This window comes from Hymenobacter terrigena (assembly GCF_054776515.1).
In genome coordinates this window covers 1,318,439-1,373,280 of record NZ_BAAHBU010000002.1, presented here as the reverse complement: position 1 = coordinate 1,373,280, position 54,842 = coordinate 1,318,439, and the positions used below count along the sequence as shown (strand labels likewise).

Genomic DNA, 54,842 nt, shown 5'->3' with positions numbered 1-54,842 from the left:
TGGGCCCCTTTTTACCACACGCTGGGCGAGTTGCAGCGCTACAAGATTGACCAACCCGAGCCGGTGCACCTGGCCCCCACGCGCATCCCCGAGTTTCAGGCACTGAATACCGCCCTGGGCCGGCTCCTGAATCGCAACCAGCGAATCTACCGGCGGCAGCGGGAGTTCACCGAAAACGCGGCCCACGAGCTGCAAACGCCCCTGGCCATCCTCCGCACCAAGCTCGACATGCTGGTGCAGGCTCCCGGCCTGACCGAGGAGCAGGCCGGCCACATCGAGCCGCTGCTCGACGTGACGCAGCGCCTCACCCATCTCAGCCGCAGCCTGCTGCTGCTGGCGCACCTGGACCAGCAGCTGTTTTTCCCCACCGAAACCGTGGACCTGGCGGCCGTCATCCGCACGCAGCTGGGGCAGCTGCGCGAACAGCTGGCCGGGCCCGGCCTCACCCTCGCCACTGACTTGGTGGATAGCCTACCCGTGGCCGCCAACCGCTCGCTGCTGGATATCCTGATAAGCAACCTGCTCAGCAACGCCATCCGGCACAACGTGCCCGACGGGGAGGTGCGCGTGGCGCTCAGCCCGGAGCGGCTGACGGTGGAAAATACCGGCCGCCCCCGCGCCCTGCCCGCCGACCAGCTCTTCGTGCGCTTCCGCCCCGGCCCGGAGCGCGCGCCCGGCAGCGTGGGGCTGGGCCTAGCCATTGCCCGCCAGATTTGCGAAACCAGCGGGTTTCTATTGAGCTACCATTACGAAGAGCCCGGCCGGCACCAGATGCGGGTCAGGATGTAGCGCGGACCAGTGGTCCGCGTCCCCTCTGTCATCCTGAGCTTGCGAAGGACCTTATCACGTTTGCTATCGTTGGTTTTACTGCCAGCCGTTCAGCCGTGATAAGGTCCTTCGCAAGCTCAGGATGACAGACGGTGCGAATCCAGCAATCCCGCCATTTCTTCCAGAATAGCCGTCCAGTTCTCCAGATACAGCATGTGGCCCTGCCCCGGCAGCAGCTGCACGGGCGCGCCGTGCAGCCGCCCGGCCAGATAGGGGATGTTGCCGGGCGCCCACACACCGTCGGCCTGGCCGTGCCAGAGGCGCACGGGGCAGCGCACATCCTCGATGCGGAAGCCGGGCGGTCGGCACCAGGCCTGCGCGTCATCATACACGCCACGGCCGTGATTGGCGAAGCCCTGCACGGCGGCATCGCGCAACAGGGCGCGGTGGCGGGCGGTGGCGTGGGCCTCGGCGGGGCGCATGAGGCGGATAAACCAGTCGATGGTGCGGTCGGGGTGGCGCTGCCACTGCCGGTTAAGCCAGAGAAAGGTAGTGCGGTTCAGCCAGGGAAAGCCGATTTGGCCCCAGCGCAGGAATTTCCAAACCCAGGACAAGTGCCGGTACACGGCGCGCTCGCCCAGTGGCAGGCAGGTGCTGAGCAGCTGCCCGGCCGCCACCCGCGCCGGGTGCCGCGCCGCCAGCGCCAACGCGTGCACCCCGCCCACCGACCAGCCCATCACGCCTACCGGCCTGCGAATTTCCAGCGCATCGAGCATGGCCACCACGTCATCGGCAAACGACGGAAACGTAAGCGGCCGATACACGCTGGACTGGCCCACGCCGGGCCGGTCGGGCGCGAGAATCTGCAGTTGCAGGCGTGCCAGCAGGGCCGCGTCATCGGGCAGCTCCAGCCCCGAAGACCCGAAGCCGTGGTGAAACACCACCGCCCGGTGCTCGGGGCTGCCGTAGCGGGTGAGGCCCAGCGTGCGGCCGTCGGGTAAGCGAATGGTAAGCGGGGTGGGGCCTACGGCAAGGTCGGGCATGGCCGAAAGTACGGCCGGGGCGGCGGGCGGTTTTACTCCACCACCAGCCGGACGGTGGCCGCGCCGCAACACAGCCAAGGGGGCGCGGGATATTTTAGCGCACCAGCAGGAGGGGGCCGCGCTGTTGGCGCGTGGCCCCGTGGCAGTCGGGGTAGTCGAGCTGGTAGAGGTACTCGCCGGCCGCTGAGCCAGCCCCGTCCCAGCGTAGCGCCGCGGGCTCGGCGGAGCTGAACACGAGGGAGCCCCAGCGCGAGTACACCCGCAGCCGCCCGCCGGGCAGAGGTTGGCGCACGGGCCGGAACTCGTCGTTGAGCCCATCGGCGTTGGGCGTGAACACGTTTTGGTGGGTGAAGTCGGCCACGGCCCCGGCCACGGCCACGGCCTGGGTCAGCACCCGGCCGTCGGCTAGGGTGAGGCGCACGGCGTAGGTGCCGCCCTGCTGGTAGCGGTGGGCGGCCAGCCGGCCGGTGGCCTGGTTGGCCGCGCCGCTGGCGGGCTCGCCAAAGTCCCAGTGCAGGCCCGCTGGGTCGCCGGCGCTGCTGGCCCAGAACTGCACCGAGTCCTCCGGGCAGGCGGCCTCGTAGTTGAGGGCCGCCGGGGCATAGAGCATGTTGGTGATGACGTTGGGCAGGGCCACGCCGGGCACCTGGCCTGGTTGGTAGAAATAGCCTTCGGCCTCGAAACCGCAGCCGGCCCCGGCCACGTTGGGGTGCCGCACGATGGCGGCCGCCATCGTGGACCACTGCCCGGTGGCCGGATTTTGGATGTGGTAGCGCTGATAAAACTGCCCGGCCCAGAGGGTGCCGTCGGGGGCCAGCTGCAGGCCCCAGCAGTTCAGGGCATCCAGCGGGTGGTTGCTGGGCGTGGGCACGTTCGACACCCAGAAGCGGGAGGCGGCAATGGCGGCCGGGGTGGGCTGGCTCAGGTCGTACTGCCACAGTTCGTTGAAGCGTCGGAACGTGGCCGAGGCATTCGCATTGGGCTCCACGGCGTAGAGCAGCCGCGAATCGGGCGAGAACGAGCAAGTGCCCGCCAGGGAGTACCCGGTGGGCCGGCCGTCGGGGTAGGCCGTCAGCCCCGTCACGGGCAGCCGGCGCACCACCATTTCGTTGCGGACCTCGCCCGTGGCGTTGTCGAAATCGTAGGTGCAGAGCAGCGCCTCGCCGGTGTTGCCGGTGCGCCGCAAGGCCCCACAGGCCAGGCGGATGCCGCTGGGGGCCGCTTTTAGCTCCCCATCGGCGGGGTATTGTGCCTGCCCGGCCAGCGAGAGCACGGCCGCGGGGGCCACCCCGGCGGCCGAGAGCCGGAAGGCCTGAAAGCCCCGCGTGTCCAGGTCGCGGGTCAGCACCCAGAAGTCGCGGTTGTTGCGGTGCCGCACGATGGTCAGGCGCGGATTGCGCGTGAGCGTGGGCAGTTGGCCGCGCCCGGCCACGGCCCCGTGGCCGCCGTTCAGGCGCATGTCCACCCGTACCCAGCCCAGGGCAAAGGCCAGCCGGCCGTCGGCCTGGGCCTTCTCCCAAAAGAACACGTACTCGTCGTGGTCGTTGCCCGGGGCCGGGGCGATGACCACGGGCTGCAAGTCCGCATCAGACCACCAAAAGTCGTTATTCGTATTAATCGCCCCATTCAAACCAAAAGGCAATGGCAGCATGATGGTGGGCGTGTTATCCACCACGGTGAAGCCCGGGGAGGATAAGCGCAAATTTCCTTGTGCATCCGAAATCGTGGCGTTGCCTCCCTCAAAGGAAGGGGTCTGAATACCTCGCCAGGGAGTGGCCGGCAGCGGGCCAGTGGGACCGAATGCGATTTTTATGGCGGTATGGCCGATGGTCGGGGTCGTATTGAAGGACAAGTCATTGCCGAAGCACCAGGTCGTAAACTCGCCCTGCGCCCGGCCGGGCAACGGGGCAAACAGGCTGAGCAGGGCGCAAAACAGCAGGAACGATTTCATGACAGGTGTATACAAAGGTGCCCGGAGCCGGCCCATACCAGCCCCGGGCACGCAAAGCACGGCTAATTTTATTCTTTCACCAGGGGCTGGGTCGTCAGTTTCTTCCCATCAAACAGCTGCACCTGGTACAGGCCCGTCGGCAGCCCCTTCACGTCGAAACCCGTGATGCCGGTGGCCGCTTCGCTCTGGCGTTGCAGCACCACCCGGCCCTGGGCATCCATCACCTTCACCCACGGGTAGCGGGTATCCGGACGGAACTCAATCTTCACCTCGCCCGTGGCGGGGTTCGGGTACAAGGCCGCGGGGCTGGTGCCGCCCGCTTGCGTCTGGCGTTCGGTATTACAGCCCAAACAGCCTATCGCGCAGTTAACCATGTTCGTTACTTTCACCGGCAGCGCACACAACTGGCTACCGGAAGTGTTGCCGGGGCACTGGCTTACCACGCTCACGTACAGGTCGAAGCTGGTGGGGTAGCTACCCGCCGAGTTGGGGGCCATCGTAATCGTAAACTCGGAGCTGCCCACCATCGCGGCCGTCTGCGTTACGTTGGTTACCTGGGCCCCGGCCGGCTGGATATTTCCGGCATAAGCGCCAAATACGTTGATGGGGTAGTAGCTCAACCCCGGCTTCGTGTCGATATAAATGGTGTTGGGCGAGCCAATACACCAGCGGTCCGGGCCAGCATAGGTCGTAGGGCAGTCAGGCGAAATATTGCCAATCTGAAAGGACTTTGCGAGCGCGGGGCTGTACCCATCACAGTCAGTTGTTTTGGCTTCCACCATCACACTCACCGTACCAGCGGTGGGCGTACCAATTTCCAGTTTAAATCCGGTTGTTTGAACTGTTGTACCTGGAGTAGTAATCTGAGCTCCAAATCTGTCAACTAAATAGGTTCCCGCCGGATTATTCGAACCCACAAGTTGCCAGCGGTATTCACTGGCACCCGTCACTGGGGCCGCAGCCAAAAATTTTGTCGTAGCCGAGGGGCACACCCCGCCATCCAGCTGCAAGCTGGCGGAAGCGGCGGGGCTGGGATTTAGGTTCACCACCAAATTGCGGGCTTCACTGGTGATGCCGCCGCAATGGGCGTTGTCCTGCGCCGCCACACTCAAGGTAATGCTGTTGGTGCCGGCCGGCACGCCGCTCACGTCCAGCATGGCAGTGGTGCCGTTCACGGCCCCAATCGAGGCCCCGTTCAGGCCCGCCGTGTACCAGGCATAGTTGGTGGCGCCAAACACGGAGCTGACCGAGATGGGGTAGAGGGTGCTGCGGCACAACGGCGTCTGGCCGTTGATGGCAATGGCCGCGGGCCGCCGGGCGTAGTACCGGATTTGAATCACGTCGGAGTCGTCACCTAGCGTATAGCCGCAGGAATAGCCCGTGCATTCCAGCTGCACGTTGGTAATCAGCTCGCCGGCCTGTGCCGTGTTTTCGGGGGCCGGAATGCACCCCAGGTTGGGGTAGGGAACCGTCGAGAAGTTGGCATTGCCTCCCGCCTGCGTGGCCTGGCCGCTGGTGGGCGTGGCGGCCGTAAACCGCCCGGCCGGGTACGGCACCCGGTCGTAGAGGTAGAGCCGGACCTTGGAGAAGTCCCCGGAAGTGACATCCTGCCATTTTTCCTGGTAGTACGTCCCGTTCTCGGTGAAATACTTGATGGTCCAGATGAAGTTGGGTCGGAAACGGCAATCCCACGAGTTACTGTTGCCGCTGCAGTTGCTCTCAAATTCGAACTGGTAGGGCTGGCTCTGGACGCCGTGACCAATGGGATTCACCACGTTGGGGCACACGTCCAGCGGGTCAAAGCGCGTGTTCATCTGCGCGCCGCCCACCTGCCCGTGAAACTGAATTTTGTTAGAAATAAGGACTTTGGCATTTGTCGGAAGCGCCGCTGGGCGGGAGGCACCCGGCCCGGTTTGGGCCACCGCTCCAGGGGTGGCCAGTACCAGGCACGCCCAAGCGGCAGCCAGCTGGCTAATGGTTTTCAGGTAGTTTTTTTTCATGCTGTGTAAATTGGGAAAGTGAATGGTTGATGGTACAAGATTAAGGGGCGCGATAGCCGCAAAAAAAGGAAGGCATGGCCTTGCCGGTGACGTCGGTTTTGCGGAAATTGCAAGCTCTGGAGCTGGTCGGTCCGGTCACTTTATAAATCGTTATCCTGCCCCTGTCAACGCTTTGTATATCATGCCAGCCTGCGCGAGAAGCGTATAAAAATGTGCGGTTTGCGACATCCGGCCCGTTCCAGAGGCTTCCGGCCGCCGCACCGCGCAACCCGGCGCGGGCAGTTACGGCAAGGGCACTTGGCCGCCCCACTCTTTCCTCCCAAATGATAGTCAATTCCACGCCCGCCGGCTGGCAAATCATCTACCAGCAGGCCCATGCCCTGCTGGCCGCGCAGCTTGCCTGGCACTGGCCGCCCACGCTGCCGCCCGCCCGCTGGGTAGACCTGCTGGCCGCCATCGCCCAGCACGACGACGAGCAGGCCGCCTGGCACGGCCGCGGCGGCCACCACGGCCTCACCACCGCCGGCGCCCCGGCCAACTTCACCCAGCAAGTGTTTTCCATGGAGCAGGCCGCCGGCGTGCTGGCCGCCGCCCGCTTCCAGGGGCGCTGGCGCAGCCTCCTCACCAGCCTACACCTGAGCTGCCTGTATGAGGGCCTGCGGGGCCAGAAAAAGGAAATCGACGGTTTTTTGGATGAGCTGAAAGTCCGCCAGCAGCAGTGGCAAAAGGAGTTGAAAGTCTCCAAAAAAGAAGCCGCCCAAGCCTACGCCCTGTTGCACTGGTGCGACCGTCTCTCGCTCATTCTCTGCCGCCACGAAATTCCGGAAATGGGCCGCGCTGTCGAAATCCATCGAGGGCCCGACGGCACCACCCACACCTTGGCCCAGCCCGTAGCCGGTGGCCCGGTTGTCATCAAACCCTGGCCCTTTCAGGAAAAGGAAATCGAGGTGAGTGTGGAGGCGAGCGTGCTCACCCAGCTTCAATATAAGGACGATGCCGAGCTGGCCGCCGCCCTGCGCGCCGCCCCCATCGAGACGCTGCGCTGGACCCTGGCGCACGCCTTATAGCGCGCCGCGCCAACACCGGCCCGCTCCGCCCGTACTAGCAAGCGCGTCCCGGCTTTTCGGACGCGTCCTTTTCCGCTTTCCAGCTCTGCATGGCTACGCATTACAAGTTCTCCGATGTTTTCGCCGTCCTCAAATCTTCGGCGAGCGAATTCAGCAACAATAATTCCTTCCGGCACGCGGCGGCGCTGTCGTACTACACCATTTTCTCCCTGCCGCCGTTGCTGCTCATCGTCATCACGGTGGCCAGCGCCGCGTATGGCGGCGATGCCATCACGGGGCAGATATACGGGCAGTTGAAGGGCCTGGTGGGCGCGGATTCGGCCAAATTTCTGCAGGACAGCATTGCCAAGTTCACCCTGCAGCAGCGCGGGCCGGTGGCCACCACCATCGGCGTAGCCACGCTCATCTTCGCGGCCACTACTTTCTTCGTCACGCTCCAGGAAAGCATCAACGACATCTGGAACCTGAAGGTGAAAACTGCGGGCATCGGCATCGGGGCATTTCTCAAGCAGCGCTTTCTTTCGTTTGGGCTGATTTTGAGCGTGGCCCTGCTGCTGCTCATCTCCTTTGTGATAAGCGCCGTTCTCAGCGCCTTCACCGGCTGGCTGTCGCACCAGATTCCCGAAGCCGGGGTCATCGCCATCAAAGTTGTCGATTTTGCGCTGTCGCTGGGCGTCACCACGCTGCTGTTTGCGCTCATCTACCGGTTCCTGCCCGATGCCATCATCCGCTGGCGCGACGTGGGCATCGGGGCCTTCATCACGGCGCTGCTCTTCGTGATTGGCAAGTTTCTCATTGCTTTTTACATCGCCAAGTCCGACCCCGGGTCGGCCTTCGGGGCGGCGGGCTCCGCCATTGTGTTGTTGCTGTGGGTCAACTATTCGTCGCTCATCATCTTCTTCGGGGCCGAGTTCACCCAGGAGTTCGCCGACGCCTTCGGCCAGAAAGTGCAGCCCAAAGCCCACGCTGTGCGCGTGCGCCTCGAAGAAATTGCCCCTGGCGAGTCGGACGAGGAAAGAGCCACCGGCCGCCCGCGCAGCACCGGCAAGTGGAAATCATAGAATCGACCAGTATTCAACCAAAAACGCGCCCCTTCGTCGTTGCGAAGGGGCGCGTTGCGTTACCGGGACCGGGCAGGTTAGGCCGAGGCTTTTTCCTCTTTCACCGCCAGCTGCCCGCAAGCCGCGTCGATGTCTTTGCCGCGCGAGCGGCGGATGTTGGTTTGCACGCCGCGGTCGGCCAGGTACTTGTGGAAGGCAGTGATTTTGTCGGCCTCCGCGTTCTGGTAGGCGGCGTTTTCGATGGGGTTGTACTCAATCAGGTTCACCTTGCAGGGCAGCCACTTCGCAATCTTGAAAAGGTGCTCGGCATCGTCCAGCCCGTCGTTGAAGCCGTCGAATACGATGTACTCATACGTGACTTTGCGGCCGGTTTTCTGGTGGTAATACTGGAGGGCTTCCTTCAGCGCGGCTAGGGAGTTGGCCTCGTTGATGGGCATGATTTCGTTGCGCTTGGCATCGGTGGGGGCGTGCAGCGAGAGGGCCAGGTTGGCCTTCACGTCGTCATCGGCCAGCTTTTTAATCATCTTGGCAATGCCGGCTGTGCTGATGGTGATGCGGCGCGGGGCCATGTTCAGCCCATCGGGCGCGGTGATGCGGCGCACGCTTTCCACCACGTTGGCGTAGTTGAGCAGCGGCTCGCCCATGCCCATGTACACGATGTTGGTGAGCGGCGTGCCGTACTGGCTTTCGCATTGCTCCTTGATGCGCACCACCTGGTCATATATCTCGGCCGCGTCAAGGTTACGCTTGCGGTCCATGTAGCCCGTGGCGCAAAACTTACACGTGAGCGAGCAGCCCACCTGGCTCGAAATGCAGGCCGTCATGCGCGTGTCGTGCGGGATGAGCACGCCTTCCACCACGTTGCCGTCGTAGAGCTTGAAAGCCGATTTGATGGTGCCGTCGTTGCTGAGCTGTTTGTTCTGCACCGTCACGCCGTTGATGACGAAATGGGCGGCGAGTAGCTCGCGGGTGGCTACCGAGATGTTGTTCATCTCCTCAAACGTGGCGGCGGTGTTCTTCCACAGCCACTCCGTTACCTGCTTGGCGCGGAAGGGCTTCTCGCCGTGCTCCACCATAAAGGCCTTGAGCTCATCGGGCGAGGTTTTGCGGATATCACGCTTTTTGACAACGGGGGCGAGGGGCAATTCTAGCAGCATAGAGCAAAGATACAAGCTGACAGGGCGTTGGGTTCCCCAGTTAGTTGTCATTCCGAGCGCAGCGAAGAATCTAGGTAATCAGAGCTGATTCAGATTCTTCGCTGCGCTCGGAATGACAACTGCTAGATTACTTGAAGCCGCGCCGCCAGCTCCTCGGGCAGCGGGCGCAGCTTGCGGGTGTTGTAGTCGAAGCAGAGCATGCCGGTTTTGGCGCGGGCTATTTCCTTACCGGCCTGATTGTGGACGTGGTACACCACGTCGAAGCCGTATTTGTTGAGGTCGTTGCCGGCCATTTGCACGCGCAGCACGTCGCCGTGGAATGCCTCGCCCTTGTACTCCACGGCCACATCCACCATGATGAGGCCGAGCTTGGTGACGGCATCGTAGTCATTGGGCACGCCCACGGAGCGCAGGAACTGCACCCGCGCCTCGTGCAGCAAGCCCAGCAGGGCATCGTTGCCTAGGTGCCCGCCGTAGTTGAGGTCGGTGATGCGCACCGGGATTTCGGTGGCGAAGGGGAAGGCGTCGGGCAGGGCTACTTTTACGCGGGGCATCTGTTCAAGGAGTGAATGAGTAACTGAGCGAATGAGTGAATTGGAAAACGAGCAACGAGGCATCAGTAATCCGTCTTTTTCTGACGAGCCAAAGGTAGAAGTGCGCCGCACGGCCGATGGCTCGGCCACGCTCTTTGTGCCGGCCCTCAACGAGCATTACCACTCGCAGCACGGAGCGCGGCAGGAGTCGGCGCACGTATTCATCCGGCACGGACTGGCCCCGCTGCTGCTCACCGCTGCCGAAACCGGCCAGCCGCTGCGCATCCTCGAAATCGGCCTCGGCACCGGCCTCAATGCCCTGCTGACCCTGGAAGCCGCCCAGGCCGCCGGGGCCGCCACCGAGTACGACGGCCTCGAAACTTTCCCGCTGCCGCCCGCCGTGGTAGCGGCCCTGCAGCCCGAGTGGGACGAGCGCGGCACCCCCATCAAGGAGCTATTTGCCGAGCTGCACGCTGCGCCCTGGAACGCGCCAGTGGAGCTGCTGCCGGGCTTTCGGCTGCGCAAGCTGCACCAGCCGCTTCAGGAAGCGGCGCTGCCCGCTGCCCATTACCACCTCATCTACTTCGATGCCTTCGCCCCCGAAAAGCAGCCCGAGCTGTGGAGCGAAGCCGTTTTTGCCCAGCTCTACGCCGCTGCCGCGCCCGGCGCGGTGCTGGTGAGCTACTGCGCGCAGGGCCAGTTCCGGCGCAACCTGCGTGCCGCCGGCTGGCTAACGGAAAAGCTGCCCGGCCCGCCCGGCAAGCGCGAGATGACGCGAGCGCGCAAGCCGGCGTAACATTGCGAATTCCTTTCCACGGACTTCATGCCTGCCAACCCCACTCTCGAAATCTACTGCCCCCGCTGCCACTGGAAACCCGACGGCAACGTCCATTGGATGTGCAGCTGCGGCTGCCAATGGAACACTTTCGATACCGCTGCCGTGTGCCCGCAGTGCGCGCGGCGCTGGCGCAACACCTCCTGCCCCAGTGCCCCGATGGGCGGCTGCGGCCGCATGTCGCCGCACATCGACTGGTACCACGGCCTCGACGAAGTCATCCATGACCTGCTGAAGTAGGGCCTACCGGCGTGAACCGCATTATCTGGCCTGTGCCGTATGTTGCAAGAACAATGAGTCGTAAATTTCTCGATACCGAAAGCCCCGGCTGGGTTACCGATGGCCTCATCAGCGAGGCGCAGCGGCAGCAGCTGCTGGCCCGCTACCCCCAGGAAGCGCCGGCTCTGGGCCTGCTCCCCATTCTGGGCAGCGTGCTGGTGGGCCTGAGCGGCCTGAGCGTGGTGGCGGCCAACTGGCAGGGCCTGCCCACTGCCCTGCGGCTGGCGCTGCTGCTGGGCAGCCTGGTGGGCAGCTACGCTGCCGGTTCCTATTTCCTGCGGCGCGGCAACCCCGATTTGGGCCACGGCCTCATCGGGCTGGGGCTGATTTTGTTCGGAGCCAGCATTATCCTCACCAGCCAGCTCTACCAATTGGTGGGCTACGATGCCAGCGGCCTGCTGGCCTGGGTGATAGCCGGCACGGCCCTTAGCTACGTGTACGGCTCGCGGCTGCTGGTGCTGCTCACGGTGCTCATCGGGGCGGCGGTGCAGACGTACTGCGTCGAGTCGCTGGGGATTTTCAGCTACGTCACGGCGTGGCTGGTGGTGGGCGGAATGGGCTACTACTGGTGGCGGCGGCCCGATGCCGTGAGCGCCACCGTGCTGGCCGTTGGGCTGCTGTGGCAGGCGGGGCTGTTCATCATCGTGCAGCACTCCAAAATCACCTGGTTCTTTGTGCCGGCCATGCTCATCTACGCAGCGGGTGACTGGCAGCCGAACCGCACCGGCGGGCGGGCTTTGCAGGTGCCGTCGCTGGTGGCGGCGTACCTGTTCATGTTCGGCCTGGCCATTTTTGGCGAAGCCGATGCCTATGCCAACATCCTGCGGCCCCCGCTGCTGCCCTACCTGGGGTCGCTGGTGGCGGTGCTGGCCATCTCGGTGGCCGGCAAGCGGGCGCGGGGCCGCCTCGCCACGCTGCCCGAGTGGCTGCTGCTGCTGCCGGGGTTTTACCTCTCGGGCGGGTTGTCATTGGCCGTGGCCACGCTGGTGGTGCTGTATGCCCACGCTGGCTCGGTACTGGCCCGCGCCAACCGCGACCACGACCCCGAGCAGCTTACCATCGGCGCGGTGCTGTTTGTGGCTGCCACGGCGGTGGCTTACTTCAAGCTCACCTGGGGCTTCATGGATAAGTCGCTGTTTTTCCTGATTGGCGGCATTTTGCTGCTGGCCCTGAGCTGGTACCTGCGCCGCCGCAATGCCCAGGTATTGGCCGCCGCTGCTCCGCTGGTAGTCCAGCAAGCCGGTGCGCCGACCATTCCCGGTAGCGAGTCCGAAGCTCCTGAGCCAACTCATAATTCATAACCCGAAACTCTTACTTCCCGCATGACGGACCTGCTCTCCTGGTTTTCGGCTCCGGTGCGCCGCCGCCCGCTGCTGCGGGCGCTGGTAGCCGCGCAGGTGCTCTACGTGCTGGGAGTGGCCGGCGCGGGCTACGCCACCACGGCGCTGGGCCAGCGGGTAATCCTGGCCACCACGCCCATCGACCCCAAGGATTTGCTCTACGGCGACTTCGTGCGCCTGCACTACGCCATCAGCGATAATCCGCTGAGTGCTTGGCACGGCGACGGCCCACCCACCCGTCGCCAAGCCGTGTTCGTGCTGCTGGCCTCCGGCCCCGACAGCCTAAGTACCACCGTGGGGGTATACCCACAGGCGCCCAAACCCGCCGCCGGCCAGGCGGTGCTGCGCGGCTGGGTCACAGATGTGTACCGGGGCTCGTTCGCCCTGCGCTTCAATCTGGAGCGCTACTACGTGCCCGAAGGCAGCGGCCTGCGCCTCGAAAAAGCCGGCCGCCTGCACCCGCTGCGGGTGCGCGTGAGCATTGCGCCGTGGGGCCAGGCCCGCATCACGGGCGTGGACGCGGCAATGAAGTAGTCAGAAAAGAATAAAGCAAAAAGGACCGTCATGCTCAACACGACGGTCCTTTTTGCTTTACAAAAGTGCTACGCCGCTATTGGATGCGGTAGGTAACGGGCACGGTAAACGCCACGCTCACCTCGCGGCCATTCTGCTTGCCGGGGATGAATTTGGGCAGCGTTTTGATGGCCCGCATAGTTTCCTCATCGAGGCCGTAGCCCAGGCCTTTCACAACTTTCACGTCCGTCACATCGCCTTTCGGGTCCACGGTGAAGCTGACAAACACTTTTCCTTCAACGCCATTCTGTAGGGCTTTGGCCGGGTAGCGTACCGCCTTTTGAATAGCGGCCACGATGGCTGCCGTGCCGCCACCACCAGGCAGCTGGGGCATCTGTTCCACGTAGGTGTAGGGCTTGCTAGTGCCCGCATCGGGCAGCAGGCCGGGGTCGTCGCCGGGCTTGGCTTCGATGAGCGGCTGTTCAATTTTGGCGTTGGGGTCGCCGTCCTGAGACTTGGTGCTGGATATTTTGTCAATTAGCTCATCCTGATTTGGCACCTCGCTCACTTTCGGCGCATCCTTTTCCTTCACCACCACCGGCACCACGTTTTTCATGGTAGGCAGTTGCGGGGGCGTCGTCGGCGGCTTGGCAGCGGCGGGCGGCGGGGTAATTATTGGCTGGTCCACATTCACGTTCACGTCAATCGGCCGCAGTACAACCGGCTTGGGCGGAACTATCGCCACATCCTCCTTCAGCAGCTGCGCCAGCAGCGGAAACACCAGCAGCAGCGCCAGCATGGCCGTGGCGATAATCAAAGCCCGCGTCATGTGGCGCTGGTAGAGGGCGCGGAGCTCGTAGGCCCCGTAGTGGCGGTTGCGACCATCGAACACGATGTCGTCGAGGCTGGCCGTGGCCAGCTGGGCATTGGTCATCATAAGGTTGTGGATTTAAGAAGGGTTAAGTCGTCTTGGGTAATCTTGACCAAGGCATATTTGCGTTGATGCGTGATGTTCATTTCATCGAGCACGTCAATCATGTCCTGGTATTTCGAGTCGGCCGAGGGCTTGATGAGGACCACGAGGTCCGGCTGTTGGCGCATCCGGGCGAGGAGCGCCGGGCGCAGGCCATCGGGCTCGAACGAGGTGGTCTTCAAATCGGGCACGGGCGCGGTTTTGTCCTGCGGTGCGTTCAGCCCGAAGAAGTAGTGCACCTGGTGGTTTTTGCCCAGAATGATGGTCATGGCCTTCGACAGCGCCACCGGCGTCGGGTCGATGCTCTTCACCGGCATTTGCAAGTCCATGGCGAAGGGCTTGGCGAAGGTGGTGGTGAGCATGAAGAAGGTGAGGAGCAGAAACGCCAGGTCCACCATCGGGGTCATGTCGATGCGGGTCGACATCTTCTTCGCTCGTCGTTTGCCCGGCTTCGCGGAGCCGGCGGATTGCTGCTGAATTTCGGCCATGGGTTCTGTCCTGAAAAGGTGAAAGATACCCGACCAACGCAACGCGTTATTGGCTTATTGTGAGAATATTATGAATAATAATTTATTCCCAACCCCCATACTAAATAGCTTAACAGTACGTTTTCGCTAGATGCCTCAGAACCGCCACACCCCGCCCGGCGTGATGTAGGCCGTAAGCGGCACATCGGTTGGCAGCACGTCGGCGATGGCGGCCACGGGCGCAGCATCCAGCACATTCAACCCAATGAACTGCGTGCCCGGCCGGCATTGGGCCAGAAACCGGTCGTAGAAGCCGCCGCCGTAGCCCACGCGGTGGCCGGCGCGGTCCACCGCCAGCAGCGGCACGAGCACCGCATCAAAAGCGGCGGCCGGCACTTCGGTTTCGGCAGCAGCAGTGGGCTCAGGAATGCCCCAGCGGTTGGTTTGCAGCGGCGTGGTGGGTGTCAACTCGTAGTGACGCAGCGAAATGCCGTCGGCCTGCACCACGGGCCCGGCCAGGCTCACCGCCAGCCCCTCGGCCCAGATGCGATGGATAATTGGCCAGGTATCGGCCTCGTTACGCTTAGCCAGCGGCAGAAACAGGTGCAGCCAGCGCCACTCTGCTACCGGGAAATACTGGAAAAGCTGCTCGCACAATTGCTGGCTGCGGAGCGCGGTTTCGTCCGGCGGCAGGGCTTGGCGGCGGGCGAGGGCGGCGCGGCGGAGAGTGGCTTTATCCTGCATCGCACGGGCGTCTTACTCCTCCTCCAGCACCGTGAATTCCAGCGCCAGCGGCTCAAACGCCTCAATCAGCTGCTCAATGAAGCCGGGGTTGTTTATCAAAATGCTGAGCACGTTCTCGCTGCGCTCCTGCAAGCCGCCGCCGGGGAATAGCTTTTCCTTGAGCGCAGCCAGTTGCGTGTAGGCGGTTTCGTGCTTCATTTCGGCGGCTTTGCTCAGGCGCTTTTCGAGGCCGGCGAGGCCGACGGCAGCTTTCTGGGCTTCGGCGGCCACGGTCTTCACCAGCGTGGGGTCGAGGCGCTGGGCTAGGTCCTGCACCTGCTGGAAGGAAGCGGCCAGGGCCTGCTGCTGCTCTTTCAGGCTGATTTCTTCCTGACCGAGGGCCGCGCCTACGTGCTTCTTCAGCTCCGGCAGGGGCCGGAAAATCTCGTGCGTGGTCAGGCCCAGCTTTTTCAGCTTACTCGCATTGGCCCGGCTGATGTACTCGGCCGAGTTGCGCGGCAGCACGATGGGGAAGGGCACACCAAAAGCCGCAAACACGTCCTTCAGCTGGAACCAGTACGCCACCTCGGCCCCGCCGCCGATGTACACCAGGTTCGGCAGCAGAATTTCCTGGTACACCGGGCGCAGCACCACGTTGGGGCTGAACTGCTCGGGGTGCGCCTTCGCCAGCGCCAGCAGCTCGGCCTGGCTGTGGCAGCGGGCCGTGTTGCGGATGGTCACCTCCACGCAATCGGCGCCATTGGCATCGGGCTCCAGGCGCTCGCGCTTGCCCTGGTCGGTGATGAAAAACAGGTTGATAGGCCGCGAATACACCTGCGGCTTGTAGCCGGCGGCGGTCAGGCGGGCATTCGTGGCCTGCACGGCGGCGTTGGAAACCTGCGCCTTGATTTCTTTTTCCAGCAGCGGCACCAGGGCCTGCTTCAGGGCCGGGCGGTCGGCGTCAAGCGTTACCAGGCCAAACTCGCCAAACAGGGCATCAGCCAGTTTGCGGGTGGCTTCGGCCAGGGTTTTCGATTCGGAATAGGCCTTGTGGAAAGCGGCCGGCACTTCGGGCGGCAGTTGGCTCAGCAGCTGTTCGCTCAGGCCGTCGAGGGGCAGGCGGCCCACCGGGCCGCCGGTGCCGGCCGCGTCCCAGGCGTAGGTTTTGCCGAAGAGCGAGAAGTGGTTGATTTCGGCAAAGTCGTGGTCTTCCGTGGCCATCCAGTACACCGGCACGAAATCGTACTGCGGGTATTTCGCCTTCAATTCCCTGCTCAGCTTGATGGCCGATACGATTTTGTAGATGAAATACAGCGGCCCCGTGAGCAGGTTGAGCTGGTGCCCGGTCGTCACGGTGAAGGTGGTGGGTTCGGCCAGCAGCAGCAGGCTGGCTTCGATGGCGGGCTCCGGGTCGGGGGCGAAGCCATATTGGTCGCGCAGGGCGGCTACTAGCCGCTTACGGGCCTTGGGCGAGTAGCTGGCTTTTTTCTCTTCGATTTGGGCGGCGAAGTTTTCCAGCGTCGGAAAGCGGTTATAAAACGGGGCCAGGGCCGGGTTCTGGGCAATATAATCAGTCAGCAGGCCCGAAAAAGCGCCGGTTTCGGCGTAGGGCAGCGTGGTACAACGAGTAGGCATGGGGGAAATACGAGCAAGGCCGGGTTCGGTATGAACCTTAGCCAATGGCAAAAGTCCGCACAAAACCCGGCCCCGGCCGAAAAGTTAAATCCGACGCTTATTCAGCCGCCCAAAATCGCATTTCCAGCGAAAGACGCGTGGCGTCCTCGTTCAGATTCACAGCCCCGCCGTGCAGCAGATAAGGCGAGAAAATCATGACTTCATCCGGGCCCGGGTTGGGACGCAACAGGTGCAGCGGCTGCGCCGAGGCCACCACGCCGGGCACGCTGTACTGCGCGCCGTTGTACACGGCCCCGGCGTGGGTGCGCGTCAGCTGGTCCTCGGGCCACCAGTGCGAGCCGGGCAGCAGCGCCAGCGACGAATCGGCGGTGCTGCCCGCCAGCGGGAAGTAAATGTTGATGCCGTTGCGCAGCCGGTCAATCCACACGTCGCGGTGCACGGGGTTGTTATCGGAACGCCGGGGCCGCACAATGCGCAAATGGAATTGCGCCCGGCCCAGGGCCGGGTTGTGGGCGCTGATGGGCCGGCCGCACAGCGCCGCCACCCGTGCTTCGAGCGTGGCCACCGGCAGGGGCAGGGACGCCAGTGGGCAGGTGGTGGTTTGCTGCACCACGGCCAGGTGGCGGGCCTCGTCGTCGCCAATCAGCCGGTGGTAATCCGTTACGGACCAGTCGGCCGGAATATCAAACCCCGCATTGCGCACGGCCGTGCGTATTAGCTCAATCAGGCCTTCGCGTAGGGTGGTGTTTTCGGCCGGCGTGAGCCAGGGCGCCACCGTGTAGCCGGCCGCCGCCCAGGGCTGGCCGGCCGTGAGGTCGGTGTCAGCCGCCAGCAGGATTTCGGCCGCGCCGGGGCCGGCGGGGCCTTCCACGCGGTATTCGATATCCTGCTGGTTGAGGCGGGCTTTCATGCTGAGATATCGGCTCTATACCAAGTGGCCGTACAGGTCGAAATCTGAGGCCGAGTCAATCTTCACGTTCGCAAAGTCGCCGAGGCGCACAAACGTGTCCTTCTCCACCGCTACCAGCACTTCGTTGTCCACCTCGGGCGAGTCAAACTCCGTCCGGCCCACGAAATGGCCGCTTTCCTTGCGGTCGAACAGCACCTTGTAGGTCTGGCCCACGCGGGCCTCGTTCAGCTCCATCGAAATGCCCTGCTGCAGTTCCATGATGGCGTCGGCGCGCTCCTGCTTCAGCTCGGCCGGCACATCGTCGACGAGGGTGTGCGAGTGCGTGTTTTCTTCGTGCGAATAAGTGAAGATGCCCAGGCGCTCGAAGCGGGTCTGCTCCACGAAATCATACATTTCCTGGAAGTCCTTTTCTGTCTCGCCGGGGTGGCCGGCAATAAGCGTGGTGCGCAGCGCAATGCCCGGCACGCGCTGCCGAATGGTGTCCACCAGCTCGATGGTGCGGCGCTTGGTGATGCCCCGGCGCATGGTTTTCAGCATGTTGTCGGAGCCGTGCTGCAAAGGCATGTCGAGGTACTTGCAGATGTTTTCGCGCTCGGCCATCACGTCCAGCGCGTCCAGCGGGAACTGCGAAGGGTAGGCGTATTGCAGGCGAATCCAGTCGATGCCGTTCACGTCGGACAGGTTGCGCAGCAGGTCGGCCAACTTGCGCTCGCCGTAGTGTTGCAGGCCGTAGTAAGTCAGGTCCTGAGCAATGAGAATCAGTTCTTTGGTTCCCATTCCGGCCAAGCGCTTGGCTTCCTTCACCAGGTCCTCGATGGGCCGGTCCACGTGCTTGCCGCGCATCAGCGGGATGGCGCAGAAGGAGCAGGGGCGGTTGCAGCCCTCTGCGATTTTGAAGTAGGCGTAGTGCTTGGGCGTGGTAATCAGGCGCTCGCCGATGAGCTCGTGCTTGTAGTCGGCGTTCAGCACCTTCAGCATCTGGGGCAGCTCCAGCGTGCCGAAATAAGCGTCTACCTGCGGGATTTCCACTTCCAGCTCGTCCTTATAGCGCTGCGAGAGGCAGCCCGTCACGTACAGCTTTTCGAGGCGACCGGCTTCCTTTTCATCCGCGTAGCGCAGAATGGTGTCGATGCTTTCCTGCTTGGCGTTATCGATGAAGCCGCAGGTGTTGATGATGACGATGTTGGCGTCGGATTTCTCGGCCTCGTGCGTCACATCGAACTGGTTGGCTTGCAGCTGGCCCATCAGGACTTCCGAGTCCACGATGTTTTTCGAGCAGCCGAGGGTGATGACGTTTACTTTATTCTGGGTCTGATTTCTAACCTTCATGAATCACAAAATTATCGGAGCCTACCTGCTGAAGTAGGCTGCATAGAATGCCCGCAGGCATAGATTGGTTCGGTTGTGCTTGATTTATAGGGCTTCGAACTGCCGCAGGAAGCGCATGTCATTCTCGGTGAACAGGCGTAAGTCCTTAATCTGGTACTTGAGCATGGCGATGCGTTCGATGCCCATGCCCCAGGCGTAGCCGGAGTATTTCTCGGGGTCGATGCCGGCATTTTCGAGCACGGCGGGGTCCACCATGCCGCAGCCACCGATTTCGACCCAGCCCGAGTACTTGCAGATGTTGCAGCCCGCCCCTTTGCAAATCAGGCAGGTGATGTCAATCTCGGCGCTGGGCTCGGTGAAGGGGAAGAAGCTGGGGCGGAAGCGGATGTTGATATCGGCCCCGAACAGCTCCTGCACGAAGTAATAAACGGTCTGCTTGAGGTCGGCGAAGCTCACGCCTTCGTCAATGAAAATGCCCTCCACCTGGTGGAACATCATGTGGGCGCGCGCCGAAATGGCCTCGTTGCGGAACACCCGGCCCGGCATCACGCGGCGGATGGGCAGGGGCTCGGTTTCCATCACGCGCACCTGCACGGTGCTGGTGTGGGTGCGCAGCAGGTGCGGCAGGTTGGGTGCGCCGGTGGCGGCATCGCCGGTGGACCCGGCGTCGGCAGCGCCGGCTGCGTGCGATACCGGGGCCACGAAGAACGTGTCCTGCATGTCGCGCGCCGGGTGGTTTTCGGGGAAGTTGAGGGCCGTGAAGTTATGCCAGTCGTCCTCAATCTCAGGGCCTTCGGCCACGGCAAAACCAATGCGGCCGAAGATGCGCAACATTTCCTCGCGCACCAGGCTCAGGGGGTGGCGGGTGCCCAGGGCGTTGGGCACCGGGGGCAGGGTGTAGTCGAAATCGGGGTTGGCGGGGGCGTTGTCGGCAGCGGCTTCGGCGGCTTGCTGGGCCTCGTCGAAACGGGCCTGGGCCTGCTGCTTCAGGGCGTTGAGCTGCTGGCCTACAGCGCGTTTGTCTTCGGCGGGCACGGTCTTGAGCTGGTCGAACAAGTCGGCCAGCCGGCCCTTACGGCCGAGGTAGCTGATTCGAAACGCATCAAGTTCGGCGGGATTATTCAGTTCGGCCGTCGTAATTTCGGCCGTCAGCGCGGCAATGGATTCCTGCATCATAGCCCGCAAAGTTACGGCAAGGCTCCGGCCCTGGCCGAACGTTTCGCAAACACATTCAGTTACGCCGTTTATAAACCACCCACGAAAATCCCCTGCCATGAAGCGCGCCCTATTCTTTTTACTTATCAGCGGAGGCTTAGCCACTTCCGCCGCCGCCCAAAGCGGTGGCTGGGATGCCCCGAGTGGCTGGGATACTCCCAAAAAAGCTCCGGCTAAGAAGACTACCAAGAGCAGCACCTCCACCGCGGCCGGCGCAAAAGCCGCGCAGAACGGCGGTGCCGCGGTAGCGCCCGAGGCCACGCCGGCTCCCGCGCCCGCCCCCGAGGCGGCCGCTCCGGCTCCGGCCGATAAAGGTGGCTTTGGTGGCGGTGGCGGCAGCAGTGCCGGCGGTGCGGCCAGTGGCCAGGGTATTTCGGTAGCGCCTGGCGCCCCCGTAATCATGCGCGGCGGCCGCAACGTGATGGCCGATGACGCCGCCGCGGCCCGTGAGCGTCGCCTCAACCGCAAGCCCCGCCGCGACAAGCCGTGGCCCCCGCGCCCGGCTACGGCCACTGCAATGGCCCCCGCTGCGCCCGCCCCGGCCGCTGCCGCTCCGGTAGCTACCGAGGCGGCCACTGGTGCCGGCAATGCCGCCAACGGGGCCGAAATGGCGCCCGCTGCTGCTGCGCCGAAGGCTGGCGCACCGGCCAAGGCCCCTGCTAAGACTGCCGCTCCTGCGCCCAAGAAAAAAGCACCTGAGCCGCTGGGCTGGTAGCAGTCTGGCTGTGCTGCGGATAAGGCCTTCGGGCTTAATACCGCTCGGCATTAGTTAATATTTACAAAAAGCCCGGTTGTGTTCTGAAAAGAGCAGCCGGGCTTTTTTGCGTTCTAACTCTTCCGTTGAGAGGCCCACGCTGGCGGCTGGTAGTAGCGGGAACTCCGTGAATATGTACCTCGCGGCGGCATTTCGCGTATGCCTGGGGCTGGGCTGCGTTGCGGCGATGGCATTTCGAGTCTTTTTTCCTCACCACCCCAATTCACCCTTATGATTCGCTCCATCCTAACGCTGATGTTTGCGCTGGCCGTGATGGCTGAAGCATCGGCTCAAACAGCCCCCGCCACCAAAGCGGCCCCCCGCACAACCACCCCGAAAAAGATGGTAACGCGCAACACCACCGCCAGCCCGGCGCCCGCCGAAACGGGCGGCCGTACCAAAGTTGGCCCCGCTGGCAATGGGGCCGTAGGCTCCACAGAAAGCGCCGACGGCAAGGGCCAAAGCGTGTATGCCGCTCCCGGCATGCCCGTGAACGTGGACAATCCCAAGAAAGTGGGCAGCTACAATGGGCCGGCCCCCGCCCGCACCAAAACCAGTACCACGCTTACGCCACGATAGAAATCCTGCTTCTGTCGATGAAACGGCCCGATTGATGCGCATTTGCGCACCAATCGGGCCGTTTTGCATAGGCCTGGTGATATGAAGCAGAAGTTGGCACGCTTTTCGAAATGTACCCTGACAGCTAAACGAACCAACTTTTTCTTCTCAGCTTTTTTTCCTTCAGCCATGTTCCGCTCCATCCTTACCCTCGCATTGTCGGTGTTCCTGTTGGCTGAAGCCAGCGCCCAGACCACGCCCGTCGCCGCCAAAAAGAAGACGACTAAGTCGGTAAAAGCCTCGGCCCGCGCCGCCAAAAAAGCCCGCCGCGTCGCCCTCAAAACCACCCCCACCACGCCCGTGATGAACGACGGCTGGCCTCCCCTCGAAACCACCCAAACTGCCGTGGCCAGCACCACTCCCGCCACCGACGGCAACTGGGGCCCTGCTTACCCCGCCGCCAGCACCTCGCGCGGCGAGATTGACAACGCCAACGTGTACGCTGCCCCTGGCATGCCGGTGCACATGCGCACCAGCAACGGCATGGTGCCCTACAGCGTGCGCCCGCCCCGCAAGTCGGCCGCCACGCAAACCACGCTCGGCAACTAATTTGGCCCAAAGATGGCCCGGTTGGAGAAATCCCGGCCGGGCCATTGCTCGTAGTGCCTGTCGGCTTCCGTCGTTCGACCTCACCCGCTGCGGGCCGTGGTGCGTATGAGGGGAGCCGGCCTGCTTTCGGCCTGCTGGGGTAGCTATTTTTGTATCACTTCACTTTTTCAGAATTCCATCGATGTTCCGCTACTTTTTCGCCACGTTGCTGCTGGTCACCTTTGCCGTAACCGGAGCCAATGCGCAAACCACAACCCGAGCCGCCCGCAAGAAAATCGCGCCCTACTCGACGCGGGGCGCCCGCAAAGCCCCCAACATCAACCCCCACACCGGCAAGCCCTACGGCGCAGGCGTACCCGAAGACATCAAAAACGGTACGATGTCGTACCTGGCCCCCAGCATGCCCATGCGCAAGCAGGTGGGCTACCAGAACAACGGCGGCTACAACGACAACCGCACCCCGCGCCCGCGCTACGTGAAACCCGCCAACAGCACCCTCACCCGCGACAGCAACGTGCCGGTAGCGCCGGGCAAAACCAAGGTGAAAACCAAGCGCTAAGCCTGCCGAAAACCGGCCCGCCGCTGGTTCAGCAACCACGCAAAAAGAAAGGTCACGCTATACGTAGCGTGACCTTTCTTTTTGGTTGGACCATCCACTGACTATGCCGGCTCGGCCACGGCGGCGGCTTCATAATAGAGCGTGTTGCAGTTTTCGGGGCGCAGCACCAGCTGGGCCATGGCGCGCACGTCGGCCACGGTCACGGCCTGGATGCGGCGGCTTTCGTCGTTTACCAGGTTGGCGTCGCCTTGCAGCTTGCTGTAGGCCAGGTTCATGGCGCGGTTCAGGAGGTCGATTTCGCCAAACACCAAGCTGCTTTCGGCTTGGTTTTTTACTTTTTCAAGCTCGTGGGCGTCCACGTCCTGGGTCAGGAACTCGGCCACCACGGCTTCCACGGCGGCATCGGCGGCTTTAATATCCACGCCCTCGTTCAGCTTGCCGCTGATGACGAGCAGGCCGGGGTCGAGCGAGCCGGTGAGCGAGGCCGAAATGTTATTGAACAACGCCTGCTCCTTCACCAGCCGCTGGTGCAGCCGCGCCGATTTGCCGTGGCCCAGCATGTCGCTGAGCAAATCCACGGCGTGGTAGCGGGCATCGCCCCGGGCGGGCATGTGGTAGGCCTTGTACAGGGCGCTGAGGGGCACCTGCGCATGGGCGGTGAGGTGCCGGGCCTCGGTCTGGGCAGGCTCCTGGGGCAGCTGGCGCTGGTAGGCCGGCCCGCCGGGAATGGGGCCAAACCACTTCTCGGCCAGTAGGCGCACGTCGGCGGCGCTCACGGCCCCGGCCACTACCAGCACGGCATTCTGCGGGGCGTAGTGCTTTTTGAAAAAGCCGCGCACGTCGTCCATCACGGCGTTTTCGATGTGTGCAATCTCCTTGCCGATGGTGTTCCACTGGTAGGGGTGGGTGTGGTAGGCGAGGGGCTTGAGCTGGAGCCACACGTCGCCGTAGGGCTGGTTGAGGTAGCTCTGCTTGAACTCCTCCACCACCACTTTGCGCTGCACTTCGAGGCCATTTTCGGAGAAGGCGAGGTTCAGCATCCGGTCGCTTTCGAGCCAGAAGCCGGTTTCGAGGTTGGCGGCGGGCAGCGAGAGGTAGTAGTTCGTTACATCGGCCGAGGTGAAGGCGTTGTTTTCGCCGCCCACACGCTGCAACGGCTCGTCGTAGCTGGGAATGTTCACGGAGCCCGAAAACATCAGGTGCTCAAACAAGTGCGCAAAGCCGGTGTGCTCGGCGTCCTCATCGCGCGAGCCTACGTCATACATCACATTAAGCACGGCCATGGGCGTGCTGAAATCTTCGTGCACGATGCAGCGCAGGCCGTTATCGAGGGTGAATTCGGTGAAATGAATCATAGAGAAAGCAGTAGGAAAGGGCTAAAGGTACGAGCCGTGCCCGAGGCTGTTAACCAAGGAAAAGCATGGTGGGTTTGCGACCGGGTGCGAAAACCTGCCGGGCCTCAGAAACTGGCCCGCTGCCACGCTGATTTGACCAATGGTGACTTCCCATTCGGGGGGCAAAACCATACACACGAAACCAATGCCGAGTGCGTTGAGCAGAATGACACTGGTGATTTGAACCAGAAAAAAATGCCATTGGTCCGGCTAAATCGGCCATTGGCATGTGGGCCGACCGCTGAATACGGCTTGCTTCGGACCTTTATTAGCTGCCCTTGTCTTCGTTTTATGCCCGATACACTACCCGCCGCTATGTCTCTTGAAGCTCCCGCTACGCTTGCCGAAGCAACGGCCCGCATTGCGGCTCTTGAACAGGAGCTGGCGCGGGTCCGCGAAGAGGCTGTGGCCACCACGCAGCAGCGAGACTTCTACGAGGCCATTCTGCACAGCCTGCCGGCCGAAATAGGAGTGGTGGATACCGAGCTGCGCTTTCAGTACCTCAACCCCACTGCTATGGCCGACCCCGCCGCCCGCCAGGCGGCGCAGGGCAAGACGTTGGGCGAACTGGCCCCGCAGCCCGGCTGCCCGCCTGAATTCACTCCCAAGCACCGCTCCCTGTTCGACCGCGCCTGTGCCGGGCAGGTGGTGGAGTGGACAGAAGTAGTGGCCAAACCTGCCGGTCCGCGCCATTTCCTGCGCCGCCTGCAGCCTGTGTTCGGGCCCGATGGTGCGCTGGCGTGGTTCATCGGCTACGGCCTGGATGTGACGGACCGCGAGCAGGCCCGGCAGGCCCTGGCCGATGAGCAGGCGTTTACACGGCAGGTGCTGGACACCACGCCCAGCATGATTTTCGTGCGCGACCGGGCCGGAAACTTTCTCTTTCAGAACCGCGCCATTCAGGAGCTTCAAGCGGCTGCCCGGTTGGAAGGCGATGCCGACAGCCGCCGCCAGACCCGCGACGAGGAATTGGCCCGCTTCGCTGAAATTGATGCCCAGGTGATGGACGGCAACCGGGAAATAGTGGTGGAAGACTGCTTCACCTTGCCCGATGGCAGCGTGCGCTGGTACCACTCCACCAAGCGCCCGCTGCACCGCCCCGACGGCACGGTGCACGTGCTGGGCGTGAGCACCGACATAACCGAGCTAAAAGCCGCCCAGCTGGCCGCCGAAGCTGCCGCCACGGCCCGTCAGAATTTCCTGGCCAACATGAGCCACGAAATCCGCACGCCCCTCAATGGCGTGCTGGGCATGGCCGCCAACCTGGCCAAAACCCCGCTCGACCCGCGCCAGCAGCAACTCATCGACATCATGCAGCGCTCCGGGCAGCACCTGCTGAACGTGGTGAACGACGTGCTCGACATGGCCAAAATCAGCTCCGGCAAGCTGGAAATGGAACAAGTGGCGTTCAACCTCAGCGACTCGGTGAGTGCCGCGCTGCAGCCGTTGGCCTTGCAGGCTACTGAGAAAGGGCTGGTTTTCGAGGGCACTTCGCTGCGAGCAAGCCACCCCCAGCCCTGGGTGATTGGCGACGCGCACCGCCTCAATCAAATTATTATCAACCTGGTCAGCAATGCCCTTAAGTTCACGGAGCGGGGCACCATCAACGTGTCGAGCGAACTGGTGGCGGAAACGGCCGACACTCTCACGGCGCGGTTCAGCGTGGCCGATACCGGCGTTGGCATTGCCCCGGCCCAGCAGGAGCGCATCTTCGAGAGCTTTACGCAAGCCTACGCCGACACCAGTCGTCAGTTTGGCGGTACTGGCCTGGGCCTGAGCATTGCCCGGGCGCTGGTGGCCCAGCTGGGCGGCACCCTCACCATGACCAGCGCCGTGGGCCGGGGCACCACGTTTGAGTTCAGCGTGACGCTGCCCAAAGCCCCGGTGCCCGCGTTGCCTTCAGCCTTCGCCGCCGCCTACGATACCGGCCGGCTGGCCGGGGTGCGGGTGTTGATGGTGGAAGACAACGAAATCAACCGGGCCGTGGCCCAGATGGCGCTGGCCCCCTGGGGCGTGGTGCTGGAGGAAGCCGTGGACGGCCCCGCCGGCCTGGCCTGCCTCGAAGCCAGTGCCTACGACATCGTGCTGATGGACATTCAGATGCCCGGCCTGAGCGGCGTGGACGTGACCCGCCAGCTGCGCCAGATGTCCGACCCGCGCCGGGCCAATACCCCAGTCATTGCTCTCACTGCCAACGCCTTTCGCTCGGATGTGGAGCAGTACCTCGCCGCCGGCATGAACGATTACCTGGCCAAGCCCTTCGATGAGGAAGTGCTGTACCACAAGATGGTCGCCTTGCTGGATGCGCCCGCCGAGCCGCTCTACGACCTGACGCGCCTGCGTCGCCAGTCACAGGGCCGGGCTGCGTTTATGGGGCAGATACTGCGTTCCTTCCAGGCCAATATGCCGCGGAGCCTGGCGCAGCTGCACGCTGCGGCCGTTGCCGGGCACTGGGCCCAGGCCGCCGAAATAGCGCACCACATCAGGCCCAACTTGCTGGCCTTGGGCGTGAGGGGCGTGGTTGCGCCGTTGGAAATCCTCGGCTTGGCGCATCCCAAGGCCACGCCGGGCACTATGCCCGCGCCGGAGGTGCTGGCCGGGGCCGTAGAGCAGCTGGCGGCCGTGGTGGGCCGTGTCCTGGTGGCCATGCCGGCCGAGCTCGCCGCGCTGGAAGCCGCCGCTTAAAGCGGGGCCAGCCGCCGCATCAGCTCGGCCTTGTGGAGCTTGCCCACGGGCACGGTGTAGGGCCCCAGCACGAGCTGGTGGTCTTCCAGGGCATCGATGCGGCGGGTGTTCACGATGTAGGAGCGGTGCACCCGCACAAAATGGCTGAACGGCAGCCGCTCCTCCAGGTTCTTGAGCGTGGTATGCACTATGTGCTTGTGCGTGGCCGTGACCAGCACCGAGTACGTGGACATGGCCTCGATGTAGTACACCTCGTCGAAGTTGATGCGCACCAGCCGGCCATTGACTTTGGCAAAAACATTGGAATTTTCTGATTTGGGGAGCGGGGTAGGGGCTGGCCGGGCCTGCAGGGTACGCACCTGTTGCACGGCCTGCAGAAACCGGGGATAGTCCACAGGCTTCATCAGATAGTCGGCCACGGGGAGCTCGAAGGCCTCGGCGGCGAAGTTGTGGTGCGAGGTAACCAGCACAATGGCCGGCAGCGGCTGCGACAATATCCGAATCAGCTCTAGGCCGGTGAGGTTGGGCATTTCGATGTCGAGCAGCAGCAGGTCAATCGGCGGGTGCGTTTGCAGGAATTCCAGGGTCGCGAGGCCATCCGGCAGCGAGGCGGCCAGCTCCAGGCCGGGCGTGAGGGCCACAAAATGCTCTAGGGCCAGGCGGCTCATCTCGTTGTCGTCGACGATGACGCAAGTAAGCGGTGGCAGGTCGGCCATAAGATACGGGCAGGAAAGGAGCTGCCTGGGTGGTAGTGTACGCCAAAAATGGCGGGTGGTTAAAATAGTAAGATACTGATTGTGAATTGTATAATTGATAAATAAGCGCCGCTGTAGAGTTTCAAAAGTAATACAAAAGACTGTCGGGCCTCAAGGTGCCGATTTTCTTTTAGGATTCCTATGTTTTTACCCTGCCACCCGTTTTCATTCAATGCTCCGTTAACTGCCGGTCTGCCGGTTTTTCAGGCTATGATGGGAGGGAAAAGGTATAATGCACCCGGTGGGTAAAATTCGGTCGGGGTTCTGAAGGAAAGATGAGGAAGGAAAAGTGCTGAGCAACTGCCAGCGCGGAAAGTAGCCCGGTGCGCGTCCTGCTTTCCTACCTTTGCCCACCCAAACCCACCCACCTCGTCATGACTTTTGACCGCCACGACCTCACCAACGAAATCCTCCTGCACCTTTATCAGCACCTGCTGCGCCCCCGACTGATTGAGGAAAAAATGCTGATTCTGCTGCGCCAGGGCAAGGTGAGCAAGTGGTTTTCCGGCATCGGGCAGGAGGCCATTTCGGTGGGCAGCACCCTGGCGCTCGAGGCCGACGAGTACATTCTGCCGCTGCACCGCAACCTGGGCGTGTTCACGGGCCGCGAGGTGCCGCTGGGTCGCCTGTTTGCGCAGTGGCAGGGCAAGCGCCTGGGCTTCACCAAGGGCCGCGACCGCAGCTTCCACTTCGGCACCAACGAGCACCACATCGTGGGCATGATTTCGCACCTCGGCCCGCAGCTGGCCGTGGCCGGCGGCATTGCCCTGGCCGATTTGCTCGACAAAAACCCGAAAGTGACCCTGACCTACAGCGGCGACGGCGGCGCTTCAGAAGGCGACTTCCACGAGGCCCTGAACGTGGCCGCCGTGTGGCAGCTGCCGGTCATTTTCATGATTGAAAACAACGGCTACGGCCTGAGCACGCCCAGCAACGAGCAGTTTCGCTTCAAGTCCTTCGTGGACAAAGGCCCTGCCTACGGCATGGAAGCCGTGCAGGTGGACGGCAACAACGTGCTGGAAGTGTACACGACCGTGAAGCGCCTGGCCGAAGACCTGCGCCAGAACCCGCGTCCCGTGCTGGTGGAAGCCCTCACGTTCCGGATGCGCGGCCACGAGGAAGCCAGCGGCACCAAGTACGTGCCCCAGAGCCTGATGGAAGAATGGGCCGCCAAAGACCCGGTGGAAAACTTCGAGAAATGGCTGCTGGCCGAAGGCATCCTCACCGAAACCGCTAAGCACGGCATCCGCGAGAAAATCAAGGCCGCCATCGAGGCCGGCCTCCAGGAAGCCGACGCGGAACCGATGCCCACGGCCGACATTGAGGAAGAAATTGCGGATATGTACCAGCCCTTCGACGCGCCCGCTACGGATGCGCCGAAAGACGGCCCGGCCCGCGAAATCCGCTTCATCGACGCCATTTCCGAAGGTATGAAGCAGAGCATGACGCGCTACCCCGAACTCGTGCTCATGGGCCAGGACATTGCCGACTACGGCGGCGTGTTCAAAATCACGGAAGGCTTCGTGGCCGAATTTGGCAAGGCGCGGGTGCGGAACACGCCGCTGTGCGAATCGGCCATTGTGGGCATTGGCTTGGGCCTGAGCATCAAGCGCAAGAAAAGTATGGTTGAGATGCAGTTTGCGGATTTCGTGACCTGCGGCTTCAACCAGATTGTGAACAACCTGGCCAAGAGCCACTACCGCTGGGGCCAGAATGCCGACGTGGTGGTGCGCATGCCCACCGGCGCGGGCTCGGCGGCCGGCCCGTTCCACTCGCAGAGCAACGAGGCGTGGTTCACCCACGTGCCCGGCCTGAAAGTAGTGTACCCCAGCAACCCGCACGACGCCAAGGGCCTGCTCTGCGCCGCCTTCGAAGACCCCAACCCGGTGCTGTATTTCGAACACAAAATGCTGTACCGCAGCCTGTCGGGTCCCGTGCCGGAAGCGTACTACACCACGCCCATCGGCCAGGCCGTGCTGGCCCAGGAGGGCAACGAGCTGAGCATCATCACCTACGGCATGGGCGTGCGCTGGGCCCTGCAAACCTGCCAGGATTTGGGCGTGTCGGCCGACATCCTCGACCTGCGCACCTTGCTGCCCTGGGACCAGGAGGCGGTGCGCAAAACGGTGGAGAAAAACGGCCGCGTCCTCATCCTGCACGAAGACACGATGACCGGCGGCATCGGCGGCGAAATCGCGGCCTGGATTGGCGAAAACTGCTTCGAGCACTTGGACGCGCCGGTGCGCCGCGTGGCCTCGCTCGATACAGCTATTCCGTTTGCGCCGCCGCTGGAAGCCGCTTTCCTGCCCCAGCAGCGCCTACGCGAGCAAGTACAAGCCCTGCGCAACTACTAGCCGTCGGGTTGGCGCGGTTTTCGCGCGTGGCCCTCGTATCTTGCTCTTCCTGATTTAATTGGTTCTGCCTGCTTTACGGTGAAATACTGTTTACCCCCCGTCGTGTTCCGGTCCTTGCTGGGTGTGCTGTTGCTGAGTGCGCTGGGTGGCTGCACGCTTTATCATAAAGTATTTCACCCCTACCGGTTGCCCACGCCCAAGCCGTCGCCGGAGTTTATTGCGCAGCAGAAAGAGAAGAAGGAGCACGAAAAACTGCAGAACGAGCTGGCCAAATCGGCCGCTTCGACCAAGAAGAAATCGGGCGGAGCCACCCCCGAAGCCGCCACCGATGTCTCGACGCCCAGCAACGACGGGGCCACGGCCAGCGCCAGCACTGCCGCCACCAAAGGCAGCGTGTACCCGGAGCGCTCCACGGTGAAGTACGACAAGCACGGACTCATGAAAAAGCCCAAGCTGAACCGTCGCAAGCGCCACAAAGTGAGCAAGGGCTTCCACCCCATCGAGTCTGTCCGCAACTTCTTCAAATACGGCTTCCATGCAAAACCCAACTACAGCCCCGACCACCGGCCGGCGCCCAAGCAGCCCAGCACGACGCCCGAACAGGAACTGCCCGATGAAGCCATGCCCACTCCCAAAACGGAGCCTGCTACGGAGCCCGCGCCCACTGGCAAGCCTTAGCCGGCTGCTGGGCCTGCTGGCCGTGGTGGTTTTTCTGCTGAATGCTGCGCCCGCCCGGGCTCAGATTGAGCGCGTGAAACCTGGCAAAATAAAAGCGGCCAACCGCCGCGCCCTGCGCGAAGACCGCCGCACCGACTCGCCCTACAAAGACAGCCACCTCGACGTGACCAAGGTGCAGCTCAAGCGCGGCCAGAGCACCCAGGCCGTGCCCGAAACCCGCAAAGACCTCAACTACAAATCCGGTACCGCGCCCAATGTGCAGCCCCCCGGTTTCCTGGGCCTGCGCCGCCGAAAGACTACCCTGCAGCGCCCACCGGCCCAAGCCGCTTCCAGGAAGGAAAAGGCCAACGAAAAAGAATGAGCCGCCCGGCGGGAATCTACTGGCCGTAAGTTGTTGTAGTATAACCGCGCGCCACATCAGCGCCATTCATCCGGCCCCAATTCTTCATCCAATTCACCCTATCATAATGTCCACTCCCTGGCTTCCCCTCACCCAACCCGACGAAATCACCCAGCTGGCCCAGGCCTCGCACGAGCAGCCGGTGCTTATTTTTAAGCACAGCACCACTTGTTCTATAAGCGCGGCGGCCAAGAGCAAGATTGAGCGTCAGTGGGCCGATAGCGGCCTCGACCTGCCCATCTACTACCTCGATTTGCTGCGCTTCCGGCCCCTCTCGGCCCAGGTAGCCGAGCAGTTCGGCATCCGCCACGAGTCACCGCAGCTCCTGCTCATCCAGGGCGGCGAATGCACCTACGACGCCTCGCACATGGGCATCCGCCTCGCCGATGTGAAGCAGGCCGTGAATGGCTAGCAACCAGCGGTAACTAAAGGAACGGCTGCCCGGTTTCATGCGTTGAAACCGGGCAGCCGTTCCCTCATTTTACCACAAGTGCTATCTGTATTCGAACACGATGTTTTGCCGCACTTCCGGGTGCAGGCTCAAGCCCACCGGGCAGGTGTGGGCGGCGCGCTCCAGCAAGGTGCGCTCGGTGGGCGCCAGGGTGGCCGGCAGCGTAAACGTTACGTCGATTTGGGCAATGCGGCGCGGCGCCTCTGTGCTCATGTGCTTCACCACGGCGAAGGTGCTGCCCACCAAATCCCACTGGTGGCGCTCGGCCACAATGCCCATCACCGTCATCATGCACGAGCCCAAGGCCGTGCTCACGAGGTCGGTGGGGGAGAAGGCTTCGCCCCGGCCGTGGTTGTCGACGGGGGCATCGGTTTGAATAACATTGCTCGAGGCAACGTGCGTGGCTTCGGTGCGAAGGTTGCCGGCGTAGCGGGCAGTGGCGGTGTTCATCAAATCAGGAAGTTACCTTTACGAAGTTGTTTGTTCTTTCGCTAATTTACGTATTACTTGGTGCGCCGCGTTTTCGGCGTCGGTTTGGGCCCCGTTTCGGTTGAAGATTATGCGTTTTTTTCCTGCAACTACCTACCGCTGGGGCCTGCTGGCTGCCGGCTTGCTGACGGCCGCCAGCGCGCAAGCCCAGGACCGTGCTGCGCCGGCCGGCACTACCACGCCGGCTCCCCGCTCCGCGTCGGCCCCGCTGCGTGCCGATATCATTTCCGATGCGCCTTCCGATGAGCAGTCGTATCAGAAAGAATTCGTTTTTGGGATAAACTTCAACACCCAGGGCGGCCTGTTAGGCGGCGCGTCCATCCGCTCCACACGGGTGATGGACGACCGCCTGCTGCGCTTCTGGAGCTTGGAGGGCGTGATGCTGAAAAACGCCAAAGAAGAGCGTGTCAATTCAGTGATTGGCGGCACCTACATCAACCGCAAAACCAACTATGCCTTTGTGCTGCGGCCTTCGGTGGGCTTGCAGCGCATCCTGTTTCGCAAGGCTGCCGATGCCGGCGTGCAGGTAAACGGCCTGCTCAGCGTAGGCCCGTCCTTCGGCCTGCTGATGCCCTACTACATCAGCTACGACCGCACGGCCACGCGCACGAACGTCATCAACCTCTCGACCGATGAAATCGTGAACGAGCAGTACGACCCCTACAAGCACACCATCACGGGCGCGATTCTCGACCACGGCCCCCTGTTCAGCGGCATTGGCCAGACGCAGGTAGTGCCGGGCTTTCACCTGCGCGGCGGCCTCAGCTTCGAGTACGGCCGCTACCGCGACGCCGTGACCGGCCTGGAAGTCGGCTTCCTGGTCGAAGGCTTCACCAAGCGCCTGCTCATCCTCAGCCCCAGCACCCTGTCCGACACCGACGCGCTGAACCGCAAGTTCTTCCCCTCGGTGTACCTGACGCTGTATTTCGGGCACCGCTCGTAAGGCTGCACTCACGGAAGCATCGAGAAGGAAGCAGGGAGAATTCAGGCCTGGACGTCGCCGGATAGGCGAGGCGTATCAATTGCGCCGTAAATTTGTTAGTGCTTAGTATCGAATGGGCCGAGGATAATTCCTCCTTCGTCATTCCTCATTCCTCATTGAAACAATGATTGATTTGCCCGTAATCCAGCCCGAAACGGCTGCTCCCGCCCGCCCCCGCAAGCCCGACTGGCTGCGCGTGAAGCTGCCCGTAGGCGAAGAATACGCCGCCGTCCGCCGCCTCGTCGACGAGCACAAGCTGCACACCATCTGCGAGAGCGGCAATTGCCCCAACATGGGCGAGTGCTGGGGCGCGGGCACGGCCACGTTCATGATTCTGGGCAATATCTGCACCCGTTCGTGCTCGTTCTGCGCCGTGGCCACCGGCCGCCCCACTGAGTACGACCTCGACGAGCCCCGCCGCGTGGCCGAGGCCATCAAGCTCATGAAAGTGAAGCACGCCGTCATCACCTCAGTGAACCGCGACGAGCTCAAGGACCGCGGCGCCAGCGTGTGGCGCGAAACCGTGGTGCTCACCAAGCAGCTCTCTCCCGAAACCACCATCGAAACCCTGATTCCGGACGTGAAAGCCAATTGGGACGCGCTTGATGTGATGATTTCGGGCGGCCAGGAAGTGATTTCGCACAACATCGAAACCGTGGGCAGCCTCTACCGCCTCGTGCGCCCGCAGGCCAAGTACGACCGCAGCCTGGAGCAAATCCGCCGCACCAAGCTGGCCGGCCACCGCACCAAATCCGGCATCATGCTGGGCCTGGGCGAGAAGCCCGACGAGCTGTACCAGGCCATGGACGACCTCGTGGCCAACGGCCTCGACATTCTCACCCTCGGCCAGTACCTGCAGCCCACCAAGCGCCACCTCGAAGTAGCCGAGTTCATCACGCCCGACCAGTTTGCCCACTACAAGGAAGAAGGCCTGCGCCGCGGCCTGAAATACGTGGAAAGCGGTCCGCTGGTGCGCAGCTCCTACCACGCCGAACGCCATGTGAACGTGCCGGTGTAGCTTAGGCGAAAAATTCGCCATGGCTTTTTTTACTGCTGCCGGCCGCTTGCGCCGACGGGACTACTTTTTTCGACTGCTGGCGCTCTATGCGCTGGCAGTTGTGGTTTATGCCCTGCCCGGGCTGCTGTATGCCGTTCAAGTGCCCTCATTTGTTGCGCTGCTGGCATTGGGCGGCTTCGTGGTCATTTTTTACCTCATACTGGTGCAGACCCTGTTGCGCTTGCACGACTTGAACCTCAGTAGCTGGTGGAGCCTGGTAATGCTGCTGCCCATAGTGAGCTACATTTTGGGCGGCGGATTGCAACTGGTGCAGGGCACCGTTGGCCCTAACCGATTCGGGCTTGACCCTAAAAGGCCGCATCTGCTGCCGTCAGTTGTGACCACTACTCACATAGAAAGCAATTGATTGCTGTTGCGTCTTGGCAATAAAAAAAGTCCCTTCCAGATACGGAAGGGACTTTTTATTGCCAGCAAGCGCTGATTAGCGGCGGGCGTTGTTGTCCTGCGGCGGGTAGGTGCTCAGAATCCCGTTCACGATGCGGTGGGTTTCGGCTTCGTCAATGGTATTCTGGTTCACCTGCGCCTGGCCGGTGCCGCGCCACGCCAGCTCCTTGCGGCGGGCGTCGATGATGTCAATGACCACGGTGCCAGCCTTGTACTGCGTCACGGGCGAGTAGCCGCGGCCGTAGTAGCCATAGCCGTAGCCATAGGGATAACCCAGGCCATTGTAATAGGGCGAAACCTGCTGCTTGTCCTCCACGCGGGCACTGTAGGCCACGTAGATGTCGGGTGCGGTGGTTACTTCGGTGAGGCCTTTAGCCGCCATCTCGGAGGCCACGGAAGCGCGCATGCGCTTGTCGAGGAATGACTCGTAGCCTTTGGCCGGGCCGCCTTCCGCGTCGCGGGGCTGCTGCGGGTACCAGGCCCAGGTTTTGAAAGCCCGGAAGTTTACCGCGTGGTCAAAGTCGTTGGTCACGCCTACGCGGGAAGCAGTAGTGCAACCGCTGGGGCCCAGCAACAATACTAAGCTGGCGGCAACCATGGCCACCGGATGGGCCAAAATACGGGTGATGCGATTCATAAATGGAAGAAGGAAGACGGGTGGATTAAGACCCCTAAAAAGCCGTTTATCAGGATAAACAAGCTGTTTTTGGAGGCTGTGCTAATAACGGAAAAGAGGGGGGCGGCGTTCCATTTTCACGGGGGCGGCCTGCATGTTTAGCGAATGCAAATACGGAGACAAAATATTGACATCACGGGAATTTGTCCTACCTTACCTCCCAAATCCCCACCCTTGCTTTTTCCTAGTTGATGAAAAGAACTGCTCTACTCTTTTTGGCTATTTCCGGTCTGTTTGCTGCCTGTACTTCCGCCCGCGACGAAATGGGCAAAGCAGTGGCCGACCGTACTCCCGTAGCACACAACACCATTGTGGACTGCCCGGTGTACGATGGCATGAAAAAAACGTCCAATATCCTGGCTCAAACCACCACCGGCAACGAGGTGCAGGTGACGGATACCATCAACGCCTATTTCGTGCGGGTCCGGCTCGATAAAGACGGCCAGACCAAAATGGGCTACATGGACCGCCGCTGCTTCGGCGAGCGTGGCAACGAGCGCGGCAACCGCAAATAACCAACGGCTAACTCCGCGCACTGCCGCGGCACTCTTATTCCTACTTGAATGCAAAAAGCCCGATTCAGCGAATCGGGCTTTTTGCATTCAGAGTTGGCCATAGTTAGTATGACGGGCCTTTGTCGGCCTGCACCAGCTCTTCTTCCTGGTCGGCGTATTGCTCAATCGGGGTGCAGCTACAAATCAGGTTGCGGTCGCCGTAAGCCGAGTCGATGCGGGCTACGCTGGGCCAGAACTTGTTGGCCCGCACGTACTCCATGGGATACACGGCCTGCTCGCGGGTGTAGGGACGCGTCCATTCGTGCGTGAGGACGGCGGCAGCGGTGTGCGGGGCGTGTTTCAGCACATTTTCCTTGGCATCGGCGCGGCCGGCTTCTACTTCCGCAATTTCCTTACGGATAGAAATCATGGCGTCGCAGAAACGGTCGAGCTCGGCTTTGCTTTCGCTTTCGGTGGGCTCAATCATGAGCGTGCCGGCCACGGGGAAGCTCACGGTGGGCGCGTGGAAGCCGTAGTCCATCAGGCGCTTGGCGATGTCTTCGACTTCGATGCCGGCCTTTTTGAAGTGGCGGCATTCCAGAATCATCTCGTGGGCGCAACGGCCGTGGCTGCCGGTGTAAAGCACCGGGTAGTGCGCTTCGAGGCGGGCCTTGATGTAGTTGGCGTTCAGAATAGCGGTTTCGGTGGCGCGCTTCAGGCCGTCGCCGCCCATCATCGAGATGTAGGCGTAGCTGATGGGCAGGATGCTGGCCGAACCCCACGGCGCCGCCGATACCGAGCCGGCGTCGCGGCCCTCCACGGGCACCACGGCGTGGCCGGGCAGGTAGGGCACCAGGTCTTCGACCACGCCGATGGGACCCACACCGGGGCCGCCGCCGCCGTGCGGAATGCAGAAGGTTTTGTGCAGGTTGAGGTGGCACACGTCGGCCCCGATGTTGGCGGGCGAGGTGAGGCCCACCTGGGCGTTCATGTTGGCGCCGTCCATGTACACGCGGCCGCCGTGCGCGTGAATGGTCTGGCAGATGTCGATGATGGTTTCTTCGTACACGCCGTGCGTGCTGGGGTAGGTCACCATCAGGCAGCTCAGGTTGGCGGCGTGCTTCTCGGCCTGGGCCTTGAGGTCGGCCACGTCGATGTTGCCGTCTTCGGTGCTCTTCACCACCACCACTTGCATGCCGGCCATCACGGCCGAGGCGGGGTTGGTGCCGTGGGCCGAGGCCGGAATGAGGGCCACGGTGCGGTGGTGGTCGCCGTGGGCATCGTGGTAGCCCTTGATGGCCAGCAAGCCGGCATACTCGCCCTGCGCGCCCGAGTTGGGCTGCAGGCTCACGGCCGCAAAGCCGGTCACCTCGCACAGCCAGTGCTGCAGGTCTGAGAAGATCTGCTGGTAGCCCTGCGCCTGCTCGATGGGGGCGAAGGGGTGCAGGCCGCCGATTTCGGCCCAGGTCACCGGAATCATCTCGGCGGTGGCGTTGAGCTTCATGGTGCACGAGCCCAGCGGAATCATGCTGTGGGCCAGGCTCAGGTCCTTGTTCTCCAGCTGCTTCATGTAGCGCAGCATCTCGTGCTCGGCGTGGTGCGTGTTGAATACCGGGTGCGTGAGGTATTCGCTGGTGCGCACGAGGGCGGCGGGAACGTGCAGCTCATCGGCTTCCACGGCTTCGGCCAGCTGGTCGGCTTCCTTGCCCAGCACTTTGGCGAAAACATCCAGGATGTCGGCCACGTCGTGCAGCTCGGTGTTCTGGTTCAGCGAAATGCCGACGCGCACCTCGTCAAAATAGCGGAAGTTGATGCGGGCCGCTTCGGCTTCTTTCTTAAGGGCCTGGGCCAGCTCGGCGCTTTCCAGACGCAGGTTCAGGGTGTCGAAGTAGTGCTTGTTGGTTTGCTCCACGCCCAGCTTCTTCAGGCCGGCTTCGAGGGTCTGGGCCAACAGGTGGGTATTGGTGGCAAACTGCTGGAGGCGCTGCGGGCCGTGGTACACGGCATACATGCCGGCCAGCACGCTCAGCAATACCTGCGCGGTGCAGATATTCGAGGTTGCTTTCTCGCGGCGGATGTGCTGCTCGCGGGTTTGCAGGGCCATGCGGTAGGCCTTGTTGCCGGCCGCGTCCACGCTCTGGCCGATGAGGCGGCCGGGAATCACGCGCTTGAACTGGTCTTTGCAGGAGAAGAAGCCGGCGTGCGGGCCGCCATAGCCCATCGGCACGCCGAAGCGCTGCGAGTTGCCCACACAGACATCAGCACCCAGCTCGCCGGGCGAAGCCAGCAGCGTGAGAGCTAGCAAATCGGCCGCCATTACCACAAAAACGTTGTTTTTCTGCGCTTGGGCGATGAATTCTTTGTAGTCGAACACCTCGCCGTCGGCGGCGGGGTACTGCACCATGGCCCCGAAGAAGCCTTCGTTGCTGAGGTCGACCTGGCGGTGGTCGCCCACTACCAGCTCGATGCCCACCGGCGTGGCGCGGGTGCGCAGCAGGTCAATGGTCTGCGGCAGTACCTGTTCCGAAACGAAGTACTGGTTGGCGCCTTTTTTCTTGGTCTGCGAGTGCAGCATGTGCATGGCCTCAGCAGCTGCCGTCCCTTCATCCAGCAGGCTGGCGTTGGCTATTTCGAGGCCGGTGAGGTCGATAACTACCGTTTGGTAGTTGATAAGGGCTTCGAGGCGGCCCTGGGCGATTTCGGCCTGATAGGGCGTGTAGGCAGTGTACCAACCGGGATTTTCCAGAATGTTGCGCTGGATAACCGGGGGCAGCGTCGTGTCGTGGTAGCCGAGGCCGATGTAGGACTTGAATACCTGATTCTGGCTGGCAATCTGCTTGAATTTCGCCAAAAAAGCCCGTTCGCTGAGGGCGGCGGGCAGGTCGAGCGGCTTCTTTAGGCGGATGGCGGGTGGCACGGTTTCGGCGATGAGCTGCTCGATGCTGTCCACGCCGATGGTGCGGAGCATCGCCGCCTGGGCATCGGCCCCGGGCGCGTTGTGGCGGGCTTCAAAAACGTCGACTGGCGAGAATTTCAACGACATAAAGACGGGAATGGGTTGGTGGGGAGCCGGTTAGGCAGGTGGGTTTTGGGATTCAGATTCCTTAACAAAGGTACGCCCGAAACGTCCCGGCGAACTGTAGGAAAGCCGTAATTTTGGCCGTTGCTCAGCCAATCGAACGGTTGGCCGACGGTTTCCCTCCCGCCCAATTCCCACCCCACCCCATGTCCCTCACCATCGGCCTCATCCGCGAAGGCAAAACCCCGCCCGACAAGCGCGTGCCCCTCACCCCCAAAAAGTGCGTGGAGGCGCAGACCAGCTTTCCCGGCCTGCAAATCGTGGTGCAAAGCAGTCCAATCCGCAGCTACGCCGACCAGGAATACCGCGACCTGGGCCTAGAAGTGCGCGATGACCTGAGCGCCTGCGACGTGCTGATGGGCGTGAAGGAAGTGCCCGTCGACCAGCTCATTCCCAACAAAACCTACTTCTTCTTCTCGCACACCGTGAAGAAGCAGCCCGCCAACCGCAAGCTGCTGCAAGCAGCGCTGAAAAAGAACATCACCCTGATTGATTACGAGCTGCTGACCAACGAGCACGGCGAGCGCATCGTCGCGTTTGGGCGCTACGCCGGCATTGTGGGGGCCTACAATGGCCTGCTCACCTACGGCCGCAAGCACGGCCTCTACGACCTGAAACCCGCCTACCAGTGCGTGGACATGGACGACATGCAGGAGGAGTTTTTCAAGGTGAAAAAGCTGCCGCCCATTAAGATGGCCGTGACCGGCTCGGGCCGCGTGGCCCAGGGCGCGCTGGAGGTGCTGGACCGCATGGGCATTCGGCGGGTGAGCGTGTACGACTACCTGTACCTCGATTTCAACGAGCCGGTGTACACGCAGCTGCACAGCTCCGACTACAACCGCCGCCGCGACGGCCGCGTGTGGGATACGCAGAATTTCCACCAGCACCCCGAGGAGTACGAGTCGACTTTTGGTAAGTTCCTGCCCGTGACCGACCTGCTCATTGCCTGCGCTTACTGGCACCCGGCCGCCCCGCTGCTCTTCACCGAAGCCGACACCCGCCGGCCCGATTTCCGCATCAACACCATTGCCGACGTGACCTGCGACGTGAATGGCTCGGTGCCCACCACCAAGCGCAGCAGCACCATTGCCGAGCCGGCTTTCGACTACAACCCCGCCACCGGCGAGCTGGAGCCGCCCTACTCGCGCCCAACCAACATCACCGAAATGGCGGTGGACAACCTGCCCTGTGAGTTACCCCGCAACGCCAGCCGCGACTTCGGCCGCCAGCTCATCGACAAAGTGCTGCCTCACCTGCTGGGCAATGATGCCGAGGGCGTAATTGCCCGCGCCACCATTGCCAAAGGCGGCCAGCTCACCGAGCGGTATCAGTACTTGAGTGACTACGTGGCCGAAACGGCCAGTGTGTAGTTCAACGCTTCAGCACCAAAAAGCCCCTCCTGTTTCCAGAAGGGGCTTTTTGGTGCTGAAGCAATACGGTATGGATTGGAAGCCGCGTTACTTCATCGGATAAGGAATGCGTTAGAACGTGCGCTGGAACCAGCCTTTGATGTCATCAATAGCATGGCCAGTTTTCTCTTGCAAGCGGCCGAACCACTCATCCTGTTGGCCTTCGTTGTACGTCAGGTCGTCGTCGGTCAGGTTGCCCCACTTCTGCTTGGCCTGGCCTTTAATCTGGTTCCAGTCGCCACGAGCCCGGTATTCGGTACCGGTCGTCGAAGCCGTCGCGTTATCAGTCTTTTCGTTGAACCAGTTCTTGATGTTGTCGATGGTTTCGCCGGTTTTCTCTTGCAGTCGGCCAAACCACTCGTCCTGTTTGCCTTCGGTGTAGGTCAGGTCGTCATCGGTCAGGTTCGACCACTTCTGCTTGGCGGCACCCTTCAATTGGTTCCAGTTGCCACGGGCCCGCAGTTCGGTATTGTCGCTGATGTTATTCTGATTAACGTCCATGATTGAAAAGGAGGTTTAGTTAGAAAGAAATGAGGGTGGGAAGAGGTGTAATTGTTGGGCTTGTACGCAGGCGTTTTTGGGCGCGTTGAGGCCACGGGCCGAATGCCGAAATCTTACACCTTCTGCCCGGCGCACGGCATGTCTGCTCTGGGCTTTGCCCGGCCAGTTACCCCACAAAAAAGCCCCACTGCCAAGACAGTGGGGCTTCTGGACACACAGCCGTGCTATACGGCCGTATTATGCCTATTTCTGGGGCGTAGCGGGCGTTTTTTCAATCACGCCATTAGCGGGCTTGTCCATTACTACGGCGGTATCACCGGGTTCGCGGGCCATATCGGCTTTGGCGCTGTCCACGGCGCCTTCCATTTTGTCGCCAGCTTCCGAAGCAGCGTTTTCGGTGGTGGTAGCCGCTTCGTTGGCTTTTTTCTCGGAGCACGAAGTGGTAGCGAAGGTTGCAAAAGCAGCTACGGCGAGCAAGGTTTTGAAGGAAGTTTTCATAAGAAAATTGAAGAATGAGGAGAATGATTTCGCGCCTTAATCAACAACTTTCTAAAAGGTAACCCCCGCGCAGATTCATTGGCTTTCGATTTTAATATCCCAATCTTACGAACCAACTGCTTACGGTTGAGCTTGGAAGGGTAATCGCAAAGGCCACTTGGCAGGTGCCTTGAAAGCTAAGAATACCCCCTAGCGGTGCCGGGCATTGAACCCAAGCATCAGGCTGACGCGGGCGCCCCCGTTGCCCGGCACCACGGCCAGGTTCACGGGAAAGTTGATGCCGTTGGAGCGAAACGAGGTGCCCATGGCCAGCACCAGGTTGGCGCCCAGCGGCGTCAGGTTCGGGCCCACGCCAAACTCAAAGCCCTTGGCTCCGCGGATGCCCAACAGCCCACTGATGCTGGGCAGAAACTTGCCCTGCTCCAACCCGCCCACCAGCGGCACAAATTCGGCCAGCCCGCTCACCCCGTTGGGCATCCGAAACAGGCGGCTCTCGAACTGCCAGCCAAACTGCGTCAGGAAGGGGTTGAGGTCGGGCATGCTTTCGCGGGCCCTATCCAGCACACCGGCCGATAGCACGGTGAAGCCAATGCGCGGGCCATCGAGCCGAATGGGCTCGTCCAAAATGGCATCATCGGGTGCCGCATTGCTGATGGTGGGCACTTCGGCTGGAAAGGCCGTGCTCGTCGCCGCCGCTGGCACAGGTATTCCGCTACCCACCGCGGCCGGGGGCGCATTCAACACTTCCTTGGTGCCATTGGCGTAGCGAATCATGAACACATCGGTGCGCCAGATGCTGATGAGCGGGCCATCGGGGTTATCGGCACGGCGGTATTTGACTTCGGCCGGCGTGATTTCGACCACTTTCACCGCAACTTCGTCGCCGTTGCGCTTGGTGAGAAAGTCCTGGGCGTGGGCCGGGCCGGCCAGCAGCACCAGCAGGAAAAACAAGGAGAGTAGGCGTGCAAACATGGCGCAGGGGGCTAAGGGTGAAAACATGGCTAAAGGTGGCGCATTTATCAGCCGGCTTTCAACCGTATTTTGCACATTGTTAGACCTCAGGTAAAATGTTTTTGCTTGATTAAGTATCTGTGTGATAATGATTAGTATTTTGGTAAAAGGATATTAATTCGTGCCGCAAATAATCAAAAAAGTCTATCTTATGCATCCATGGACGACCTGCGTACCACGCTCCTCACCCTCAGCCCCGACGACCGGCGCGATTTCGGCCGCTTCATTCAGCGGCAGCGCCGCAAAACCGTCGGCCGCCTCGATTCGCGCCTCTACGAGTTGCTGGTGCGGGCCAAGGAGCTGAAAACCGAGCAGCTCATCGCCCAGCTCTACCCCGACGAGCCCAACCCCGTGGCCTACTACGCGCTGCGCAAGCGCCTCATGCGCCACCTCACCGACTACCTGCTGCTGCGCCAGCGCCAGCTCGACACCACGGCCGCCGCCACCGTGCGCGGCCACCTCACCCTGGCCCAATATCTTTTCGAGGCCGGCATCCCACGCCTGGCCTGGACCACCCTGCGCAAAGCCGAAAAGCTGGGCCGCGAAACCGAGCAGTACGAGCAGCTGAACGCCGTGTACAACCTCCAGATTCAGCACGCCGGGTCGCCCCACGCCGCGCCGCTCGATGAAATCCTGCTCCGCTACCGGGCCAACAAAAAGGCCGCCGATGAAGAAGAGCGCGCCAATATTGCCGATAGCCTGCTGCGCCAGCGCCTGCGCGAAGCGCGGGTGCGCGGCCGGGCTGCGGTGGCTGTCGATGCCATTTTGCAGCAGATTCTGGCGGAGTATGACTTGCAGGAGGCTTTCGCCCGCTCGCCCTCGCTGCTGAGCCGGCTCATGTCCATCACGCGCAGTGCCATGCTGGTGCGGCGCGATTTCACGTCGTTTGCCGTTTTCATTGAGCGCTGCTACAATCTCATGGAGCGCCGCCACGGCTTCGCGCCGGCCCAGCGCGGGCACCAGCTCAAGCTGCTCTACATGCTGGCCCACGCCTTGTACCGCTCGCGCCGCTTTGCCGAGTCGGTGGCGTACCTAGAAAAAGGCACCGCCCTGATGAGCGCCGGGCCGGGCCGGCAGTTCAGCGAGTTTGCGCCGCGCTTCACTTTCCTGCTGGCCGCCAATTACGCCTTTTTGCGCCGCAATGCCGAAAGCATTGGCCTGCTCGAAGCCGCTTTGCGCGGCCCCAAGCCCCTCGCTACCGCCGACGACCTCACGGCCCGTTTCCAGCTTACGTTCCACTACTTCGCCGAAGGCAAGTTTGCCAAAGCCAACCAGGCCCTGCTCAGCCTGGCCCGCACCGACCATTGGCTGGAGCAGCACCTCGGCCTGGAGTGGCTGCTGAACCGCAACATCGGCGAAATGCTCATCCAAATTGAACTCGACAACAGCGAGCTGGCCCTGAGCCGCCTGCGCGCCATCGAGCGCACCATCCGCGACCTGTTTCCGGCCGTGCCGGCCGATGCGGCCACCGCCACCGGGGCCGTGCCAGTCGGCGGCCCCTACCATCCCGTGCTCACCTACCTGAGTCTGGTGCGTGAGCTCATCGAAAACCCCGCCACCGCGCACGACCACGAATTTGGCAACCGCGTGACGCACCTGCCCCCGTTTATTTCCGAGGAACGCGAAGACTTGCAGGTCATCAGCTTCTATTCCTGGCTGCGCGCCCGCACCCTGGGCCGCCCATACTACGACGTGCTCCTGGAAATTGCCAATGCCTGAGTATTACGCATGAAAAAGCCCCGCGCAATCACTTGCACGGGGCTTTTTAAGCAATCAGGGCCAGCTGGAATTACTTCTTAGCGGCTTCTTTCATGTTCTCTTTGGTTTGCTGGGCCGATTTGGCAGCAGCGTCGCCCATGGCGTCCATTTTGGCACCGGCGGCGTTCATTTTGGCGTCCATCTTGGCACCGGCAGCGTCCATTTTAGCACCGGCTTTGTCGGCAGCGGCGTCCATTTTGGCACCGGCTTCCTGCGCACCTTCTTTCAGATTGGCCGAAGCGTTGTCGACGGCAGCGCCAGCGGCGGCACCGGCTTCGGTCGCCGTGGTGGCGCTGCTATCGGTGGTGACGGTAGCGGTGGTGCCTTCGGGCGTGGTGGTCGTGGTTTCGGTGGTTTTGGTTTGCTCGCAAGCGGTGGCGGTGAAGGCAACGGCAGCGGCTACGAAGAGGGCTTTAACGGAGATTTTCATGGTCGTTGGATTTGAGAGTGAGATTTGACGGTTAATCAACGAGCAGGAAAAAGGTAACCCGTGCGCGGGCGTAGCTGGATAATGCTCCGCCTCCGGGCCGGCCGAAGCAAACCGCCCAGCTAACTTTTATCGGCCCGTAGCAGTATAGCCCTCACGCATCTTTTCATTCTCGCATTCCCATGGATTCCACCGCCGCCACTCCGCAAACGCCCGCCACGCCCGCCGTGCCCATGGCCGTAAGCGACCAGCAAAACACTGCGCTGCTCGACGATACCATCACGTTCCTCACGGCCAGCACGCCCACCAACTCCGGCCCGCAGGGCCGCACCGAGGTCGAGCGCTGGACAGCCGTGCTGGCCGCTTCCGACCGTCCGGGATTGGCCAAAATCAAGCAGGAGCTCAGCCAGCTTAGCGATATGCTGGCCGATGCCAAAACGCCCGCCCACGACATCGCCGAAATCCTTGCCAGCCTGGGTGCCGAAACCGCCAAGGTAGCCGAAGAGGTCGGCGGAGATTATGCCGCCCCGCTCGAAAACCTGAGCAAGCAGCTCATCAAAGCCGGCAATACCCTCTCGAAGTAAGCCGTCGGCTGCATAGCCGTAACCATTGTAGCGCGAACTTTGTAGTTCGCGTCCCCGCGCCCCTGGAATATTCCGGCTGGCCGCGTGGCGACGCAAACCACCAAGTTCGCGCTATTGCTTTTTATGGCTCCATTATCTCCTGCCGACCTGCTGCCCTACGACCCGTTCGATGGCATGCGCTTCGGCCCCGAAACCTGCTTCCTCAGCGGCCAGCCCGTTGGCCCCGATGATACCGTTCCCATCTTCGCTGAGTGGCTGCAAAGCCGGTATAACCTGGCCGAGCGCCCCATTCAGCTCCTCGACCAGCGCACCGTCCTCATCAAAGATTTGCGTCTGCCTGCCGCCCCCGCCGCCCGCCAGCGCATCGAAGAGCTGGAGAGTAGGGTAGAGGCCGCCGCCGCGCAAGGCCCCGCCGCTTTACGCGCCCTCGGCGACGACACGCTATTCCTCTGGATGGGCAAAATGTTCTACGGCATTTTCATCACCGAGCTGCTGAACGAGTTCGAGCCGTTGATAAAACCCAAATACCCGCTGGCCGAAAATGCCGCGCTGGTGCGCCGCTTCCAAGCCTTCTTCCAGCTGCTGCAAGGCCTGCGCGTGCCCACCGAGTACGCCGATTTTGTGCCCGGCTCCGTCTTCGTCCTTGAAGCCGACCCGACCGAGGATGTGACGCCCTTCGAATACGACGACGACCTGAATACCCTCGTTTTTAGCATCAAACTCGATAAAACCGTGCTGGTAGCCTGCCTGGTCGATATCGGGCTTGTGGGCCAGGCCATGCGCAAAGTCTACGCCGACGCCCAGCGCCCCCTGCACCCGGTCCAGATTGCCGAGTTCAAGGCTCGTGTCTACTACGCCGCCCACCTCCTGCATGTCGTTCCGGATATCTACCCGCGCCACCCGCGCCCCGGCGACACCCAAATTGTCTTCGATGCCCTCATCGATGACGTGACCGGGGCCATCTTCAACCCCTGGGAGAACAGCGCCTATACCCAAGCCCTGGCCGAAATGTGGCAGCGCTGGAACATCACCCTCGCCGACGTAGTAGCCAAACCCGCCGAGCCGCTGAGCCTGCTCTACGACGAAGCCGGCCAGCCCCGGCAGCTGACGCATTGGCCGGCGGCTGGAAAGGTGAATCCATAAACTACCGTCATGTTTCGGCTGCGCGGACGCCAGATGAGCATGATTCGTTGTACTAGAAAATCATTGTGCTACCATCTCGCCTGCGTACTGCGCTGATTGTATTGCTGCTCTTGCCGCTTAATGGTTGCATCAGGCTGCTGCTCAAGCCGGGCCGGGGTTTTGAGAAATACACGCCCCCACCCGCGCCCGACTACGCCCAGGCCGGCAGCTGGGCCGCCCTGCCCACCCGGCGCGATTCGGCCGATGCCATACCGTGCCATTCTACGCTGCGCGATGCGCAGGCTACGGCCGCCGTCGATGTGTTCTTCGTGCACCCCACCACTTACTATTCCCCCCGAAATTGGAACGCCGATGTGCGTAAAAAATGGCTGAATAAATACACCGACCGTAGCACCATCAAGCAACAGGCCAGCGTGTTCAACGCCACCGGCCGCATCTACGCGCCGCGCTACCGCCAAGCCACGCTCTTTTCCTTCCTCGACAAAGAACCCAACGGCCAGAAAGCCCTGGAACTGGCCTACTCCGACGTGCGGGCCTCCTTCCAATACTACCTCACGCACTACAACCAGGGCCGCCCGTTCATCATCGCCAGCCACAGCCAGGGCACCGGCCACGCCACGCGCCTGCTCCACGAATTCTTCGACAAAGCCACCCCGCTGCGCCGCCAGCTTGTGGCCGCCTACCTCATCGGTTTCCAGGTGAAGCCCAATGAATTCCTTACCATCAAGCCCTGCGCCGACTCGCTGGCCACCGACTGCTTCGTTGCCTACAACACCTCCGATGCCGGCCACGAATCGGCCATGTTCCAGCCCAGCATCGCCATCAATCCCCTCACCTGGACGCTCGATTCCACCCTGGCCCCGGCCAGCCTCAACCGCGGCGCGGTAAGCATCCGCTTCAAGCACGTCCACCCCAATTTCACCGATGCCCAGGTTCACCACGGCCAGCTTTGGGTACACGCGCCCCGGTTCAAAGGCTTCCCGCACTTCCCGCCCTCCGGCAAGAAGAAGCTGCGCTACTCCCGCCACATCGCCGACTACGCCCTGTTCTACATGAACATCCGCGAGAACTCCCAGGCGCGGGTGCGGGCGTGGCAGAAAATCAAGCCATAATTCAAAAGTGGGCCTATCTTCCTTACTAATCTAGAGACTAGCAAGCCCAATGAAATTTACCGTTGAAGGAAAGAACTACGAAATAATTATTGCCAGCGACGTTAACACGCGCGATGGCATCGGCTGTGAGTTGTGGGATGTAAATAAGGATGAATTACTTCTGGAAATATTTCGTGATGACACTTTAAAACGCCTTTCATTTTACACATCTAGAGCTATAGATTTTCCTCTCGAAGTTCTTGACCTTGCGATGCAAGCATTCAATGAAATCCCGGGACGAACATTCATCGATTACGGCTCGCCCGAATACAACCAATAAAAATGAAAAGCCCCGCCGGCTCTATGCCAGCGGGGCTTTCCATTCCAGCTAAAAACGGCAATTAAGCGCCGATAGCTACGCGCTTGAAGTCCGACACCGTCATGCCTTTCGACTTGCTGTCGAGCAGCTGGGCGATGGTCATCGAGCCGTCTTTCACGAACTCTTGGTTCAGCAAGGTCTGCTCTTTGTAGAACTTGTTCAGCTTGCCTTGGGCAATTTTCTCCAGCATTGCCTCGGGCTTGCCTTCGGCACGCGCCTGCTCTTTGCCGATTTCGATTTCGCGCTCCACCGTAGCCGAGTCCACACCGTCTTTGTCAACGGCAACGGGCTTCATGGCCACGATTTGCATGGCCACGTCGCGGCCCACGGCAGCCACGTCGGCCGAGCCCACGTTCTTCAGGCCCACGAGTACGCCTTTCTTGCTGTCGGAGTGGATGTACGTAGCCACTTTCTCGGCGGTGAGGGTGGTGTAGGTCAGGTCCAGCTTCTCGCCAATCTTGCCGGTCAGGTCGGTGATGTGCTCCTGAATGGTCAGGCCATCGTCCTCTTTCACGGCCAACAGCTCTTCTTTGGTGGTGGCGTTGGTGCGCACGGCGGCATCGAGGATGCGCTGCACCAACTCACGGAAGTTTGCCACTTTGGCTACCGACTCGGTTTCGCAAGCCAGGGCCACCAGTTTACCATTGGTGCCATCTTCGCTCACGGCCACGGCCACGAAGCCTTCCGACGTCGTGTTCTCGGCGCGCTTGTCAGCAATTTTCTGACCGGCTTTGCGCAGAATGTCGCGCGCAGCTTCGAAGTCGCCATCGGCTTCGGTCAGGGCTTTTTTGCAATCCATCATGCCGGCACCGGTCATGGTGCGGAGCTTGTTTACGTCTGCGGCGGTAATAGCGGCCATTGGAAGTAGCGCGGACTTTTAGTCCGCGAATTAAGTGAATGGTTGTTATTGAAAAGGTCGCGGACTAAAAGTCCGCGTTACGAAAAGAAAAAGGGAACCTCCGGAGCCTAGACTACTCGAAGGTTCCCTTTTTTCAAAGAGCTCAGAAGGGATTATTCTTCGTCAGCAGCCGTTTTTTCGGCAATGGCAGCCTCGTCGGCTTCCTTGCGGTCGGCGTCTTCTTTGTCAACTTTGCGCTCCGACAGGCCGTCTTCGATGGCTTTGCCAATCACGCTCACGATGAGCTGAATCGACTTCGAGGCATCGTCGTTGGCAGGAATCGGGAACTGCACCAACTCAGGGTTCGAGTTGGTGTCGCAGATAGCGAACACCGGAATACCCAGTTTGTGAGCTTCTTTCACGGCGATGTGCTCGCGCTTCACGTCTACTACGAACAGAGCAGCGGGCAGACGGCCGAGGTCGGCGATACCGCCGAGCACGCGGTCGAGCTTCTCGCGCTCGCGCTGCATCATCAGTTTCTCGCGCTTAGCCAGTGCGGCGTAGGCGGTGTTCTCCTTCACCATCTTGTCGATGGTGGCCATCTTCTTCAGGCTCTTGCGAACCGTGGCGAAGTTGGTGAGCATGCCACCCAACCACCGGTCGGTCACGAAAGGCATCTTCAAACGCTCGGCTTCCGTCGTAACGATTTCCTGCGCCTGCTTTTTCGTGGCTACGAACATGATTTTGCGGCCACTCTTCGCGATGTTGCGAATAGCTTGGGCTGCGTAATCCAACGAAACCAGCGTTTTGTTGAGGTCAATGATGTGGATGCCGTTCTTCTCCATGAAGATGTACGGCGCCATTTTGGGGTCCCACTTGCGGGTGAGGTGACCAAAATGGGCACCTGCGTCGAGCAGGTCCTTATAGGTAGTCTGGGCCATGATGTATTTCCTCCTGGATTAGCGTTTCGAGAACTGGAACGAACGACGAGCCTTGCGCTTGCCGAATTTCTTGCGTTCCACCATGCGCGGGTCGCGGGTCATGAAGCCTTCCTTCTTGAGAGCAGGACGAACTTCTTCGTTGTCGCTAACCAGAGCCTTGGTGATAGCCAAGCGGATGGCCTCAGCCTGAGCCGAAATGCCGCCGCCGCGCACGTTCACCTTGATGTCGTACTGGCCGACTTGCTCGAGGATTGCCAGGGGTTGGTTCACTACGTTCTCCAGCAACTCGTTGCTGAAGTACGATTTCATGTCCCGGTCATTGATAGTGATATTCCCTTGCCCGGCCTGCATGTAAATGCGGGCCACCGAGGTTTTTCTTCTACCAGAGGTGTTGGTAATTGCCATTAGTGGAAAAAATTAAAGAGCGTAAGCCGTCGTGGCTTACAGGTTTTTCAGTTCGATGGCCACGGGCTGCTGTGCCTCGTGGGGATGCTCGTTGCCGGCGTACACGTACAGGTTGCGGTACTGAGCCGAGCCGAGCTTGTTGCCTTGCAGCATGCCTTTCACGGCGTGCTCAATTACACGACGCGAGTCGCGGTTCATTTGCTCGCGCACCGTGCGACGCTTCTGGCCGCCGGGGTAGCCCGAGTGCGTGATGTAGACCTTCTCGGTCATTTTTTTGCCCGTTACGCGCAGGTTATCGGCGTTGATAACGATGACGTTGTCGCCGCAATCAGCGTTGGGCGTAAAAGAAGGCTTGTGCTTGCCGCGCAGAATGTTGGCAATCTGGCTGGCAACGCGGCCCAGAGGGGCGACGCTGGCGTCTACGATAACCCAGCTCTTCTGGGCGTTGGCCTTATTGACGTGGGTCGTCTTGAAGCTCAGGTGGTCCATGAGTCGAAAAAAAGGTATGCTAAACTATTGAATAAGAGTACGGAGCCGCTAGGGCTTCGGGAAAAACGGACACAAAGGTACTGATTTATCGGGAAATAGGCAAACGTGGCGCAGTAGTTTTTCTGGGAAAGCTTGTGGCGAGCCGTTCAGCAGGATTCGAAATTTATATTTAACGCTACCGTCCCGACTGCCAACCGATGAGGGGACGTAAAGGATTAAGTAGCGGTTCCTTGGGTGCAGGCGTACTTTTACGGTCTGCCATGCCTATACTTTCCACTGCCGCTGTGCCGGTTTCCACTATTTCTATCCGCCGCGCCCGGCTGCTGCTGGCTGGGCTGTTCGCCGTATCTCTCATCGTGGCCTTTTTCACCAAAGGCACGCATGATTCCGGCGATAGCATCAATCATTACCTGTTTGCCCGCTACGCATTCGCGCACCCGCTCAATTTTCTGGATTCATGGGCCAAGCCGCTGCTTACGCTGCTGGCGGCCGGGCCGGCGCAGGCTGGCTTTATGGGGATGAAGGCGTTTCAGTGTGTGGTGGTAGCGGCTTCGGCCTGGTGCGCTTTTCGAATTGCGCAGGCGTTGCGCCTGCCCGCGCCGGAGTTGGCCATTTTGTTCGCCTACGCGGCCCCCGATTATTTCCTGATTCAGTTTTCCGGCCTCACCGAGCCGCTGTTTGGGTTGGTGCTGGTGGCGGCGGTGTGGCTGGCCGTGGCCGGCCGGCCGGGGTGGTCGGCAGCGGTGGTTTCGTTTCTGCCGTTTGCCCGCTCCGAGGGCTTTATCCTGATTGGCATTTGGGTCGTGTACCTGGCGTGGCAGCGGCAATGGCGCAGCTTGCCGCTGCTGCTGCTAGGGTATGTGCTGTACACGGTGATTGGTGGGCTGGCTTTCGGCGAATTGGGCTGGGTGTTTGGGCACAATCCGTACGGTACGGTGTCGGGGTATGGGCACGGCGAGTGGAACCACTTTCTGCGTAACATTCCCAATCTGCTGGGCTGGGTGCTCACGGTTTTGTTTGGGCTGGGAGGTGCCCGCATGGTGCGCGACCTGGGCCAACCGGCCCGGCGCGAATTCCCATTGTTTCCCGCCGAATTGCTGCTGATATATGGCAACATCACGGTATTTGTGGCCGCTCATACCATCTTCTGGGCCATGGGCTTGTTCAATTCGGCAGGGCTGGCGCGGGTGCTGGCTGGCATTGCGCCCCTAGCGGCAGTGGTAGCCTTAAACGGTCTGGCCCTACTCACGGAATGGGCCCGCACCGAAACAGCTCGCCGGCGCATACGGCTGGTGGCCACCGTGGCGGTCGTGGGCTGGGTGTTTACCGGGGCCCGCAACGCCATCCGGCCCGCGCGCGATTTCAGCCGTGCGCCCGACCAGGAACTGGCGCAGCGGGCCGCCGAATGGCTGCACCAGGCATATGCCGGGCAGCCGCTGCCGCCCATTGCATTTGAGGCTCCCTACCTGGCCCCCGCGCTTGGGGCCGACCCGTTTGATGCCGTCCGCCGCCCGCCTTTAACCAAGGACTGGCGCCCCATCCTGGAGACGTTACCAGTGAATTCGCTGGTGGTCTGGGACGACGTGTACGCTCGGACTGAAGCCCACATTCCGCTGGAAATGTTGCAGCAGGACTCCGCATTCCGCCTGCGCTGGCAGGATTCTATCATTCGGGACGCCAGCCATCCGGACCGGGGGATTTGCCAACTGGCGGTTTTTGAGCGAATTAAATAAGCTCGCTGCGCAGGCCGTGGCGTCGGCCGTTGGGGTTACGTCAGCTGCCGCAGCGTGTCCACCAGCACCCGAAAATCCTTTGGATACGGCGCTTCTACGCTGATTTCTTCGCCGTTCAGGCCGCTAAACTGCAGCTTGAGGGCGTGCAGGGCAAACCGTTTGATGAACGGTTGCTCTTCCTCGCCCTCTTTCATATTGAACTTCTTCTTCAGCGAAGACAAGTAAAAATCCTCCCCGCCGTAGTCCTTGTCGCCAATAATTGGGGCCTGCAAATACATCAGGTGCAGGCGAATCTGGTGCATGCGGCCGGTGACGGGCTCGCAGAGGATGAGCGAGTGGCGGGTGAAGTTTTCGAGGGTGGTGAAGTAGGTTTCGGCGGGCTTGCCCTTGAAAGCGAGGCGCGCTTTGCCGCGAGAAGTGGTTTCGATGCTGCGCTCCACCAGCTGGTGGTCGAACTGCGGGGTGCCCCATACCACGGCGTGGTATTGCTTTTTCACTTCCCGGTTTTCGAACTGCATGGCCAGGTGGCGGTAGGCGGCCGGGTTTTTGGCGAAGGCCAGCGCGCCGCTGGTTTCGCGGTCGAGGCGGTGGGCCGCCTGAATGTCATCGTGGTGCTGGCGGGCCAGGCGCAGCATGTTGGGCGCCCCACCCACCCGCTCATCGAGCGTGGCCAGAAACGGCGGCTTGTTGACAACGAGGTAGTCGTCGTTTTCGAAAATAACGAGGTCGGAGAAATTTGGGAGCTTCATAAGAGGCCACAAAGGTACGACGGCCTCAGGCCGCGCTTCCCACGGCGCCGCTTTTGGGCTTATTCAGCTTGAATTCCAGCGTGGTGCCTTCGCCCACGGTGCTTTTTACCTTGATGGTGGACTTGTGTGCCTCCACAATGTGCTTGCTAATAGCGAGGCCCAGCCCGGAACCGCCCGACTCGCGCGAGCGGCTCTTGTCAATGCGATAAAACCGCTCGAAAATGCGGCCTTGGTGCTCAGGAGCGATGCCCGCGCCGTCGTCGCGCACGGCAATGCGCACCGAACGGCCGCTTTCGACCAGCGAAACGACCACGCGTCCTTTATCACGGCCGTACTTGATGGCATTGTCAATCAGGTTGATGAGGACCTGGCGGATGCGGTTACGGTCGGCTACCACCAGCAAGCCAGTTTCGGGCAGGCTGGGCGGGAATAGCTCCAGGTGGGTGCCGCGCCGGGCGGCCTGCTGCTCCAACAGCTCGAAGATTTCGCGCACCAGCACAATCAAATCGAAGCGCTGGCGGCGCATGCGCACCACGCCTTTTTCGAGCTGGGCGATGGTGACCAGGTCCTGCACCAGCGCATCAAGGGTATCGAGGCTGGCGGCAGCTTTGCGTAGAAACTTGCGACGGGTGGCCAGGTCGATTTCGTCGTCCTCGTCGTCGAGAATGGTGTGCACGAAGCCCTGGGCGGCAAAAAGCGGGGTCTTGAGCTCGTGCGATACGTCGGCCAGAAACTCGCGGCGCAGGGCCTGCAGGCGCACCAGTTCATCCAATTCCTGCTGGCGGCGCTCGGCCATTTGCAGGATTTCGTCGCGCACGCGCTTCACCGGCTCGGGCCGGAACAGAAATTTGTTGCTTAGCTTCTTGAATTCCTTGCGTTTGATGTGCTCCAATCCCGCGTAAATCCCGTTGATTTCGCGAAAAATTAAGGCTTCAAACGACAGGTAAATCAACAGAAAACAAGCCGCCACCGTGATGCCCGCCGCCAGGAAAGCTTCCCGGAATGGCAGCGTGGGCCCAATGCGGGCATACGTGGTGAGCACACCCGCCACCAGCAGCGCAATGAGGATGGCAATGGTGCGAGAGGAGAGGTTCATTGGTGTAGTGAATAATTGAAAAAGCACGTCATGCAGAGCGTAGCCAAGCATCTTGCGTGCAATAATAAAATTACTGCCTGCGGGCAAGATGCTTGGCTACGCTCTGCATGACGTGCTTTCGTCAGCACATCCTTCCAAACTCAGTCGGCGTTGAACTTGTAGCCCACGCCCTTGATGGTCTGGATGTGGTGGTCGCCCACTTTCTCGCGCACTTTGCGCACGTGCACGTCCACGGTGCGGGCCAGCACAAACACGTCGTTGCCCCAGATGTTCTGGAGCAGCTCTTCGCGGTTGAACACCTTGTGAGGCGAGGCGGCCAGGAAGGCCAGCAGCTCGAATTCCTTCTTAGGCAGGCTGATTTTTTTGCCGTCCTGATACACGGCGAAGGCCGTGCGGTCGATGCGCAGGCCGTTGATATCGATGGCATCCACGGCGGCGTGGGGGTCCTGGTCGCGGCGCTTCACGGCGGCCAGGCGGCCGAGCAGGGCGCGCGGCTTGATGGGCTTGGCGATGAAGTCATCGGCACCGGCCTCGAAGGCGGCTACTTCGGAAAACTCCTCGGCCCGGGCCGTCAGGAACAGAATGTAGGTGTCCTTGAACTTGGGATTTTCGCGCAGCAGGCGGCAGGCGGCAATGCCGTCGAGGTTGGGCATCATCACGTCGAGCAGGATGATGTCGGGGTGAAAGTCGGCGGCTACGTCCAGGGCTTTGCGACCGTCGGAAGCGGAGGCGGTTTGGTAGCCTTCTTTCTTCAGGTTGAACTCCAGCAACTCGACAATGTCCGGGTCATCATCAACCACGAGAATCTTGTACACGGGCGTTTTGGCAGCAGTCACGGCGTTGGGGGCTTAGGTAAAGCGAGACAGGCAATGTTTCCACAAAAGTACCGCTCCCGACGGCCGGCGTCATGTTACGATTGTGTGACGCCCGGTATCCGCTGCGGTGGGAGGCACAGCGCTACGATGAAGAACCCATTTAGAAAGGCGTACAACAGGGCGTGAATGGCCCAAAGGTTCAGGCTTAGCGCTTTGGAATGAAACAGGACCAGGTTGCTGGTAAGAAAAATCAGGCTATTGGCCGAGAAATACAGCAGCACCCCCGCCGACACCCAGAACATGGGTTCGCGCTCCAATGGTGCCAAGGATACGGGCAGGGTGGTGAGCACGCGCCGATAATACAGCCCCACCAGCACCAGCATGGCCACGCTCTCGATGAAATGCTGAATGGGACTGAATTCAACCGTGCCCATCCGGGGCCAGCACGTGAGCGCCGTGCCCACCACAAACAGGCCGATGCCCACCGGCAGGTAGCGAGCCACGGGATGCGGCCACAGCGCCCGCCGGTACATCAGGCCCAGCAGCGTAAACTCGATGGCGGTATCGATGGGGGCCAGAAACAGGTTGGGCCGATGGTGACGCTGAAACCACATCGCCACCGCCGTTACCAGCAAAGCCAGCCACGACAGCCACACCAAGTAGCGCCGCGTGGCCTCGTACCGGCGGTACCGCACCAGGCCCACCACGCACGCCACCACGAGCGGAGCCGGGGAAAAATTGACAATAAGAAGCGGGATGGCATCCATGGCTACCACGAAAGTAACCCGTTAGGCCAG

56 protein-coding genes (1 of these 56 cut by a window edge) are annotated in these 54,842 nt (G+C 61.7%); 27 read left to right on the top strand and 29 right to left on the bottom strand.

Annotation, left to right across the window (positions count from 1 at the left end; genetic code table 11):
- A protein-coding gene (locus tag ACYU7Q_RS12660) for a sensor histidine kinase (RefSeq protein WP_460609790.1) crosses the window boundary here: on the top strand, positions 1-789 show its 3' portion. 483 nt of this gene lie to the left of the window's left edge; only the last 789 of its 1,272 coding nucleotides appear in the window; its start codon lies beyond the left edge, outside the window; its stop codon occupies positions 787-789.
- A gap of 116 nt (positions 790-905) precedes the next feature.
- On the opposite strand, the gene ACYU7Q_RS12655 is transcribed toward ACYU7Q_RS12660, so the two are convergent.
- The 3 genes from ACYU7Q_RS12655 to ACYU7Q_RS12645 all read right to left on the bottom strand — a co-directional run bounded on the left by ACYU7Q_RS12655 (position 906) and on the right by ACYU7Q_RS12645 (position 5,762).
- Positions 906-1,811: an alpha/beta fold hydrolase gene (locus ACYU7Q_RS12655; protein WP_460609789.1), complete on the bottom strand. Its 906-nt coding sequence runs from the start codon at positions 1,809-1,811 to the stop codon at positions 906-908.
- A gap of 94 nt (positions 1,812-1,905) precedes the next feature.
- The gene (locus tag ACYU7Q_RS12650) at positions 1,906-3,762 is read right to left on the bottom strand and encodes a T9SS type B sorting domain-containing protein (protein ID WP_460609788.1); all 1,857 of its coding nucleotides are present in this window, start codon (positions 3,760-3,762) and stop codon (positions 1,906-1,908) included.
- A gap of 68 nt (positions 3,763-3,830) precedes the next feature.
- Positions 3,831-5,762 (bottom strand): T9SS type A sorting domain-containing protein, encoded by a 1,932-nt coding sequence (locus ACYU7Q_RS12645; protein WP_460609787.1) that lies wholly within the window; start codon positions 5,760-5,762, stop codon positions 3,831-3,833.
- Between the two features lie 323 nt (positions 5,763-6,085).
- Between ACYU7Q_RS12645 and ACYU7Q_RS12640 the strand changes: the two genes are divergently transcribed.
- Together ACYU7Q_RS12640 and ACYU7Q_RS12635 are read left to right on the top strand one after the other, a co-directional pair.
- Entirely contained in the window at positions 6,086-6,829 is a 744-nt protein-coding gene (locus ACYU7Q_RS12640; RefSeq protein WP_460609786.1) for a DUF3891 family protein, read from the top strand.
- An 89-nt stretch (positions 6,830-6,918) separates the two neighbouring features.
- On the top strand, positions 6,919-7,890 hold the full coding sequence (locus ACYU7Q_RS12635; protein ID WP_460609785.1) for a YihY/virulence factor BrkB family protein: 972 nt from the start codon (positions 6,919-6,921) through the stop codon (positions 7,888-7,890).
- A gap of 77 nt (positions 7,891-7,967) precedes the next feature.
- On the opposite strand, the gene rlmN is transcribed toward ACYU7Q_RS12635, so the two are convergent.
- Both rlmN and ACYU7Q_RS12625 read right to left on the bottom strand, forming a co-directional pair.
- Positions 7,968-9,047 carry a 23S rRNA (adenine(2503)-C(2))-methyltransferase RlmN gene (gene rlmN, locus ACYU7Q_RS12630; protein WP_460609784.1) on the bottom strand — a complete coding sequence of 360 codons (1,080 nt, stop codon included), beginning with the start codon at positions 9,045-9,047 and terminating at the stop codon, positions 7,968-7,970.
- A gap of 122 nt (positions 9,048-9,169) precedes the next feature.
- Positions 9,170-9,601, bottom strand: coding sequence for a thioesterase family protein (locus ACYU7Q_RS12625; protein WP_460609783.1), 432 nt, complete (start codon positions 9,599-9,601; stop codon positions 9,170-9,172).
- Between the two features lie 31 nt (positions 9,602-9,632).
- On the opposite strand from ACYU7Q_RS12625, the gene mnmC2 reads away from it, so the two are divergent.
- The 4 genes from mnmC2 to ACYU7Q_RS12605 are packed head-to-tail and all read left to right on the top strand — an operon-like array spanning position 9,633 to position 12,568.
- Positions 9,633-10,376, top strand: coding sequence for a tRNA (5-methylaminomethyl-2-thiouridine)(34)-methyltransferase MnmD (mnmC2, locus tag ACYU7Q_RS12620; protein ID WP_460609782.1), 744 nt, complete (start codon positions 9,633-9,635; stop codon positions 10,374-10,376).
- 27 nt (positions 10,377-10,403) lie between these two features.
- Complete coding sequence (locus ACYU7Q_RS12615) at positions 10,404-10,655, top strand: hypothetical protein (RefSeq protein ID WP_460609781.1); 252 nt, start codon at positions 10,404-10,406, stop codon at positions 10,653-10,655.
- A 53-nt stretch (positions 10,656-10,708) separates the two neighbouring features.
- Positions 10,709-11,995, top strand: coding sequence for a DUF2157 domain-containing protein (locus ACYU7Q_RS12610; protein WP_460609780.1), 1,287 nt, complete (start codon positions 10,709-10,711; stop codon positions 11,993-11,995).
- Positions 11,996-12,016: 21 nt separating this feature from the next.
- The gene (locus ACYU7Q_RS12605) at positions 12,017-12,568 is read left to right on the top strand and encodes a GDYXXLXY domain-containing protein (protein WP_460609779.1); all 552 of its coding nucleotides are present in this window, start codon (positions 12,017-12,019) and stop codon (positions 12,566-12,568) included.
- Between the two features lie 76 nt (positions 12,569-12,644).
- Here ACYU7Q_RS12605 and ACYU7Q_RS12600 read toward each other — a convergent pair whose 3' ends face one another.
- The 7 genes from ACYU7Q_RS12600 to pheS form a co-directional block, all read right to left on the bottom strand.
- Entirely contained in the window at positions 12,645-13,484 is an 840-nt protein-coding gene (locus ACYU7Q_RS12600) for an energy transducer TonB (protein ID WP_460609778.1), read from the bottom strand.
- Entirely contained in the window at positions 13,481-14,008 is a 528-nt protein-coding gene (locus ACYU7Q_RS12595; protein ID WP_460609777.1) for an ExbD/TolR family protein, read from the bottom strand. Before ACYU7Q_RS12595 ends, ACYU7Q_RS12600 begins: the two co-directional genes overlap by 4 nt.
- A gap of 135 nt (positions 14,009-14,143) precedes the next feature.
- A complete protein-coding gene (locus ACYU7Q_RS12590) occupies positions 14,144-14,731 on the bottom strand; it encodes a 5-formyltetrahydrofolate cyclo-ligase (protein WP_460609776.1) in 588 nt (195 codons plus the stop codon).
- Between the two features lie 12 nt (positions 14,732-14,743).
- A complete protein-coding gene (gene bshC / locus ACYU7Q_RS12585) occupies positions 14,744-16,345 on the bottom strand; it encodes a bacillithiol biosynthesis cysteine-adding enzyme BshC (RefSeq protein WP_460609775.1) in 1,602 nt (533 codons plus the stop codon).
- 97 nt (positions 16,346-16,442) lie between these two features.
- Positions 16,443-17,255 carry a phytanoyl-CoA dioxygenase family protein gene (locus ACYU7Q_RS12580; protein ID WP_460609774.1) on the bottom strand — a complete coding sequence of 271 codons (813 nt, stop codon included), beginning with the start codon at positions 17,253-17,255 and terminating at the stop codon, positions 16,443-16,445.
- A gap of 15 nt (positions 17,256-17,270) precedes the next feature.
- Positions 17,271-18,584, bottom strand: a complete 1,314-nt coding sequence (gene rimO, locus ACYU7Q_RS12575) for a MiaB/RimO family radical SAM methylthiotransferase (RefSeq protein WP_460609773.1) — start codon at positions 18,582-18,584, stop codon at positions 17,271-17,273.
- A gap of 84 nt (positions 18,585-18,668) precedes the next feature.
- The gene (gene pheS / locus ACYU7Q_RS12570) at positions 18,669-19,757 is read right to left on the bottom strand and encodes a phenylalanine--tRNA ligase subunit alpha (RefSeq protein WP_460609891.1); all 1,089 of its coding nucleotides are present in this window, start codon (positions 19,755-19,757) and stop codon (positions 18,669-18,671) included.
- Positions 19,758-19,857: 100 nt separating this feature from the next.
- Here pheS and ACYU7Q_RS12565 point away from each other — a divergent pair, with 100 nt between their 5' ends.
- The 4 genes from ACYU7Q_RS12565 (at position 19,858) to ACYU7Q_RS12550 (ending at position 22,279) form a co-directional block, all read left to right on the top strand.
- Positions 19,858-20,514, top strand: coding sequence for a hypothetical protein (locus ACYU7Q_RS12565; protein ID WP_460609772.1), 657 nt, complete (start codon positions 19,858-19,860; stop codon positions 20,512-20,514).
- Between the two features lie 270 nt (positions 20,515-20,784).
- Positions 20,785-21,132, top strand: a complete 348-nt coding sequence (locus tag ACYU7Q_RS12560; protein ID WP_460609771.1) for a hypothetical protein — start codon at positions 20,785-20,787, stop codon at positions 21,130-21,132.
- Between the two features lie 168 nt (positions 21,133-21,300).
- Positions 21,301-21,720 carry a hypothetical protein gene (locus tag ACYU7Q_RS12555; protein ID WP_460609770.1) on the top strand — a complete coding sequence of 140 codons (420 nt, stop codon included), beginning with the start codon at positions 21,301-21,303 and terminating at the stop codon, positions 21,718-21,720.
- 181 nt (positions 21,721-21,901) lie between these two features.
- Entirely contained in the window at positions 21,902-22,279 is a 378-nt protein-coding gene (locus tag ACYU7Q_RS12550) for a hypothetical protein (RefSeq protein ID WP_460609769.1), read from the top strand.
- A 101-nt stretch (positions 22,280-22,380) separates the two neighbouring features.
- Here the strand turns inward: ACYU7Q_RS12550 and ACYU7Q_RS12545 are convergent, their stop codons facing one another.
- Positions 22,381-23,634 carry a M16 family metallopeptidase gene (locus ACYU7Q_RS12545; protein WP_460609768.1) on the bottom strand — a complete coding sequence of 418 codons (1,254 nt, stop codon included), beginning with the start codon at positions 23,632-23,634 and terminating at the stop codon, positions 22,381-22,383.
- 354 nt (positions 23,635-23,988) lie between these two features.
- Here ACYU7Q_RS12545 and ACYU7Q_RS12540 point away from each other — a divergent pair, with 354 nt between their 5' ends.
- The gene (locus ACYU7Q_RS12540; protein WP_460609767.1) at positions 23,989-26,358 is read left to right on the top strand and encodes an ATP-binding protein; all 2,370 of its coding nucleotides are present in this window, start codon (positions 23,989-23,991) and stop codon (positions 26,356-26,358) included.
- On the opposite strand, the gene ACYU7Q_RS12535 is transcribed toward ACYU7Q_RS12540, so the two are convergent.
- Positions 26,355-27,074 carry a LytR/AlgR family response regulator transcription factor gene (locus ACYU7Q_RS12535; protein ID WP_460609766.1) on the bottom strand — a complete coding sequence of 240 codons (720 nt, stop codon included), beginning with the start codon at positions 27,072-27,074 and terminating at the stop codon, positions 26,355-26,357. The two genes, ACYU7Q_RS12540 and ACYU7Q_RS12535, sit on opposite strands and share 4 nt — an antisense overlap.
- 413 nt (positions 27,075-27,487) lie before the next feature.
- On the opposite strand from ACYU7Q_RS12535, the gene ACYU7Q_RS12530 reads away from it, so the two are divergent.
- The 4 genes from ACYU7Q_RS12530 (at position 27,488) to ytxJ (ending at position 30,957) form a co-directional block, all read left to right on the top strand.
- Positions 27,488-29,467, top strand: a complete 1,980-nt coding sequence (locus ACYU7Q_RS12530; protein WP_460609765.1) for an alpha-ketoacid dehydrogenase subunit alpha/beta — start codon at positions 27,488-27,490, stop codon at positions 29,465-29,467.
- Between the two features lie 102 nt (positions 29,468-29,569).
- Complete coding sequence (locus tag ACYU7Q_RS12525) at positions 29,570-30,145, top strand: hypothetical protein (RefSeq protein ID WP_460609764.1); 576 nt, start codon at positions 29,570-29,572, stop codon at positions 30,143-30,145.
- A gap of 22 nt (positions 30,146-30,167) precedes the next feature.
- Entirely contained in the window at positions 30,168-30,506 is a 339-nt protein-coding gene (locus ACYU7Q_RS12520) for a hypothetical protein (RefSeq protein WP_460609763.1), read from the top strand.
- A gap of 106 nt (positions 30,507-30,612) precedes the next feature.
- Complete coding sequence (gene ytxJ, locus ACYU7Q_RS12515) at positions 30,613-30,957, top strand: thioredoxin family protein (protein WP_460609762.1); 345 nt, start codon at positions 30,613-30,615, stop codon at positions 30,955-30,957.
- Positions 30,958-31,038: 81 nt separating this feature from the next.
- Here ytxJ and ACYU7Q_RS12510 read toward each other — a convergent pair whose 3' ends face one another.
- Complete coding sequence (locus ACYU7Q_RS12510) at positions 31,039-31,446, bottom strand: OsmC family protein (protein ID WP_460609761.1); 408 nt, start codon at positions 31,444-31,446, stop codon at positions 31,039-31,041.
- 109 nt (positions 31,447-31,555) lie between these two features.
- On the opposite strand from ACYU7Q_RS12510, the gene ACYU7Q_RS12505 reads away from it, so the two are divergent.
- From ACYU7Q_RS12505 to ACYU7Q_RS12495, 3 genes are all read left to right on the top strand, one after another.
- Positions 31,556-32,428: a hypothetical protein gene (locus tag ACYU7Q_RS12505; RefSeq protein WP_460609760.1), complete on the top strand. Its 873-nt coding sequence runs from the start codon at positions 31,556-31,558 to the stop codon at positions 32,426-32,428.
- A gap of 163 nt (positions 32,429-32,591) precedes the next feature.
- A complete protein-coding gene (lipA, locus tag ACYU7Q_RS12500; protein ID WP_460609759.1) occupies positions 32,592-33,485 on the top strand; it encodes a lipoyl synthase in 894 nt (297 codons plus the stop codon).
- A 19-nt stretch (positions 33,486-33,504) separates the two neighbouring features.
- Positions 33,505-33,891 (top strand): DUF805 domain-containing protein, encoded by a 387-nt coding sequence (locus tag ACYU7Q_RS12495; RefSeq protein ID WP_460609758.1) that lies wholly within the window; start codon positions 33,505-33,507, stop codon positions 33,889-33,891.
- A gap of 75 nt (positions 33,892-33,966) precedes the next feature.
- Here ACYU7Q_RS12495 and ACYU7Q_RS12490 read toward each other — a convergent pair whose 3' ends face one another.
- Complete coding sequence (locus ACYU7Q_RS12490) at positions 33,967-34,566, bottom strand: DUF4136 domain-containing protein (RefSeq protein ID WP_460609757.1); 600 nt, start codon at positions 34,564-34,566, stop codon at positions 33,967-33,969.
- Between the two features lie 230 nt (positions 34,567-34,796).
- Here ACYU7Q_RS12490 and ACYU7Q_RS12485 point away from each other — a divergent pair, with 230 nt between their 5' ends.
- A complete protein-coding gene (locus ACYU7Q_RS12485; RefSeq protein WP_460609756.1) occupies positions 34,797-35,120 on the top strand; it encodes a hypothetical protein in 324 nt (107 codons plus the stop codon).
- 103 nt (positions 35,121-35,223) lie between these two features.
- Here the strand turns inward: ACYU7Q_RS12485 and gcvP are convergent, their stop codons facing one another.
- Positions 35,224-38,142: an aminomethyl-transferring glycine dehydrogenase gene (gene gcvP, locus ACYU7Q_RS12480; RefSeq protein WP_460609755.1), complete on the bottom strand. Its 2,919-nt coding sequence runs from the start codon at positions 38,140-38,142 to the stop codon at positions 35,224-35,226.
- A 182-nt stretch (positions 38,143-38,324) separates the two neighbouring features.
- Here gcvP and ACYU7Q_RS12475 point away from each other — a divergent pair, with 182 nt between their 5' ends.
- Positions 38,325-39,548 carry an NAD(P)-dependent oxidoreductase gene (locus ACYU7Q_RS12475; protein WP_460609754.1) on the top strand — a complete coding sequence of 408 codons (1,224 nt, stop codon included), beginning with the start codon at positions 38,325-38,327 and terminating at the stop codon, positions 39,546-39,548.
- 111 nt (positions 39,549-39,659) lie between these two features.
- On the opposite strand, the gene ACYU7Q_RS12470 is transcribed toward ACYU7Q_RS12475, so the two are convergent.
- From ACYU7Q_RS12470 to ACYU7Q_RS12460, 3 genes are all read right to left on the bottom strand, one after another.
- On the bottom strand, positions 39,660-40,088 hold the full coding sequence (locus ACYU7Q_RS12470) for a CsbD family protein (protein ID WP_460609753.1): 429 nt from the start codon (positions 40,086-40,088) through the stop codon (positions 39,660-39,662).
- Between the two features lie 243 nt (positions 40,089-40,331).
- Positions 40,332-40,586, bottom strand: coding sequence for a hypothetical protein (locus tag ACYU7Q_RS12465; protein ID WP_460609752.1), 255 nt, complete (start codon positions 40,584-40,586; stop codon positions 40,332-40,334).
- A gap of 189 nt (positions 40,587-40,775) precedes the next feature.
- On the bottom strand, positions 40,776-41,558 hold the full coding sequence (locus ACYU7Q_RS12460; protein ID WP_460609751.1) for a hypothetical protein: 783 nt from the start codon (positions 41,556-41,558) through the stop codon (positions 40,776-40,778).
- Between the two features lie 198 nt (positions 41,559-41,756).
- Here ACYU7Q_RS12460 and ACYU7Q_RS12455 point away from each other — a divergent pair, with 198 nt between their 5' ends.
- Positions 41,757-43,316 (top strand): tetratricopeptide repeat protein, encoded by a 1,560-nt coding sequence (locus tag ACYU7Q_RS12455; RefSeq protein ID WP_460609750.1) that lies wholly within the window; start codon positions 41,757-41,759, stop codon positions 43,314-43,316.
- A gap of 70 nt (positions 43,317-43,386) precedes the next feature.
- On the opposite strand, the gene ACYU7Q_RS12450 is transcribed toward ACYU7Q_RS12455, so the two are convergent.
- Positions 43,387-43,785 carry a hypothetical protein gene (locus ACYU7Q_RS12450; RefSeq protein WP_460609749.1) on the bottom strand — a complete coding sequence of 133 codons (399 nt, stop codon included), beginning with the start codon at positions 43,783-43,785 and terminating at the stop codon, positions 43,387-43,389.
- A gap of 179 nt (positions 43,786-43,964) precedes the next feature.
- Here ACYU7Q_RS12450 and ACYU7Q_RS12445 point away from each other — a divergent pair, with 179 nt between their 5' ends.
- The 4 genes from ACYU7Q_RS12445 (at position 43,965) to ACYU7Q_RS12430 (ending at position 46,940) form a co-directional block, all read left to right on the top strand.
- Positions 43,965-44,366: a hypothetical protein gene (locus ACYU7Q_RS12445; protein WP_460609748.1), complete on the top strand. Its 402-nt coding sequence runs from the start codon at positions 43,965-43,967 to the stop codon at positions 44,364-44,366.
- Positions 44,367-44,489: 123 nt separating this feature from the next.
- Positions 44,490-45,509 carry a hypothetical protein gene (locus tag ACYU7Q_RS12440; RefSeq protein WP_460609747.1) on the top strand — a complete coding sequence of 340 codons (1,020 nt, stop codon included), beginning with the start codon at positions 44,490-44,492 and terminating at the stop codon, positions 45,507-45,509.
- A 65-nt stretch (positions 45,510-45,574) separates the two neighbouring features.
- On the top strand, positions 45,575-46,621 hold the full coding sequence (locus tag ACYU7Q_RS12435) for a DUF3089 domain-containing protein (RefSeq protein WP_460609746.1): 1,047 nt from the start codon (positions 45,575-45,577) through the stop codon (positions 46,619-46,621).
- A gap of 49 nt (positions 46,622-46,670) precedes the next feature.
- Positions 46,671-46,940 (top strand): hypothetical protein, encoded by a 270-nt coding sequence (locus ACYU7Q_RS12430; protein WP_460609745.1) that lies wholly within the window; start codon positions 46,671-46,673, stop codon positions 46,938-46,940.
- A gap of 61 nt (positions 46,941-47,001) precedes the next feature.
- Here the strand turns inward: ACYU7Q_RS12430 and tsf are convergent, their stop codons facing one another.
- The 4 genes from tsf to rplM all read right to left on the bottom strand — a co-directional run bounded on the left by tsf (position 47,002) and on the right by rplM (position 49,652).
- Positions 47,002-47,838 carry a translation elongation factor Ts gene (gene tsf / locus ACYU7Q_RS12425; RefSeq protein ID WP_460609744.1) on the bottom strand — a complete coding sequence of 279 codons (837 nt, stop codon included), beginning with the start codon at positions 47,836-47,838 and terminating at the stop codon, positions 47,002-47,004.
- A gap of 152 nt (positions 47,839-47,990) precedes the next feature.
- Positions 47,991-48,758: a 30S ribosomal protein S2 gene (gene rpsB, locus ACYU7Q_RS12420; RefSeq protein ID WP_201977389.1), complete on the bottom strand. Its 768-nt coding sequence runs from the start codon at positions 48,756-48,758 to the stop codon at positions 47,991-47,993.
- An 18-nt stretch (positions 48,759-48,776) separates the two neighbouring features.
- The gene (gene rpsI, locus ACYU7Q_RS12415) at positions 48,777-49,163 is read right to left on the bottom strand and encodes a 30S ribosomal protein S9 (protein WP_198069873.1); all 387 of its coding nucleotides are present in this window, start codon (positions 49,161-49,163) and stop codon (positions 48,777-48,779) included.
- A 36-nt stretch (positions 49,164-49,199) separates the two neighbouring features.
- On the bottom strand, positions 49,200-49,652 hold the full coding sequence (gene rplM, locus ACYU7Q_RS12410; RefSeq protein ID WP_460609743.1) for a large ribosomal subunit protein uL13: 453 nt from the start codon (positions 49,650-49,652) through the stop codon (positions 49,200-49,202).
- A gap of 260 nt (positions 49,653-49,912) precedes the next feature.
- Here rplM and ACYU7Q_RS12405 point away from each other — a divergent pair, with 260 nt between their 5' ends.
- A complete protein-coding gene (locus ACYU7Q_RS12405) occupies positions 49,913-51,385 on the top strand; it encodes a hypothetical protein (RefSeq protein WP_460609742.1) in 1,473 nt (490 codons plus the stop codon).
- A 35-nt stretch (positions 51,386-51,420) separates the two neighbouring features.
- Here the strand turns inward: ACYU7Q_RS12405 and ACYU7Q_RS12400 are convergent, their stop codons facing one another.
- From ACYU7Q_RS12400 to ACYU7Q_RS12385, 4 genes are all read right to left on the bottom strand, one after another.
- Positions 51,421-52,134, bottom strand: coding sequence for an RluA family pseudouridine synthase (locus tag ACYU7Q_RS12400; RefSeq protein WP_460609741.1), 714 nt, complete (start codon positions 52,132-52,134; stop codon positions 51,421-51,423).
- Between the two features lie 25 nt (positions 52,135-52,159).
- Positions 52,160-53,230, bottom strand: a complete 1,071-nt coding sequence (locus tag ACYU7Q_RS12395) for a sensor histidine kinase (RefSeq protein ID WP_460609740.1) — start codon at positions 53,228-53,230, stop codon at positions 52,160-52,162.
- Positions 53,231-53,370: 140 nt separating this feature from the next.
- A complete protein-coding gene (locus ACYU7Q_RS12390) occupies positions 53,371-54,066 on the bottom strand; it encodes a response regulator transcription factor (RefSeq protein WP_460609739.1) in 696 nt (231 codons plus the stop codon).
- A 74-nt stretch (positions 54,067-54,140) separates the two neighbouring features.
- Positions 54,141-54,812 (bottom strand): hypothetical protein, encoded by a 672-nt coding sequence (locus tag ACYU7Q_RS12385; protein ID WP_460609738.1) that lies wholly within the window; start codon positions 54,810-54,812, stop codon positions 54,141-54,143.
- Positions 54,813-54,842 lie beyond the last annotated feature (30 nt).

Coding starts and splice junctions, on each gene's coding strand:
- ACYU7Q_RS12655 (WP_460609789.1), bottom strand. CDS start 1,811: ATGCCCGACCTTGCCGTAGGCCCCACCCCGCTTACCATTCGCTTACCC.
- ACYU7Q_RS12650 (WP_460609788.1), bottom strand. CDS start 3,762: ATGAAATCGTTCCTGCTGTTTTGCGCCCTGCTCAGCCTGTTTGCCCCG.
- ACYU7Q_RS12645 (WP_460609787.1), bottom strand. CDS start 5,762: ATGAAAAAAAACTACCTGAAAACCATTAGCCAGCTGGCTGCCGCTTGG.
- ACYU7Q_RS12640 (WP_460609786.1), top strand. CDS start 6,086: ATGATAGTCAATTCCACGCCCGCCGGCTGGCAAATCATCTACCAGCAG.
- ACYU7Q_RS12635 (WP_460609785.1), top strand. CDS start 6,919: ATGGCTACGCATTACAAGTTCTCCGATGTTTTCGCCGTCCTCAAATCT.
- rlmN (WP_460609784.1), bottom strand. CDS start 9,047: ATGCTGCTAGAATTGCCCCTCGCCCCCGTTGTCAAAAAGCGTGATATC.
- ACYU7Q_RS12625 (WP_460609783.1), bottom strand. CDS start 9,601: ATGCCCCGCGTAAAAGTAGCCCTGCCCGACGCCTTCCCCTTCGCCACC.
- mnmC2 (WP_460609782.1), top strand. CDS start 9,633: ATGAGTGAATTGGAAAACGAGCAACGAGGCATCAGTAATCCGTCTTTT.
- ACYU7Q_RS12615 (WP_460609781.1), top strand. CDS start 10,404: ATGCCTGCCAACCCCACTCTCGAAATCTACTGCCCCCGCTGCCACTGG.
- ACYU7Q_RS12610 (WP_460609780.1), top strand. CDS start 10,709: ATGAGTCGTAAATTTCTCGATACCGAAAGCCCCGGCTGGGTTACCGAT.
- ACYU7Q_RS12605 (WP_460609779.1), top strand. CDS start 12,017: ATGACGGACCTGCTCTCCTGGTTTTCGGCTCCGGTGCGCCGCCGCCCG.
- ACYU7Q_RS12600 (WP_460609778.1), bottom strand. CDS start 13,484: ATGATGACCAATGCCCAGCTGGCCACGGCCAGCCTCGACGACATCGTG.
- ACYU7Q_RS12595 (WP_460609777.1), bottom strand. CDS start 14,008: ATGGCCGAAATTCAGCAGCAATCCGCCGGCTCCGCGAAGCCGGGCAAA.
- ACYU7Q_RS12590 (WP_460609776.1), bottom strand. CDS start 14,731: ATGCAGGATAAAGCCACTCTCCGCCGCGCCGCCCTCGCCCGCCGCCAA.
- bshC (WP_460609775.1), bottom strand. CDS start 16,345: ATGCCTACTCGTTGTACCACGCTGCCCTACGCCGAAACCGGCGCTTTT.
- ACYU7Q_RS12580 (WP_460609774.1), bottom strand. CDS start 17,255: ATGAAAGCCCGCCTCAACCAGCAGGATATCGAATACCGCGTGGAAGGC.
- rimO (WP_460609773.1), bottom strand. CDS start 18,584: ATGAAGGTTAGAAATCAGACCCAGAATAAAGTAAACGTCATCACCCTC.
- pheS (WP_460609891.1), bottom strand. CDS start 19,757: ATGCAGGAATCCATTGCCGCGCTGACGGCCGAAATTACGACGGCCGAA.
- ACYU7Q_RS12565 (WP_460609772.1), top strand. CDS start 19,858: ATGAAGCGCGCCCTATTCTTTTTACTTATCAGCGGAGGCTTAGCCACT.
- ACYU7Q_RS12560 (WP_460609771.1), top strand. CDS start 20,785: ATGATTCGCTCCATCCTAACGCTGATGTTTGCGCTGGCCGTGATGGCT.
- ACYU7Q_RS12555 (WP_460609770.1), top strand. CDS start 21,301: ATGTTCCGCTCCATCCTTACCCTCGCATTGTCGGTGTTCCTGTTGGCT.
- ACYU7Q_RS12550 (WP_460609769.1), top strand. CDS start 21,902: ATGTTCCGCTACTTTTTCGCCACGTTGCTGCTGGTCACCTTTGCCGTA.
- ACYU7Q_RS12545 (WP_460609768.1), bottom strand. CDS start 23,634: ATGATTCATTTCACCGAATTCACCCTCGATAACGGCCTGCGCTGCATC.
- ACYU7Q_RS12540 (WP_460609767.1), top strand. CDS start 23,989: ATGTCTCTTGAAGCTCCCGCTACGCTTGCCGAAGCAACGGCCCGCATT.
- ACYU7Q_RS12535 (WP_460609766.1), bottom strand. CDS start 27,074: ATGGCCGACCTGCCACCGCTTACTTGCGTCATCGTCGACGACAACGAG.
- ACYU7Q_RS12530 (WP_460609765.1), top strand. CDS start 27,488: ATGACTTTTGACCGCCACGACCTCACCAACGAAATCCTCCTGCACCTT.
- ytxJ (WP_460609762.1), top strand. CDS start 30,613: ATGTCCACTCCCTGGCTTCCCCTCACCCAACCCGACGAAATCACCCAG.
- ACYU7Q_RS12510 (WP_460609761.1), bottom strand. CDS start 31,446: ATGAACACCGCCACTGCCCGCTACGCCGGCAACCTTCGCACCGAAGCC.
- ACYU7Q_RS12505 (WP_460609760.1), top strand. CDS start 31,556: ATGCGTTTTTTTCCTGCAACTACCTACCGCTGGGGCCTGCTGGCTGCC.
- lipA (WP_460609759.1), top strand. CDS start 32,592: ATGATTGATTTGCCCGTAATCCAGCCCGAAACGGCTGCTCCCGCCCGC.
- ACYU7Q_RS12495 (WP_460609758.1), top strand. CDS start 33,505: ATGGCTTTTTTTACTGCTGCCGGCCGCTTGCGCCGACGGGACTACTTT.
- ACYU7Q_RS12490 (WP_460609757.1), bottom strand. CDS start 34,566: ATGAATCGCATCACCCGTATTTTGGCCCATCCGGTGGCCATGGTTGCC.
- ACYU7Q_RS12485 (WP_460609756.1), top strand. CDS start 34,797: ATGAAAAGAACTGCTCTACTCTTTTTGGCTATTTCCGGTCTGTTTGCT.
- gcvP (WP_460609755.1), bottom strand. CDS start 38,142: ATGTCGTTGAAATTCTCGCCAGTCGACGTTTTTGAAGCCCGCCACAAC.
- ACYU7Q_RS12475 (WP_460609754.1), top strand. CDS start 38,325: ATGTCCCTCACCATCGGCCTCATCCGCGAAGGCAAAACCCCGCCCGAC.
- ACYU7Q_RS12470 (WP_460609753.1), bottom strand. CDS start 40,088: ATGGACGTTAATCAGAATAACATCAGCGACAATACCGAACTGCGGGCC.
- ACYU7Q_RS12465 (WP_460609752.1), bottom strand. CDS start 40,586: ATGAAAACTTCCTTCAAAACCTTGCTCGCCGTAGCTGCTTTTGCAACC.
- ACYU7Q_RS12460 (WP_460609751.1), bottom strand. CDS start 41,558: ATGTTTGCACGCCTACTCTCCTTGTTTTTCCTGCTGGTGCTGCTGGCC.
- ACYU7Q_RS12455 (WP_460609750.1), top strand. CDS start 41,757: ATGGACGACCTGCGTACCACGCTCCTCACCCTCAGCCCCGACGACCGG.
- ACYU7Q_RS12450 (WP_460609749.1), bottom strand. CDS start 43,785: ATGAAAATCTCCGTTAAAGCCCTCTTCGTAGCCGCTGCCGTTGCCTTC.
- ACYU7Q_RS12445 (WP_460609748.1), top strand. CDS start 43,965: ATGGATTCCACCGCCGCCACTCCGCAAACGCCCGCCACGCCCGCCGTG.
- ACYU7Q_RS12440 (WP_460609747.1), top strand. CDS start 44,490: ATGGCTCCATTATCTCCTGCCGACCTGCTGCCCTACGACCCGTTCGAT.
- ACYU7Q_RS12430 (WP_460609745.1), top strand. CDS start 46,671: ATGAAATTTACCGTTGAAGGAAAGAACTACGAAATAATTATTGCCAGC.
- tsf (WP_460609744.1), bottom strand. CDS start 47,838: ATGGCCGCTATTACCGCCGCAGACGTAAACAAGCTCCGCACCATGACC.
- rpsB (WP_201977389.1), bottom strand. CDS start 48,758: ATGGCCCAGACTACCTATAAGGACCTGCTCGACGCAGGTGCCCATTTT.
- rpsI (WP_198069873.1), bottom strand. CDS start 49,163: ATGGCAATTACCAACACCTCTGGTAGAAGAAAAACCTCGGTGGCCCGC.
- rplM (WP_460609743.1), bottom strand. CDS start 49,652: ATGGACCACCTGAGCTTCAAGACGACCCACGTCAATAAGGCCAACGCC.
- ACYU7Q_RS12405 (WP_460609742.1), top strand. CDS start 49,913: ATGCCTATACTTTCCACTGCCGCTGTGCCGGTTTCCACTATTTCTATC.
- ACYU7Q_RS12400 (WP_460609741.1), bottom strand. CDS start 52,134: ATGAAGCTCCCAAATTTCTCCGACCTCGTTATTTTCGAAAACGACGAC.
- ACYU7Q_RS12395 (WP_460609740.1), bottom strand. CDS start 53,230: ATGAACCTCTCCTCTCGCACCATTGCCATCCTCATTGCGCTGCTGGTG.
- ACYU7Q_RS12385 (WP_460609738.1), bottom strand. CDS start 54,812: ATGGATGCCATCCCGCTTCTTATTGTCAATTTTTCCCCGGCTCCGCTC.